This is a genomic window from Streptomyces hiroshimensis, assembly GCF_014650335.1.
In the GTDB taxonomy this organism is placed as follows: domain Bacteria; phylum Actinomycetota; class Actinomycetes; order Streptomycetales; family Streptomycetaceae; genus Streptomyces; species Streptomyces hiroshimensis.
The window spans coordinates 115,344-163,120 of record NZ_BMUT01000016.1 but is presented as its reverse complement, the minus strand read 5'-3'; the positions used below and the strand labels follow the sequence as shown (position 1 = coordinate 163,120).

43 protein-coding genes and 1 tRNA gene (1 of these 44 only partly in view) are annotated in these 47,777 nt (G+C 71.3%); 34 read left to right on the top strand and 10 right to left on the bottom strand.

Annotation, left to right across the window (positions count from 1 at the left end):
- Window positions 1-80: 80 nt before the first annotated feature.
- On the bottom strand, window positions 81-854 hold the full coding sequence (locus tag IE241_RS29540; protein ID WP_190024904.1) for a 2,3-dihydro-2,3-dihydroxybenzoate dehydrogenase: 774 nt from the start codon (window positions 852-854) through the stop codon (window positions 81-83).
- 321 nt (window positions 855-1,175) lie between these two features.
- Between IE241_RS29540 and IE241_RS29535 the strand changes: the two genes are divergently transcribed.
- From IE241_RS29535 to IE241_RS29455, 17 genes are all read left to right on the top strand, one after another.
- Window positions 1,176-1,667 (top strand): cupin domain-containing protein, encoded by a 492-nt coding sequence (locus IE241_RS29535; RefSeq protein WP_190024903.1) that lies wholly within the window; start codon window positions 1,176-1,178, stop codon window positions 1,665-1,667.
- Between the two features lie 182 nt (window positions 1,668-1,849).
- Complete coding sequence (locus IE241_RS29530; protein ID WP_190024902.1) at window positions 1,850-3,688, top strand: type IV secretory system conjugative DNA transfer family protein; 1,839 nt, start codon at window positions 1,850-1,852, stop codon at window positions 3,686-3,688.
- A gap of 32 nt (window positions 3,689-3,720) precedes the next feature.
- Window positions 3,721-4,851: a hypothetical protein gene (locus IE241_RS29525; RefSeq protein ID WP_190024901.1), complete on the top strand. Its 1,131-nt coding sequence runs from the start codon at window positions 3,721-3,723 to the stop codon at window positions 4,849-4,851.
- The gene (locus IE241_RS34705; protein ID WP_190024900.1) at window positions 4,848-5,522 is read left to right on the top strand and encodes a hypothetical protein; all 675 of its coding nucleotides are present in this window, start codon (window positions 4,848-4,850) and stop codon (window positions 5,520-5,522) included. Before IE241_RS29525 ends, IE241_RS34705 begins: the two co-directional genes overlap by 4 nt.
- A complete protein-coding gene (locus IE241_RS29515; RefSeq protein WP_190024899.1) occupies window positions 5,522-6,013 on the top strand; it encodes a hypothetical protein in 492 nt (163 codons plus the stop codon). The genes IE241_RS34705 and IE241_RS29515 overlap by 1 nt, the downstream gene beginning before the upstream one ends.
- The gene (locus IE241_RS29510; protein WP_190024898.1) at window positions 6,010-6,975 is read left to right on the top strand and encodes a hypothetical protein; all 966 of its coding nucleotides are present in this window, start codon (window positions 6,010-6,012) and stop codon (window positions 6,973-6,975) included. Before IE241_RS29515 ends, IE241_RS29510 begins: the two co-directional genes overlap by 4 nt.
- A gap of 188 nt (window positions 6,976-7,163) precedes the next feature.
- A complete protein-coding gene (locus IE241_RS29505) occupies window positions 7,164-8,462 on the top strand; it encodes a conjugal transfer protein (protein WP_190024897.1) in 1,299 nt (432 codons plus the stop codon).
- Window positions 8,463-8,538: 76 nt separating this feature from the next.
- Complete coding sequence (locus IE241_RS29500) at window positions 8,539-8,772, top strand: hypothetical protein (RefSeq protein ID WP_190024896.1); 234 nt, start codon at window positions 8,539-8,541, stop codon at window positions 8,770-8,772.
- The gene (locus IE241_RS29495; RefSeq protein ID WP_190024895.1) at window positions 8,769-9,386 is read left to right on the top strand and encodes a hypothetical protein; all 618 of its coding nucleotides are present in this window, start codon (window positions 8,769-8,771) and stop codon (window positions 9,384-9,386) included. The genes IE241_RS29500 and IE241_RS29495 overlap by 4 nt, the downstream gene beginning before the upstream one ends.
- A gap of 9 nt (window positions 9,387-9,395) precedes the next feature.
- Window positions 9,396-11,957 carry an ATP-binding protein gene (locus tag IE241_RS29490; RefSeq protein ID WP_190024894.1) on the top strand — a complete coding sequence of 854 codons (2,562 nt, stop codon included), beginning with the start codon at window positions 9,396-9,398 and terminating at the stop codon, window positions 11,955-11,957.
- Window positions 11,954-12,535 (top strand): hypothetical protein, encoded by a 582-nt coding sequence (locus tag IE241_RS29485; RefSeq protein WP_190024893.1) that lies wholly within the window; start codon window positions 11,954-11,956, stop codon window positions 12,533-12,535. Before IE241_RS29490 ends, IE241_RS29485 begins: the two co-directional genes overlap by 4 nt.
- A gap of 35 nt (window positions 12,536-12,570) precedes the next feature.
- Window positions 12,571-14,634 (top strand): hypothetical protein, encoded by a 2,064-nt coding sequence (locus IE241_RS29480; RefSeq protein WP_190024892.1) that lies wholly within the window; start codon window positions 12,571-12,573, stop codon window positions 14,632-14,634.
- Window positions 14,631-15,425 carry a hypothetical protein gene (locus tag IE241_RS29475; protein ID WP_190024891.1) on the top strand — a complete coding sequence of 265 codons (795 nt, stop codon included), beginning with the start codon at window positions 14,631-14,633 and terminating at the stop codon, window positions 15,423-15,425. Before IE241_RS29480 ends, IE241_RS29475 begins: the two co-directional genes overlap by 4 nt.
- Before the next feature lie 4 nt (window positions 15,426-15,429).
- Entirely contained in the window at window positions 15,430-16,662 is a 1,233-nt protein-coding gene (locus IE241_RS29470; RefSeq protein WP_190024890.1) for a C40 family peptidase, read from the top strand.
- Between the two features lie 87 nt (window positions 16,663-16,749).
- The gene (locus IE241_RS29465) at window positions 16,750-17,607 is read left to right on the top strand and encodes a hypothetical protein (RefSeq protein ID WP_190024889.1); all 858 of its coding nucleotides are present in this window, start codon (window positions 16,750-16,752) and stop codon (window positions 17,605-17,607) included.
- 8 nt (window positions 17,608-17,615) lie between these two features.
- A complete protein-coding gene (locus IE241_RS29460) occupies window positions 17,616-18,362 on the top strand; it encodes a hypothetical protein (protein ID WP_190024888.1) in 747 nt (248 codons plus the stop codon).
- Window positions 18,363-18,546: 184 nt separating this feature from the next.
- The gene (locus IE241_RS29455) at window positions 18,547-20,166 is read left to right on the top strand and encodes an MDR family MFS transporter (protein ID WP_229899987.1); all 1,620 of its coding nucleotides are present in this window, start codon (window positions 18,547-18,549) and stop codon (window positions 20,164-20,166) included.
- A 61-nt stretch (window positions 20,167-20,227) separates the two neighbouring features.
- On the opposite strand, the gene IE241_RS29450 is transcribed toward IE241_RS29455, so the two are convergent.
- Entirely contained in the window at window positions 20,228-22,030 is a 1,803-nt protein-coding gene (locus IE241_RS29450) for a serine/threonine-protein kinase (protein WP_190024886.1), read from the bottom strand.
- Between the two features lie 98 nt (window positions 22,031-22,128).
- Window positions 22,129-22,202 (bottom strand) — tRNA-Gly (locus tag IE241_RS29445).
- A 550-nt stretch (window positions 22,203-22,752) separates the two neighbouring features.
- Between IE241_RS29445 and dcd the strand changes: the two genes are divergently transcribed.
- Both dcd and IE241_RS29435 read left to right on the top strand, forming a co-directional pair.
- Window positions 22,753-23,328, top strand: a complete 576-nt coding sequence (dcd, locus tag IE241_RS29440) for a dCTP deaminase (RefSeq protein WP_030366976.1) — start codon at window positions 22,753-22,755, stop codon at window positions 23,326-23,328.
- A gap of 25 nt (window positions 23,329-23,353) precedes the next feature.
- Window positions 23,354-23,851, top strand: a complete 498-nt coding sequence (locus IE241_RS29435; protein ID WP_179081575.1) for a phosphoribosyltransferase — start codon at window positions 23,354-23,356, stop codon at window positions 23,849-23,851.
- Between the two features lie 87 nt (window positions 23,852-23,938).
- Here the strand turns inward: IE241_RS29435 and IE241_RS29430 are convergent, their stop codons facing one another.
- From IE241_RS29430 to IE241_RS29415, 4 genes are all read right to left on the bottom strand, one after another.
- Window positions 23,939-24,967 (bottom strand): Yip1 family protein, encoded by a 1,029-nt coding sequence (locus tag IE241_RS29430; RefSeq protein ID WP_190024885.1) that lies wholly within the window; start codon window positions 24,965-24,967, stop codon window positions 23,939-23,941.
- Window positions 24,968-25,104: 137 nt separating this feature from the next.
- Window positions 25,105-26,112 carry a hypothetical protein gene (locus tag IE241_RS29425; RefSeq protein ID WP_190024884.1) on the bottom strand — a complete coding sequence of 336 codons (1,008 nt, stop codon included), beginning with the start codon at window positions 26,110-26,112 and terminating at the stop codon, window positions 25,105-25,107.
- 144 nt (window positions 26,113-26,256) lie between these two features.
- Window positions 26,257-28,575: a (Fe-S)-binding protein gene (locus IE241_RS29420; RefSeq protein WP_190024883.1), complete on the bottom strand. Its 2,319-nt coding sequence runs from the start codon at window positions 28,573-28,575 to the stop codon at window positions 26,257-26,259.
- A gap of 129 nt (window positions 28,576-28,704) precedes the next feature.
- Window positions 28,705-31,494, bottom strand: a complete 2,790-nt coding sequence (locus tag IE241_RS29415) for an NACHT domain-containing protein (protein ID WP_190024882.1) — start codon at window positions 31,492-31,494, stop codon at window positions 28,705-28,707.
- Window positions 31,495-31,704: 210 nt separating this feature from the next.
- Between IE241_RS29415 and dnaK the strand changes: the two genes are divergently transcribed.
- The 6 genes from dnaK (at window position 31,705) to IE241_RS29385 (ending at window position 36,682) form a co-directional block, all read left to right on the top strand.
- Window positions 31,705-33,570: a molecular chaperone DnaK gene (dnaK, locus tag IE241_RS29410; RefSeq protein WP_190024881.1), complete on the top strand. Its 1,866-nt coding sequence runs from the start codon at window positions 31,705-31,707 to the stop codon at window positions 33,568-33,570.
- Window positions 33,567-34,244 (top strand): nucleotide exchange factor GrpE, encoded by a 678-nt coding sequence (grpE, locus tag IE241_RS29405; protein ID WP_190024880.1) that lies wholly within the window; start codon window positions 33,567-33,569, stop codon window positions 34,242-34,244. Before dnaK ends, grpE begins: the two co-directional genes overlap by 4 nt.
- Window positions 34,245-34,292: 48 nt before the next feature.
- Complete coding sequence (dnaJ, locus tag IE241_RS29400; RefSeq protein ID WP_190024879.1) at window positions 34,293-35,471, top strand: molecular chaperone DnaJ; 1,179 nt, start codon at window positions 34,293-34,295, stop codon at window positions 35,469-35,471.
- Window positions 35,472-35,475: 4 nt separating this feature from the next.
- Window positions 35,476-35,925: a heat shock protein transcriptional repressor HspR gene (locus IE241_RS29395; RefSeq protein WP_190024878.1), complete on the top strand. Its 450-nt coding sequence runs from the start codon at window positions 35,476-35,478 to the stop codon at window positions 35,923-35,925.
- A 186-nt stretch (window positions 35,926-36,111) separates the two neighbouring features.
- Window positions 36,112-36,342: a hypothetical protein gene (locus IE241_RS29390; protein ID WP_190024877.1), complete on the top strand. Its 231-nt coding sequence runs from the start codon at window positions 36,112-36,114 to the stop codon at window positions 36,340-36,342.
- An 88-nt stretch (window positions 36,343-36,430) separates the two neighbouring features.
- Window positions 36,431-36,682: a hypothetical protein gene (locus IE241_RS29385; RefSeq protein WP_190024876.1), complete on the top strand. Its 252-nt coding sequence runs from the start codon at window positions 36,431-36,433 to the stop codon at window positions 36,680-36,682.
- A 36-nt stretch (window positions 36,683-36,718) separates the two neighbouring features.
- On the opposite strand, the gene IE241_RS29380 is transcribed toward IE241_RS29385, so the two are convergent.
- Window positions 36,719-37,702, bottom strand: a complete 984-nt coding sequence (locus tag IE241_RS29380) for a helix-turn-helix transcriptional regulator (RefSeq protein WP_190024920.1) — start codon at window positions 37,700-37,702, stop codon at window positions 36,719-36,721.
- A 279-nt stretch (window positions 37,703-37,981) separates the two neighbouring features.
- Between IE241_RS29380 and IE241_RS29375 the strand changes: the two genes are divergently transcribed.
- Window positions 37,982-38,248 (top strand): helix-turn-helix domain-containing protein, encoded by a 267-nt coding sequence (locus tag IE241_RS29375; RefSeq protein ID WP_190024875.1) that lies wholly within the window; start codon window positions 37,982-37,984, stop codon window positions 38,246-38,248.
- 105 nt (window positions 38,249-38,353) lie between these two features.
- Here IE241_RS29375 and IE241_RS29370 read toward each other — a convergent pair whose 3' ends face one another.
- Both IE241_RS29370 and IE241_RS29365 read right to left on the bottom strand, forming a co-directional pair.
- Window positions 38,354-38,965, bottom strand: coding sequence for a hypothetical protein (locus tag IE241_RS29370; RefSeq protein ID WP_229899984.1), 612 nt, complete (start codon window positions 38,963-38,965; stop codon window positions 38,354-38,356).
- A gap of 58 nt (window positions 38,966-39,023) precedes the next feature.
- Complete coding sequence (locus IE241_RS29365) at window positions 39,024-40,781, bottom strand: ABC transporter ATP-binding protein (protein WP_190024874.1); 1,758 nt, start codon at window positions 40,779-40,781, stop codon at window positions 39,024-39,026.
- A 256-nt stretch (window positions 40,782-41,037) separates the two neighbouring features.
- On the opposite strand from IE241_RS29365, the gene lxmA reads away from it, so the two are divergent.
- From lxmA to IE241_RS29325, 8 genes are all read left to right on the top strand, one after another.
- The gene (lxmA, locus tag IE241_RS29360; protein WP_179084717.1) at window positions 41,038-41,253 is read left to right on the top strand and encodes a lexapeptide family class V lantibiotic; all 216 of its coding nucleotides are present in this window, start codon (window positions 41,038-41,040) and stop codon (window positions 41,251-41,253) included.
- 118 nt (window positions 41,254-41,371) lie between these two features.
- On the top strand, window positions 41,372-41,971 hold the full coding sequence (gene lxmD, locus IE241_RS29355; protein ID WP_190024873.1) for a peptide terminal cysteine decarboxylase LxmD: 600 nt from the start codon (window positions 41,372-41,374) through the stop codon (window positions 41,969-41,971).
- On the top strand, window positions 41,968-42,927 hold the full coding sequence (locus tag IE241_RS29350) for a hypothetical protein (RefSeq protein WP_190024872.1): 960 nt from the start codon (window positions 41,968-41,970) through the stop codon (window positions 42,925-42,927). The genes lxmD and IE241_RS29350 overlap by 4 nt, the downstream gene beginning before the upstream one ends.
- Window positions 42,924-44,147, top strand: coding sequence for a class V lanthionine synthetase subunit LxmK (lxmK, locus tag IE241_RS29345; RefSeq protein WP_190024871.1), 1,224 nt, complete (start codon window positions 42,924-42,926; stop codon window positions 44,145-44,147). Before IE241_RS29350 ends, lxmK begins: the two co-directional genes overlap by 4 nt.
- Window positions 44,144-45,250, top strand: a complete 1,107-nt coding sequence (locus IE241_RS29340; protein ID WP_229899983.1) for a T3SS effector HopA1 family protein — start codon at window positions 44,144-44,146, stop codon at window positions 45,248-45,250. The genes lxmK and IE241_RS29340 overlap by 4 nt, the downstream gene beginning before the upstream one ends.
- A 6-nt stretch (window positions 45,251-45,256) precedes the next feature.
- Window positions 45,257-46,072: a class I SAM-dependent methyltransferase gene (locus IE241_RS29335; RefSeq protein WP_190024870.1), complete on the top strand. Its 816-nt coding sequence runs from the start codon at window positions 45,257-45,259 to the stop codon at window positions 46,070-46,072.
- A gap of 38 nt (window positions 46,073-46,110) precedes the next feature.
- Window positions 46,111-47,427: a M16 family metallopeptidase gene (locus tag IE241_RS29330; protein WP_190024869.1), complete on the top strand. Its 1,317-nt coding sequence runs from the start codon at window positions 46,111-46,113 to the stop codon at window positions 47,425-47,427.
- Window positions 47,424-47,777: the 5' portion of a M16 family metallopeptidase gene (locus IE241_RS29325; RefSeq protein WP_190024868.1), read on the top strand. Its footprint extends 942 nt past the window's final position; the window shows 354 of its 1,296 coding nt (coding positions 1-354); its start codon is at window positions 47,424-47,426; the stop codon falls past the right edge of the window. Before IE241_RS29330 ends, IE241_RS29325 begins: the two co-directional genes overlap by 4 nt.

The window sequence follows — 47,777 nt, the reverse complement described above, 5'->3', positions numbered from 1 at the left end:
GCGGGGCACGGCGCCCGCACGAGTCGAGCGCCGTGCGGGCAGTTCGCCCGCACGGCGCTCGGGGATTCGAGGCGTGCCGTTCAGACACCCAGCGCCGCACCCCCGTCCACCGTCAGGTCGTGCATCGTGATGTGCGACGCCGCGTCGGACAGCAGGAACACGACCGCCTGGGCCACGTTCTCCGGACGGGCGAGCTTGCGCAGCGGAATTCCCACCCGGTACGAACTCGCGACGCCCTCGATGGAGGCCTTGCGCGCCGCGTCCCCGTCCTTCCACATATCGCTGAGCATCGGTGTCTCGGTCGAGCCGGGCGCCACCAGATTGCAGCGGATTCCGTGCTTGGCGACCTCCAGGCCCATGCACTTGGTGAACATCGTGGCCGCGGCTTTCGACGCCGAATAGGCCGCCATCTCGACCCGCGCCGTGCCGGCCGCATTCGAGGCGACCGTCACCACGGCTCCGCGGCCCCGCGGCACCATGCGGTTGACGACGGCGCGCGAGACGAAGAAGACGCCGCTGGTATTGACCGCGAAGGTGAACTTCCAGTCCTCGTCCGTCAGCCGGCGCGCTTCGGCGAGCCGGAGCACGCCGGCCGCGTTGACCAGGTAGTCCAGCGGCCCGAGGAGTCGCTCGACGCCGTCGACGACCGCCTCCACTTCCGGGCTGGAGGTGACGTCCCCGGGGAAGGCCTCGACCAGCAGGCCGTCCGCGGTGAGCTTTTCGACGCAGGCCCGCAGCCGGACCTCGTCCTTGTCGACCGCCGCTACCGCGACTCCTCTCTCTGCCAGCGTCCGGACGACCGATTCTCCTATTCCGCCTGCCGCCCCGGTGACGAGAGCGACTTTTCCTTCCATCGAAACCTCCATACCCGGGAGTTCATGGCACGTCCGTGAACAATTCTCGGCAAAACCGGTCGGCAGGTGAAGCGAGGTTTTCTCACTCCGTCAGGTGACGGTGCGGTTTCATAAAGTGCGGAAGCGCGCTGCGAATTGGCGGTGCGTGGGCGGTCGCAGCGCCGACCGCCCCGCCGGGGCCGTGGCTCGCTCGATTGGCCCACGATTCCGACCGCAAAGTGCACCAGAACCCCGGACACCGGCCCCCGTAGATTGATCTTCAGAACGCACCGCACACCGCGTCCCCGCACCGCATCACCGCACGTCAGAGGAGCCCTCCGCATGTCCGAGCCCCAGAGCCCTGTCCTCGTCCGCGCCGCCGAGGCCACCGTCCTCAGCGACGCCCCCGGCAGCCTGATCACCCTCCTCGCGGACTCGGACACCACCGGCGATGCGTTCACCACCAACCGCGCGACCCTCGCCGAGGGCACGGCCGGCGCCCCGGCCCACTTCCACACCCGTGCCACCGAGTTCTTCTTCGTCCTCGACGGCGCGCTGGAGGTGCTGACGGGCGAGACCATCGTGACGCTGGAGAAGAACGACTTCCTCGCCGTGCCGCCCGGCATGCCCCACGCCTTCGCCCCGGCGGCCGGCCGCTCCGCCGACGCCCTGGTCGTCTTCACGCCGGGCATGGGCCGCTTCGACTACTACCGCCTGCTGGACCGCGTGGCCCGGGGCGAGGCGAGCGTCGAGGAGATCAAGGAGTCGGCCGAGCGCTACGACAACCACTACGTGGACAGCCCGGTCTGGCGCGCGGCCCGCGCCGCCGCGTGACCGGCCGTCACCGCCCCCTGCGCAGCATCACCGCACATCACCGCACATCACCGCCCCCTGCGTAACACCTTCGCTGCGTAGTCCCCCGCCGCCCTCCTCGAACTCCTGACCTGTCGCACAGAGGTGTTACCGTCGCAGCGATCTGAAGAGATCGCATCAAGCAAGGGACGGGGGTCCACGGCGTGGCACGCGCGCGCGAAGTGGGACGCAAGCACGAAAGCGGCGGACCCAAGGGCGAGATCGCCCTCGTCAAGGCGTCGGCGATACTCATCGCCGTCGTCGTCAGCTGGCACCTGGCCGTCTGGGCGACGGCCGAGCACATGGCCCTGTCGAACGTCCTGGCCACGGCCGGTGCCCTCGCGGCGCACAAGCCCCTCGCCGGCCTCGGCGACGGCATCCAGCCGGCGTCCGCCTCCGTCACCGTCGCGGCCTGGCTGGGCATCCTCCTCGTCCCGGTCGTGATCGTCGCGGTGGCCGTACGGGACCGGAACCGCCGTACCCGCGGCGCGGGCGGCGAGGGCCTCGCCTCCGCGACCGAGGCCCGCGACATGCTCGGCGAGAAGCGCGCCCGCAAGGCGGCCAAGATGACGCGCGCGACGTCGTTCACCGGCAAGGACGGCAAGTACGACGCCAAGGCCGCCGCGCGTGCGGAGCTGCGCGAGGTCGGCTGGCTGCTCGGCACGCAGATCGGCAGCGGGCAGCCGCTGGTGGCCACGCCGGAGGACTCGGTCGCGGTCATCGCCCCCTCCGGCGGCGGCAAGTCCCGCACCGTCGTCATCCCCGCCTGCCTGGACGCACCGGGGCCGCTCGTCGTCACCTCCACCCGTGCCGACGTCCTCGACGTCATCGCCGAACCGCGCTCCCGCATGGGCCGGGTGTGGGTCTTCGACCCGCTCGACACCGTGGGCTGGCCGCACAAGATGGTCTGGGACCCGGTGGCGGGCTGCCAGGAGGGCGAGACCGCCACGGCGCGCGCCCTGTCGTTCTCCGTCGGCATGGGCGCGAACGACAGCTCCTCCAGCAACGGCAGCTTCTTCCAGCAGACCGCGTCCTCCGCGCTGACCAGGCTCCTGCACGCCGCGGCCCTCGAAGGCAAGACCATCGAGCACGTCATGCGCTGGGCCACCAACCTGGAGAAGGCCGGCGAGCCGCGGGCCATCCTCACCGACCACCCCAACGCCGAACCCGGCTGGGACGTCCTGCTGCGGTCCGTGTCGACCGGCGCCGACGAGACCGTCGCCTCGACGCGGCAGACCCTCGCCGCCCAGATCGAACCGCTCGCCCTGCGCAAGGTGCTGCGCTGCGTCACCCCGCAGCCGGGCGTGCCGGTCTTCGACCCGGACGCGTTCGTCGCCTCCCGCGACACCCTGGTCCTCATCAGCGACTCCAACGCCTCGACGAACGTCTCGCCGCTGACGACGATGCTGCTGGGCGAGGTCGTCGACGCGGCCAAGCGCCGGGCGCCCCGGCTGCCCTCGGGCCGGCTGGACCCGTTCCTGCGCCTCGTCCTGGACGAGGTCGCGAACGTCGCCCCGCTGCCGAAGCTGCCGTCGCTGGCCTCCGACGCGCGCGGCTACGGCATCCACATCGTCTACGCCCTGCAGTCGCTGGCCCAGGCCGTCCTCCGCTGGGGCCAGCACGAGGCCGACACGCTCCTGGACAACGCGGCGGCCACCCTCGTCATGGGCGGCCTGAAGGACGTCGAGGCGCTGCGCCGCTTCTCCGAGCTCGTCGGCGAGACCGAGCTCGTGGAGCTCTCGAAGTCCCGCGACACCCAGCGCCTCTTCGGCTACGGCACCAGCGAGGTCGAGCGCGAGCGCCGCATCCTGCGCCCCGAGGAGATCCGCCAGCTGCCGCACGGCCGCGCGCTCCTGCTCTTCCGCGGTGCGCCGGGCGTCATCGCCGAGCTGATGCCGTGGGACCAGCGGCGGGACGGAGCGGCGCTGCGGGCGGGCGAACACGCGACGCGCGCGTCGCGGATCGGACCGCCGCCGCTGGAGAGCGCGGGAACGGGCGCGTAAGAGGAACGGGCGCGTAAGAGGAGCGGGAAGACGTGGAAGAGCACCTGCGGGAAGAACTGAAGGCCCTCCGCGATGAGACGGAGGCCCTCCGCGAGGAGGTGGAGACCCTCCGCGAATGGCGCACCCGGTTCGAGGCGGCGGTCAAGAACTTCGCGACGGGGACCAAGGCGAACCAGGCCGAGGTCACGGAGGTCGTCGGGGAGGTCATCGACCGCCTCCACGCGGTGGAGGCGGCGGCGGCCTCTCCCTCGCCGTCGGCTGCCCCCGGTGACGACCACCTCCCGTGGTCACTACGCGCCACAGAGGACGACTGGCGCCGCCTCTCCGACTGGCTGGACTGGCTCGGCCGGCACTACGCGCCGCAGCTGCACCTGCGCATCTGGCCGTGCTGGCCGCTGCACGGCGGCGTCACGGAGGAACTGGCCGCCCTGCACGCGTCCTGGCGCGCGGCCACGGAGGCGGACGCCGACCCGTCGCGCGAGAGCAGCGACCTCGCGTACTGGCACCAGATGTGGCTGTGGCCGACGATCGAGCGCCTCCGTCAGCACTACATGTTCAGCGAGTGCGAGGACGACCACTCCCAGGACCGGCCGGGCCGGCCGACGGACGGCGCTGCGCTGGAGAAGCGCATGGCGCAGGCCGCGGCCGAGCGGCGGCGCCTGGAGAACGAGAAGTACGCGTACTTCGTGAAGACCGGGCCCGGCTACCCGGCGGAACGCCCGTCGAGCCTGTGGCGGTGCGCGGCGGGGCGTGACGAGGACTGGGAGTATCTGTCGCTGCTCGACTGGCAGTGGCACAAGGCGGCGGACACGGCCGTCGGGGTCCCGCCGCCCGAGGCCGCGCGCCACGCGGTGCCGACGGACCGCGCCGGGGAACTGCAGGCGGACCGGCAGGGCTGGGTGCGCTACTGGGCGCGGTACGCGGACGTGACCGCCTGGCATGCCGGGGAGCCACCGGTGTCGGTCGTCCGCCGGCGGCGCAGCCCCGAGCGCATCTACGACGAGGCGTTCAAGATCTGGAACGAGTGGGGGCCGACCCAGGCCGTCCACGATTTCTTCGACGCCCGCCCCTCGAACCCGCCGCACCTGGTGGAGATCGACGCGGCGGAGGCGGAGCGCCTGCTGACGCAGCTCCACGGAGCGAAGGGGGCGACGGGACTGTGACGACGGGCAAGGCCGTCACGGCCTGGAAGGACGACGACCCGGCCCCGGGCCGCCGCCTGGAACTGACCGCGGACCAGAACGCCGCGGTCACCGGCCGCTGGGAGGCGGCGCGAGCGGCCCACAAGGGCCTGGACGCGGTCATGGAAGAGGTGCAGCAGGCCCTGGCGGACTCCCACGGCGCGAAGCTGGAAGGCAAGCAGCACCGCCTGATGGGCCTCAAGGCCTTCCGCCGCAAGGCCGCCATGGAGCTGGACGACCGCGTCCCCCTGGAAAAGGTCGTCCGCAAGGTCCAGGACCTCAACCGCTACACCCTGGTCTTCGACGTGAAGGCGTACACCGAGGGCGTCCGCCACACGTACGCCCTGCTGCACGAGCGCGGCTACGTCATCGTCCCCGATTCGGAGCGGAACACCTGGGAGGATCCCGTCCACAAGGGATTCCGCGCGGCGTGGCAACGGCCGGACGGCACGGTGACGTTCGAGATCGCCTTCCACACGCCCGACAGCCACTGGGCGAAGACGGAGAACCGCCTTCTCTACGATCTGTACCGCTCCAGCCGGCTCCGTCCGCCGGGCGAGGAGCCGGAGAACACGGCCGAGTCGCACGAGGAAGCCGCGAAGGTCGTCCAGCACCGGCGGTACAGCGAGATTCCTGCGAAGGGAAGCAAGTGATGAGTGAGCAGTACGCGTACTTCGTGAAGGCCGCTGCGCCTTATACGGAGGAGCGGCCGTCCAGCCTCTGGCGGCGGCTGGGGGAGGAGTGGGAGTACCTCTCGCTGCTCGACTGGCAGTGGCACGACGTCAAGGACACCACGGTCAAGACCGCTCCGGACACGGGCGACATGTATCCGGTGACGGCGGAGCGGGCGGCTGCGCTGGAGGCCGACCGGCAGGTGTGGGTGCGCTACTGGGCGCTCTACGTCGACGAAGAGGACTGGAAGGACGGTGAGCAGCCGACCACCGTCGTCCGGCGCCGGCGCAGTCCCGAGCGCCGTGTGGACGAGTCGTTCCAGGCGGGCGAGGTCTGGGGCCCCACGAACGCGGTCTTCGAGTCGCGTGATCTGCGCACCTCCAACCCTCCTTATCTGAAGGAGCTGAGCGCCGATGAGGCCGAGGAGCTGCTGCAGGAGCTGTTCGGCCTGACGGGGGTCACCGAGCTGTGAGCGGGCGAACGGGGGCCTGGGAGGGCGAGGGCTACACGCTCAGCCCGGAACAGAATCGTGTCGTCACCGAGCGGTGGGAGCGGGCGGCCGCCGCGCGGGACCGCATGGACGCCATGATGAAGGACGTCCAGCAGGAGACGGCGCAGTCGCACGGCGGCAGGCTGCAGGGCCTGGAGTATTCCCTCAAGGACGTGGATTCGTTCCGGCGTAAAGCCGCAACGGCCGTCAAGGAGAAGAACGTCCCGGTCGAGAAGACGGCGCGTAAGGTCAATGACCTCAATCGGTACACCCTGACCTTCGAGCCCGATTCCTACACCGAAGGCGTGGAGCGGACCTACGAACGGCTGCGTGAGTCCGGGTACGAGCCCATAGCCGAGAAGAACACCTGGCAGGACCCGGTGTACAAGGGGGTCAATACCTCCTGGCGGCACACGCAGTCGGAAGAGAAGTTCGAGCTGCAGTTCCACACTCCGGACAGCTTCAAAGCCAAGATGGAGAATCACGAGCTCTACGAGATCTCACGCGGTAACGATCTTGATGAGCTCAGCCGCGGGAACGACGAGCTGGCGAAGTCCTACCAGGACGCCGCCAATCATCTGCAGAACGAGCGGTACAAGGACGTCAGGATCCCGCCGGGCCAGGAGCGGATCGGGGAGCAGCTGATCCGGGACGAGCTCAATCCCCGGGTGCCCGCCGAGCACGTGGAGCTGGTCCGGCGGAAGGAAGCGGAGAAGCACGCCGAGAACTTCGCCAAGGCCCAGGCCAAAGCCGAGGCGAAGGCGCGGGAGCAGGCCGAGCGGGAAGCGCTCGGACTCGGCGGTCCCGAACAGGCGGAAAGTCAGGGCCTGCGCAACAGGTTGGCTACAAAACCCGCTGCGGAAGAACGCCGGCAAAAGAGCGACGCGGCCCGAATCGACCCGCTGCCGACCCAGTCGCAGAGCCGTGGGCCCGCACTGAGGTGAGGTGAGCCACGTAACGGATGACCTCTCACCCCGAACCGCCCGCAATGTCGTGAATTCGGGGTGCGGTCACTGTTCCGTAGTCGATCGGATCTCATCGTCTTCCGTTCAAATGAAGCTGTTTGACGATCAGAAATAGGCCAAGTACTGTCCTGCCACTCAGGCCTAACACGGGGGAAGGGTCACCAGGGTTGAGCACGTTCAAGACGGTCATGCGGCGGATTCTGAATCTGCCGGAGCCGCGGAGCGATAAGACTGCGGCGACCCCGCCGGCCGGTGCGCCGGGCCGGCAGAGTGCAGCGTCCCCGGCCCCGCCCCGGCAGCAGGCGGCCGCCCCGGCGGCGGCCCCGCCCCCCGCGGCACTCCAGCAGTGGACCGACGCCGCCGCCCGCCTCCAGGCGCAGACGCCCGAGCCGCCCCGCGTGCAGCAGGAGCAGGCCGCGGCCGCCGGCGCCGTCGCCGTCGCCCAGGACAAGCAGGAGCGCGACGTCCCCTGGCAGATCGAGGACGAGAAGAGCGGTACCCAGTTCCTGGTCAAGGTCGGCCGGGGCGCCCTCTGGGCCGTCGTCGCGCTGGCCGCGATCACCGGCATCCGCTCCTGGTTCTGGGCCCCGGAGCCGAAGAACAACGGCCCCGTCCAGGTCAGCAGCGGCCCGACGTACCCCGTGCAGGAGGCCCAGGCCGTCGCCGCCCGCTTCGCGCGCTCCTACCTGACCTGGGACGAGGCCGACCCGAAGGCCCGTACCGACGCTCTGGCGCGTGACATGGCCAAGGGAGTGGACGCCGCAGGGGGCTGGAACACCAAGGGCAAGCAGGACGTCCTCGTGGCCCAGCCCGGCCCCGTCTCCGAGGAGAAGGACAAGCGGGCGCGCGTGCGCGTCGACGTCCTGGTGAACGGGCCCGCTTCCGACGACAAGAGCAAGCCGTCGGACAAGGACAAGCAGGGCGACAAGTCCGGTGACAAGCCCAAGGACGACAAGTCCGGGGACAAGAAGGACGACGCGAAGAAGGACGGCAGCGGCAAGGATTCCCGCCAGGTCACCGGCCCCAGATGGCTCGGGCTGGAGATCCCGGTCGTCTACACCTCCGGCCGGGTCGTCGTGACCGGCCAGCCCGGCATGGTGGGCATCCCGCAGGGCGCTCCGTCCGTACCCGCGCTCACCGCGAAGACCGCCGACAACGACTTCAGCGAGAAGACCCGCGCCGTCGCCGAGGAGTTCTTCACCAAGTACGGCACGGGCGAGGCCGAATCCGTCGCCGCACCCGGCGCCTCCGTGGCGGCCCTGCCGCCGGGGGTGACCCTCGGCTCACTGCGCAACTGGTCGGTCGAGGAGGGAAGCGGCAGCGACCGCACCGGCATCGCCACCGTCACGTGGCAGATCGCCGGGGCCGAACTGGAGCAGACGTACCGGGTCAAGCTGACCAAGGTCGCCTCGGCCAAGGCCGAACGCTGGCAGGTCGTGGAGATCCACGGCGGAATGTCCTCCTGACCGGTAGCGGTGCCGGACCGGTCCGTTCTCGTCTTACGTCTCTCGTGTCACGTCTTATCTCAAGCAAGGGGAAATGATGGAACTCGCGCTGTCCAATGGTGATGAGCTCAAGTCCTGGGTGATCGCCGTCGCCGGGAACATCTTCCTGATCGTCCTCGCGGTCAGGGCGATCGGCCACTACGCGAAGCGTGAATGGGGCGAGCTGCTCGCGCACTTCATAGCCGGCGTCGTCGTGGCCGGATTCGTCTACGCGTCGGACAGCACCAAGGGCATGCTCACCGCGATCTGGACCAAAGTGGCGGGCTCATGAGGGTTGGGCATACCTTCACCCGCCACTTCGACCTGGAGACCCGGCAGCACGAGCTGCTCGGCATGGACCTCGGCGAGGGCCCCTCACGACGGGTCCTCGTCACGGGCGCCGTCGTCTACGCGGTCTGGATGGGCGGGCTCTTCCTGATCTTCGGCTGGCCCTCGCAGATCTTCTTCACCGTCTACTTCGCCCCGCCGGCCCTCATCACGTTCTACGGATCCCAGCGGTCGCGGCGCAATGAGCGGCGCTGGAACCTCACCCAGTGGGCCCTGACCATCCGCTATCTGACGGTGGGTCACCGGCCCGTCATCAACGGCGGGCGGCGCGCGGCCGACCGGTCCGAGTGGCTGCCGCTGCGGGCCCGCCTGGGGGAGAAGTCCGAGGACGTCCTGTCCCTGCCCGGCATGGGCGCGTTCGAGGGGCTGCTGGGCGGCGACGAGCCCAAGCGGATGTCCGGCCGGGCCGTGGCGCTCGACGCCCGCCCCCGGCTGTACGGGCCGGACCACGTCTACCGCGCGAGGTCGCGCAACCAATCGTCCCAGAAGGCACCGGGCTCGTCCCAGAAGGCACCGGGCGCACCGGGCGGCGGCCGCAAAGGCCGGAAAGGTACGTAAAGGTACGCGATGAAGATCATGAAGGGCATCGCCCGCTTTCTCGGTGTCGACGGCGACCGCTCCGCCCCGCCGCCCCGCTATGTGGGGCTGGCCGACGGGCTGGTCATCACGGAGACCCACGCCGAGGCGTGGTACCTGCTGGGAAGCTCCAACACCGACCTGATGTCGGAGGCCGCCCGGGACGCCGAGCAGGACCAGGCGAGCAGTGCCCTGGCCCGTACCCTGGCCGGCTACGACTGCCACCTGAAGATCCTCTGGTCCCCGCTGAACGCCGAGGACTACCGGACCGAGGCGGAGAAGCTGTTCTCGGCGGGCGACTACGGCGCGTGGACGGAACTGCGCGTCAGGCGCCTGGAGGAGCTGGAGCTGCCCACCCGCATGCTGCTGCTCGGCGTACGGATATCCGAGCGGGCCAACCAGGCCAAGGCGCGCGGCAGCCGCGGCGTCCAGGACGCGCTGGGCATCGGCTCGACCTCGGTGTCGCAGAAGGAGATCGCCCGCCTCGACGCCCTCGCCCGGCGCCTCGGCCGCCAGCTGGAGACCACCCCGTGGAAGGCGCAGCCGGCCACGGTGGAGCTGCTGGCCTGGATGATCGCGCGCGAGCAGCGCCGCGGGACGCCGCTGCCCGCCCCGGACGACCAGGGGATGATCACCGGCGCCAAGCTCGCCCAGCTCACGCGCGGGCGCGTGCTGCCCTACCCCGACCACGTCCGGGTCCTCGACCAGCGCGGCGAGACGGTCGGCTGGAGCGCGATCCTCACGATGGACGGCTTCCCGGAGGAGATGGAGACGCCGGGGCCGGGCGAGTGGCTGAGATCCGTCGCGGAGATCACGTACGTCCCCGAGCTCATGGACGACGACGAGCCCGGGGACATCTCGGCGCTGCCGGTCAACCCCGAGCCGTCCGTCCGCTTCAAGGTCCTCCACAAGCGCGACGCCCTCAAGCAGATCGACGAGATCCGCCGCCTGGCGAAGGAGCAGCGGCAGAGCGCGGCCAAGCACTCCGCCGGTGAGACCGCGCAGGAGATCGAGGAGACCGAGGACACGATGACGTCCCTCTCGCGCGACATGAAGCGCGAGGACGTCACGCTGCTGGAGGACCACCCGCGCCTGATCGTCAGCAGTGACGTCTCCCTGGAGGACCTGCGCAGCCGCTGCGACGCCGTCATCGGCTACTACGGCGGCGTCGGCATCGAGGTCAGCGTCGCGGCCGAGGAGCAGCGGGAGCTGTGGCTGGAGGCCCAGCCCGGCGACATGCTGCGCGTGCCGGACCTGATGCACACCCGTACGGTCGGCGCCTTCGCCGGCTCGTGGTTCTGGGGCGGCGCCGCGGTCGGCGACGACACCGGCCCGGTGATCGGCTACCTGACCGGCTCGACGCCGGGCGTCGTCCGCAACGACCTCACCGGCGGTTCCGAGCGCGGTGACGCGACGACCACGGCCTTCATCGGCCGAAGCGGCCGCGGCAAGACGACCGCGATGATGCTGTCCCTGCTGGACTCCGGCTTCCGCGGCTCCTTCGTGCTCGCCCTGGACTTCAAGGGCGACATGGGCGGCCTGGTCTCGGCCGGCCAGCGGTACGGCCTCAACGCCCACCTGATCGAGACGGGCTCGCAGTTCGCGGGCGTCGCCGACCTCTTCACGCTGCTCAGCGGCGAGAGCGCCGAGCGCGCCCAGACCGAGGTCCCCGCCCAGCTGGGCATCGCGCTGCCGCAGCACCTGCGGATGCGCGGCGCGGAGACGCCGATCCAGAGCGCGGTCAACGAGATCATCGCCGAGGGCGACCCGGCGACGTGGAAGGTCATCGAGCGGCTGCGGCAGTCGCCCGACGAGCTGACGCGCGAGACGGGCGATGCGCTGTACGAGCTGTCGCTGACGGGCCTGGGCGCGCCCTTCATGGGCCGGCCGGTCGGGGCGTCCCTGATCACGCCGTCGCCGGGCATCTGGGTCGTCCAGGTGCCGGGCATCACGCTGCCGTCGCCCGACGACGCCCGCGACGACTGGTCCGTCCACCAGCGGCTCTCGGTGGCCCTGGTCCACTCGCTGCTCGCGTACGGCATCAGCATGGCCGGCCGTAAGGACCTGCGCGGCCTGCGCAAGGTCGTGGCCGTGCCGGAGGTCCACGTCCTCACGGCCACGCGCGAGGGCAGCTCGTTCCTGCAGTACATCGCCCGAGTCGGCCGAGCGCTGCACACCGCGCTCGTCGTGGACACCCAGGACCCGGAGTCGCTGGCGAGCCTGACGGGTCTCGTCGAGCAGATGACGACGGTCTTCGGCTTCCAGCTGACGACGCCCGAACAGCAGGACGCGATGGCGGACCTGCTCGACCTGCCCAAGGGCGCCCACACGCGCCAGCTGATCCAGGCCATCGGCGTCGACGTGACGCAGGAGATCCGGCACGGCCACTGCATCATGCGCGACCGCCGCTTCAGCAGCGCGACCGTCCAGTTCGACGTGCCGTCGGTGGAGATGCTCCAGCTGCTGAACACGACGCCGAAGGCGGACGCCGGCGCCACGGGCGGAGGCCCGCTGTCCATGAGCAAGTCCGCATACGAGGAGGCGAACGCGTGAAGAGGCGGATCGCGGCGGTGACCGCGGCGGCCACGGCGGTACTGGTGGTCGCGGGGTGCTCGTCGTCCTCGAAGGGCAAGGACGGCGGCAAGCCCGGGGAGAAGCCGGTGTCGGCCGCGGACCGGCAGGCCCAGGAGTACCGGGAAGCGGCGAAGAAGGACCGGGCGCAGATGCTCGAGGTGGCGCTCGCCTACCAGAAGGCGACCGCTCTTCACGACGGTGAGGCGTCCTGCCGTCTGATGACGGAGGAGGGCAGGCCCGGCAAGGACTCGTCCTTCGAGTCGTGCGTGAAGTTCCTCATGCCGCTGGACGCGGATGTCCGCAAGACGGTGGAAGCGGCCTCTTTCAGCGTCACGGGCGACCCGGTCGACGTGCCTTCGACAGGTGACCACCCGGCAGGCACCGGTGTCATGGTCACCGAGGAGTCCAGGCCCGACGGGCACACCAGCTACCACCGGACCGCCCTGCGCATGGTGAAGGTCAAGGGGACCTGGCTGGTGGACCAGGACGAGGACGTCTACGACTCGGAGATGCGGCATTCGAGCCCCGTGCACAGCGCCCTGACGAGGTCGCATTGAGGATTCCACGGCTCCGTAATCTGGCCGTCCCGGTCATGGGCGCCCTCACCACCTTGATGGTGACGGCGTCCGCGGCCGCGGCGGACGACAAGTACGCGAAGTACAAGCCGGCCGGTATCGGCAGTCTCCTTCCGGCGCCGCACACCTCGTACTCCGGGGCGGGCACGCTGTACGAGCAGTACGGCGACCCCATGCTCTACAACCTCGACGTGCAGCTCGGCTGGGACGAGTTCGGCGACTGGGCCCTTCAGTTCGTCGCCGTCATCTTCATGGGCCTGACCGTCGTCCTGGCCCTGGCCGCCATCGTCGTCGTGCAGTGGACGTTCAAGTTCACCTCCATCGACAAGCTCGAGGACTCCATCGCCGGCGCCATCTCCGGGGCTGCGGGCACGGTGTCGACGACCCTGCTTCCGTCGGCGATGGCCGTGGGCGCGCTGATCGCGTACGCGAACCACCGAAGAAACGGTTCATCGATCAGTCAGCTGGGCTGGGTGGCCGCCACGGCGATCCTGTCCATCTCCTTGCTGACCACTCCGAAGGTATGGATCGAGGGGCTGGACTCGATCCGGACCATCGGCAGCAACACGGCCATGAAGGCCGCGTCCGCGGGCATGGGGAACGAGACCAAGGAACCCATCGACACCGGCGCGGAGCCCACGTACGGCAAAGACGACCAGGACAACATGCTCCGCAAGTCGGGGGATGCGATCTGGCGGTCCTACGTCGTCACACCCTGGTGCGTCGCCGAGTTCGGAAACCTGAACACGTGCAAGAAGTACGGGAAGGACCTGCTGGACCAGGGGTCCGACACCAAAAAGCGCGAGGAGTGGCTGAAGGAGAACGTCAGCTCGGGCAATGTGGGTGACGAGGCGGTCAAGTACCGCCAGGGCCATATGGGCCACGCCCGTGTCATGGTCACCATGGCCTCCGCCGTCTGCGCGGCGCTGTTCGCCGTCCTCGCGGTGGCCCTGTCCTTCGCCTCCCTCGCGTCGCTGATCGGCGCGCTGATGCTGCTGCTGGCGGGCGTCGTCTTCGCCTGTCTGTGGGTCATTCCCGGCCGGCCGCGCCAGTGGGGCGTCCGCTGGTTCGACACCCTGCTCGGATTCGCCCTGCAGTCGTTCGTCAGCACGATGGTGCTGGGATGCGTGCTCGTGCTGAACACGGCGAGCGTGACCCTGGTCGGTTCCTACGGGTGGTTCGCCTCGGCGGGCATCAGCATCACGTCCGCGATCGTGGCGTTCAAGTTCCGCGGCATCATGGAGAGCATCGTCGGCGTGACCGGCGCCACCAACTCCGCCTTCAACGCCGGTGCGATGAGGCTGGCGCGCGGAGCCGGAGCCGTCGCCGCGAGGGGCGGCGGAAGGGCCGGCCTGTGGGCGGCGACGAAGGGCGGCGGCGTCGCCGGCCACGCGGCCAGGAAGGTCGGCAACAAGGCCGTCGACGCCGCCTCGGAGCGATTCATCAAGCGGCCGTTCCGCACCGCTCAGGCCGCCAAGCAGGTCAGTGAGCGCAACGCCCACATGGATGCCCTCGGAGTGCCGAAGGGTGCCCTCCAGCGGCAGAAGTTCGCCAATGGGAAGGACCTCGCCGAAGGCCCCGGCACGGCGGCCGAGAGCCAGGCCGCGCGGCGCGCGCAGAAGACCGGCAGCGCCGCACCCCTGTCGGCCGGCCGCGCCGGCCGGGCGGGCGACCTCAAGGCGAGGACCCCGGGGTCGCAGGTCCAGGCGGCCCGCAAGAAGCAGAGGGAGGACCAGCTCGCCTCTGCCAAGGTCTCGCGTGCCGGGGCCGTGGCCGGGGCCGCCGCGGCGGCGAAGGCGACGGCATCGCGCAAGGCCGACTCGGCCGCGCAGAAGGCCGCGCAGAAGGGCGACACGGGAGAGGGCGGCGGCCGCTCCTTCCGCAGCGCCCCGGCGCCGGGCAGCGGCTCGTCGCGCAAACGCAGGGAAGAGGAAGAGGCCCGCAGGGCAGCGGCCGTGGCCCGCGGCGGTGCCTCCAGCAGCACCTTGAAGCGCGTCCCGGGGAAGACGAGGAGCAGTCGCGCCTCCGCCTCCGTCATCCGGCCTCCCGCGCCGCAGCCGCGTCGTAAGGAAGAGCGATGAGCAAGAAGAAGGAGCAGCTCCCGTCCTCCGAATGGCGTGAGCTGCTGAAGGCGGCGGACTACGACTACCCCGAGGAGATCGAGAACGCGGGCAAGCGCCGGGTCCGCCGGCGCGCCCGCAAGGCGTACCGGCAGGAGCAGCGCGAGGAGTACAAGCGCCGCCTGGCGGACGAGCGCCGGCGCGAGCCGATCACGGCGGGCGGGGCGATCCTGGTCATGGTCGCCATCCTCGCCATCGGCGCCGCGGCCACGCACTGGTGGCCGGACCGCGCCGGGGCGCCGTCCACGGTGGGCCACGCCGGGGAGACGTCCGGGAACCGGACCCTGGACGAGCCCGGCACCCAGCCGCCCACGACGCCCGCTCCGCAGCCTCCGCAGCCCTCGCCGTCGGCCAAGGCCGACCGCAGCAAGCCGGAGAAGTCGGCCGAGGGCTGGGCCCGCGCCTACCTCACGCGCAATCCCCCGGTGGACAAGAAGCACACCGCGTCCGTCGAACGGGCCGCGCCGTGGATGACCGATGCGCTGGCCGTGAACCTGAAGCAGTTCGACGACAAGGCGTGGGGCGAACTCGTCTCCAACGGCGGCGTCTCGAAGGTCGACAAGGTGACGGTCGGCCCCGCCGACGACGACCGCGTGCGCAAGCAGGCGGACACGGAGACACGGGTCTGGCGCAAGACCAGCGTCGACATCACGGTCAAGGGCTACCGCACGTACACCGAGACGAGGGTGTACCTGACGGAGATCATGCTGACCTCCGACGGCTGGCGCGTGGGCCGGGTCCTGGGGGTCTGAGCGAGTGGTTTCACGTCAGGCCCTCGCCCTGGCCTCCGGCGGGCTGCGCAGGGGGCTCGCCTTCAAGCTCGGGCTGCCCGCGATCGGCATCCTCATGGGTCTTTTGCTGATCGTGGGCATGCTGGCCGGGATCGGCGGCGGCCCCTCGGCCGTCGCCGCCGGCTGCTCCAAGCCCGGCTCTCCCGGTAACGACGGCCCGTCCGGCAACGGGCAGACCGGCGACACCACGGGCGGCGCGAGCAAGAACCTGCGCGCGGAACAGGTCGCGAACGCGAAGATCATCGATCAGGTGGCCAAGGACGGCAAGCTGCCGGGCAGGGCCACGCTCATCGCCCTGATGACGGGGCTCGCGGAGTCACAGCTGTCGAACATCAACTACGGCGACCGGGACTCGCTCGGCATCTTCCAGCAGCGCCCGTCCTCCGGGTGGGGCACCAGGGAACAGATCACGGACCCGAAGTACGCGGCCCACATGTTCCTCTTCGGCGGCGACAGCGGCGACCCGCCCGGGCTGACCGACGTCGCCTGGGAGAGCATGTCCCTCAACGACGCCGCCCAGAAGGTGCAGCGCTCCGGCTTCCCCGACGCCTACGGCCCCAAGGAGGCCCAGGCGCGGAGCATCGCCAAGGAAGCGGGCATCGACCTGGAGCGGTCCGGGGAGAACCACCCCGGCCAGTCCGGCAGGAACGGCGGGTCCAACGGCGGCTCGAACGGCGGCGGCAACAACGGCGGCGACCCCGACAAGAAGAAGCCGGAAGGCTGCGACACCTCGGGCAGCAACAACCCCGGCAAGCCCGGGGAGCCGTTCCACGACAGCAAGGCCAACTGGCCGGACATCGTGAGGAACCCCCGCGACACCGCAGGGGCGATCGCCTACGCCAGGCAGCAGGCCGAGACCCACAACAGCGAGTGGTACCAGCGGTGCCTGGCCTTCACGGCGATCGCCTACGGCCGTGGCTCGTCCGGAACCGACTACGCCATCGACCACTACACGGACGTGATGCCGAAGAACATGCGTCACGACAAGGACCGCAACCCGCCGCCCGGCGCCCTGATGTTCTGGGACACCCACCACCGGGCCGGTCACGTCGCCATCTACGTCGGCGACGGCAAGGTCGCGTCCAACGACATCGTGACCCCCGGCGAGATATCGATCGTCCCCGCGACCGACATCGAGTCCAAGTGGGGCGCGGAGTATCTGGGCTGGTCGCCCCCCTACTACCCCAATGGCGGGTGATCCGGGTCATCATTACCCCGGGGCCGCGGCATATGCGCGCCGCGGCCCCGTTGGCCTGCTGACGGTGGCGGTACGTAAGGATTGACCATGCCTGTTGTGACGGACCTCGACTCGGTCCCCCTGACTCCCGTCTACACCATCGTGATCGGCACAGCGGGTGAGGCGACGATCGAGGGGGAACCGGTCGAGCCGTTGCCCGGACAGGACGGGCGCACGTCCGCGCTGGCGGACATACGGGTGCGGGCCGCCCGGCGCGGGCACCCCATACGCATCATCGCCAAGGAGCCCGACGGCTCGGTCTGGCCGCTGATCGTCGACCACGACGGGGCCGTGACGCCGATGCCGGGGCCGCACCCGACGCCTCCGCCGGCTGCGCCTGCGCCCGTGCCTGCGCCTGCTCCCGCGCCTGCTCCCGCGCCCGTGCCTGTGGCGCCTCGGCCGGCGCCGGTGGCACCCGTACCTGCGCCTGCCCCCGTGCCCGCGCCTGTGCCCGTGCCCGTCCAGGCTCCCCCCGCTCCGCCTGCGCCCGCCGCCCCCGACTGGGCCGCCCCCCTCCCCCCGCACCACGCCGAGCGCTTCGGCCGGATCGTCGCGGCCGAGCTGCGGGGCGATCTCCTGGGGGCCGCCCTCGCGGCACGGGAGCTGGAAGGGGTGCTGGACCGTGAGTACGGGCCGCTGCATCCGCACACCGTCGGCGTCCTCGGCACCCGCGCGTGGCTCGCGCTGCTGCTGCAGGAGGACTGGGCCGCGATCATGCGGCTGCACCTGCGGACGGCGGAGCGGCGGCACAACGCGCAGGCGCCCGACGACGAGACCCGGCGCATCCTGCGCAACGCGCGTGCCGTGTGGTGGCGGCTCGCGGCCGTCGACCGGGCCGAGGCGGACGAGATCCAGCCCGAGCTGCAGCGCGTATCCGACCTGGTAGACGGCGTGCTTCCGGAATAATCACGGCCATGCTGCCGCCCACCCCGCCGCTGCCCGACCCGTACGAAAGCGGTCCGCACGGCCTGCACCGGCGTCTGCTGCCGGACGTGATGGCGGCGGGCTCCGCGTATCCGCTCCTCCTCGGCGGTTCCTACGCCCTGGTGGCGCACGGTCTCCTCGAACCCGGCGCCGCCCGCAGGGACACCGGCCTGGAGCTGGTCACCGAGGCCCCGGACGCCATGGCCGACGTCGTGGCCGCCGTCTGCAACGGCCTGCAGGAGCGCGGCTGGCAGACCGAGCCGCTCGAAGCCCGGCTCGTCGTCACCGACGCCGCGACCGGCGAGCACTGCGCCGTCGGCATCCGCAAGGAGACGCTGTGGCGGCCGCCGGTGCTCGGTCCGTACGGACCCGTGCCCGCCGCCGAGGACGTGGTCGGCATGGCCGTGCGCGACCTCGCGGACCTCGGCCTCGCCCGGGACCTCGTCGACGTGCGGACCGCGTCCGGCAGCTGGTCGCACGTCGAGCTGGAGGAACTCGGCCGCCGGCACGGCGGCACGGGCGCCGCCGCCTTCGACCTCACCGACCTCCAGGCCCGGCTCGCCGGTGCCGAATGGATCGCCGACTCCGAGTTCGCCGCCTACGGGCTCGACGAGACCGACCGCGCCGGACTCCTGCGCTGGGCCGAGGCCTGGGTCGACGACATCGCCGAGCGGCTGATGGAAGAGGCGCCGTACGAGGACACGGACGAGGAAGAGGGAGAAGAGGGAGAGGACTGATCGTCCGTCTTGACCTCAAGTTCGCTTGAGGTTCCATCCTTGAGTCATCGCCTCAACAGGCCTCGGCCAAGGGATGGATGGAACGACGATGACGGACACAGTTGCCCCGGGTGCCCCGGGTGCCCCGGGTGCCCCGGGTGCCCCGGGCGCCCCGGTGATCGACCGGCGCCGTATGAGACTGGTCATGGCAGGCCTGATGCTCGGGCTGTTCATGTCGGCGCTCGACCAGACCATCATCTCCGCGGCGCTGCGCACCATCGCCGACGACCTCAACGGCCTTTCGCAGCAGGCCTGGGCCAACACCTCGTACATGATCACCTCGGTGATCACCACGGCCCTCTACGGCAAGCTCTCCGACATCTACGGCCGCCGCCCGCTCTACGTCATCGCCGTGGCCGTCTTCGTCGCCGGCTCGGTGCTGTGCGGGCTCGCCCAGTCCATGGTGATGCTGTCGGTCTTCCGGGGCGTCCAGGGGCTCGGCGCGGGCGGTCTGATGAGCCTCGCGTTCGCCATCCTGGCCGATCTGCTGCCGCCCGCCGAACGCAGCCGCTACCAGGCCTGGTTCGGAGCCGTCTTCGGCGTCTCGGCCGTCGTCGGGCCGGTCGTCGGCGGGTTCTTCGCCGGGCTGGACAGCTTCGCCGGTGCGGCCGGGTGGCGCTGGGCCTTCTTCGTCAACGTGCCGATCGGCATCGCCGCCGTCCTGATCGTCCTCGGCCAGGTGCGCATCCAGAACGACCGCTCGGCCGACAAGCCGGACCTCGCCGGGGTCCTCACGCTCATCCTCTTCCTCGTGCCCGTGCTCTTCGCCGTCGAGCAGGGGTCGAAGTGGGGCTGGGGCTCGGCCGGCACGCTGGGACTGTTCGCCGTGGGAGCCGTGGGGCTCGTGCTGTTCGTGACGGCGCAGCGGCGGGCCGGCGGCGCCGCCCTGCTCCCCACCCCCATGTTCCGCAACCCCGTCTTCTCCCTCTACAACGGCGTCAACACGATCGTCGGCGCCGCCGTCTTCGGCTCGCTCGCCGTCCTGCCGCTCTACCTCCAGATCGTCAAGGGACTCTCGCCGACCGAGGCGGGCCTGATGCTGCTGCCGCAGACCCTCGGCATCATCGGGGGCGGCCGCCTGTGCAGCGCCTACGTCACGCGGACCGGCAACTTCAAGGGGTTCATGCTCCTCGGCATCGTGCTGATGATGGCCGGCACGTTCTGGTTCGCGACGTTCGGCGCCGACACGGCCCTGTGGCAGGCCGGGGTGGCCGCAGGCGTCATGGGCCTCGGCATCGGCCAGTGCTGGCAGGTCATGCTGGTCGCCATCCAGCGGGGCCTGGAACCGCAGTACATGGGCGCCGGTATCGGGTCCTTCGCCTTCTTCCGCTCCATCGGCGGCACCGTCGGCATCAGCGTCTTCTTCTCGCTCTTCTTCGGCTCGGTCGGCGGCCGGATCTCCGACGCCTACGCCGGCGCCGCCTCCGACCCGGGCTTCAGGGAGGCCCTGGCCGACCCGTCGGTGACCTCCCAGCCCGCCAACCAGACCCTGCTCGCCGGCCGGAACGGCGCCGTCTCCCTCGACGACAGCTCCTTCCTGGCCCACGCCGACGCCCGCCTCGCCCACCCGTTCCTGGAGGGCATGGCCCAGGCCATGCAGACGGTCTTCCTGGTCAGCGGCTCCCTGCTCGCCCTGGGCCTGATCCTCGCCCTCGTCCCGAAGACCGGCGGCCGGAGCGCCGCGAAGACGGCCGGGTCCCCGGCCTCCGCCCCGGCTCCGTCCCCGGAGCCCGCCGTCTCCGCCTCCGCCGACCGCTCGTCATGAGTCGCTGAAGCAAGCGAACTTCCTGCGGCCCGGGTCCATGTGACCCGGGCCGCAGGCGTTCTCAGCAGCGGACCGGCTGGCCGCTCTGGCGGATGATGCTGTCGGCGGACATCCAGCCGGCGCTCTTCGTCCCGTCGATGCGGACGTAAAGCCACTTGTGGCCGTAGGAGTTCTCGACGGAGCAGTGGAACCACAGCTTCGTGCCGCTCTTGGCCGGCGCCACGGCGCCGCAGACCTTGTAGGGCCCGTTCAGCACGCTGTGATCGCCGGACACATAGCCGTACGTGCCCGGCTTCGGGTCGTGGTGGTTCCAGCCGCTGCAGGTCGTCGGCACCGACGAACTGGGCTTGGCCGACGAAGCGCCGGGCTTGGCCGACGGCGAGGCGGACGAGGACGAGGCCGGGCCGGAGGGCTTCGCGGAGGAGCCCGCGGACGGCGAGGCGCCCGGGGAGTGCAGGCCGGTGGCCACTCCGCCCTCGTCCGGCTGCTCGCCGGCCGACGGCGAGCCCGCCGCCGCCGGCGCCGCCTGGGGATCGTCGCCCTTCGTGCCGCCGCTGCCGGTCAGGGCGTACGTGACGCCGCCGCCGGCGAGCACGACGAGGGCGACGGCCGCGGCGATGAGAGCGCGGCTGCGGCGCCGTCCGCGGTCGGCGCCGGGGCGGCCGTCACCGGCAGCGGAACGGCCGCCGACCGGAGCGGTGTCACCGGCCTGCGGAGGCGTGTGCAGCGGGCCGGGCGCGGGATAGCCGGTGTTCGGCAGGCCGGGCTCGGGATGGGCCGCGTACGGATTCTGCGGGGACGGGGACGGGGACGGGGAAGAGGGAGAGGGAGGGGAAGGCTGGGGGAACGACGGCGCGGCACCGAATCCGGGCGGCGGCGCCGGGGCGGCGGCCTGCGTCGGCACAGGGCCAAGGCCAGGGCCAGGGGCGGAGACAGGGCCCGGAGCAGGGTGAGGGGCCGGCGCAGGCGGCATGAGGTTCGTCGTCAGGTTCGTCAGGTTCGCCGTCCTGCCCGCGGCGACCCGCTCCAGCATCTCGCGCGCCTGGTCCGCGGTCGGCCGGTGCTCCGGATCCTTCGCCATCAGCGCCTGCAGCACCGGCGCGAGTGCCCCCGCCCGCTGCGGCGCCGGCAGCGGCTCGGTGACGATCGCCGAGAGCGTGGACCACACGGACGTGCGGCGGAACGGCGACGTGCCCTCCACGGCCGCGTACAGCGTCATGCCGAGCGACCAGATGTCCGACGCGGGGCCCGGCTCCCTGCCCTGCGCGCGCTCCGGCGGCAGGTAGTCGAGGGAGCCGACGAGCTGACCGCTCTGGGTGAGCTTGGCCATGGCCTCGTCGCCGGCGGCCTCCATGCTGGCGATGCCGAAGTCGGTGAGCACGACTCGGCCGCCATGTTCCAGCAGCACGTTCCCCGGCTTGACGTCCCGGTGCAGCACACCGGCCCGGTGCGCGGCGTCGAGGGCGTCCATCAGGCGGGCGCCGATCGCCGCGGCCTCTTCCGGCTCCAGCGTGCCGCGCTCGCCCAGCACGTCGTCGAGCGAGGGCCCGTCGACGAGCTCCATGACGATGACCGGCAGGCCCTGCTCCTCGGTCACGTCGTGCACGGTGACGACGCCGCTGTGCCGGATGCGCGCGGCGGCCTGCGCCTCCCGCTGCATCCGGGTGCGCAGGTCGAGCAGTTCGGCCTCGGCGGAGTCGGTGAAGGCCCGCAGGACCTTGACGGCGACTTCCCGGCCCAGCAGTTCGTCGACCGCCCGGGCGACCACGCCCATGCCGCCGCGGCCGATCGTCGCGGTCACCCGGTAACGACCCCCGAGGACCTTGCCTATCAGCTCGTCGCCGTTCGCTTCCCCCGCCGTCACCACGCGCTCCGTTCGTCAGTGTGGGCCGCCACTTGGCGGCCCCAGGGTAAACAAACAAGGCCCAGGTCGGTGACCTGGGCCTTCCTCTATATGTCTTATGGAGCGGGTGACGAGAATCGAACTCGCGCTCTGAGCTTGGGAAGCTCATGTTCTACCATTAAACTACACCCGCGAGGGCGCCTGTTTTACGGGCGCCTCATCTTCGCACACTGTACCCCATCGAAGGCCCCCGGTGCACTCACCGTGCGGGCCTTCGTGCTGTGTGTGGAGAGTGTGGGGCCGGTGGGGATGCGTGCGTGGGGGCCGGGAGTTGGGGCGTACCGTGGGACGGCGGAAGCCGGTGGGGGACTGCCGGGAGTGCCGCGTAGGAGCGAGTCCCGTATATCCCCTAATGTGGCTTTTGTCTTTCACGTGAATGGGGAAAGGGAGCTCTATGGAGCGCACCGTCGTTCGTTGTGCCGAGGGGCACGTCTTCAGCACCGCTTCGTTCCCGATGCAGCACCTCGGACCCGACCGGATCGGCCCCGGGCGGCTCCTGCGCTGCCCGCGCTGCGCCCGGCTGAGGCACTCCGTTCCGGTGGCCCTGCAGAAGCGCTGAGCGGGCGCCGGGCCGCCGCAGGGCGGGCGCCGGGCGGCCGGTGAGCGGCCGGTGATCAAGCGGCGCGGCCCGGTCCGCTCGGACCGGGCCCGCGTTGTCCGTCTTCTCCGCGTATCCTCGACCCGTGCTTCTCTCAGACAAGGACATCCGGACCGAGATCGACGCCGGCCGGGTGCGTATCGACCCGTTCGACGAATCCATGGTGCAGCCGTCGAGCATCGATGTGCGCCTCGACCGCTACTTCCGGGTGTTCGAGAACCACCGGTACCCGCACATCGACCCCGCGGTCGAGCAGGCGGACCTCACGCGTGAGGTGGTGCCGGAGGGCGACGAGGCGTTCATCCTGCACCCCGGTGAGTTCGTGCTCGCCTCGACGTACGAGGTCATCACGCTTCCCGACGATGTGGCCTCCCGCCTGGAGGGCAAGTCCAGCCTCGGCCGGCTCGGCCTGCTGACGCACTCGACGGCCGGCTTCATCGACCCCGGTTTCTCCGGGCACGTGACGCTGGAGCTGTCGAACATGGCCACGCTGCCGATCAAGCTGTGGCCGGGGATGAAGATCGGGCAGCTGTGCATGTTCCGCCTGACCTCGCCCGTCGAGCATCCCTACGGGTCCGCCAAGCACGGTTCCCGCTACCAGGGACAGCGTGGGCCCACGCCCTCGCGGTCCTTCCAGAATTTCCACCGCACCCAGGTCTGAGCAGAGCAAAAGGCGAAGAGCAACAGTGAGTGAGATCCGCGAGAACCTGACCTACCCGATCTTCGGGGAGGCCATCCGTGAGCTGGCGCAGACCATCGCGGACGACGGCTACGAGCCGGACATCATCCTGTCCATCGCGCGTGGCGGCGTCTTCGTCGCGGGCGGTCTCGCCTACGCGCTGGACTGCAAGAACATCCACCTGGTGAACGTGGAGTTCTACTCGGGCGTCGGCGAGACGATGGAGATGCCGGTCATGCTCTCCCCCGTCCCCGACAAGATCGACTTCACGAACAAGAAGGTCCTGATCGCCGACGACGTCGCGGACACCGGCAAGACCCTCAAGCTGGTCCACGACTTCTGCAAGGACCACGTGGCCGAGGTCCGCTCCGCGGTGATCTACGAGAAGTCCCACAGCCTCGTGAAGTGCGAGTACGTCTGGAAGCGCACCGAGGACTGGATCAACTTCCCGTGGTCGGTCGAGCCGCCGGTCGTGCGCCGCGAGGGCCAGGTCCTCGACGCGTAACCGTACATACGAGAGGCCCCCGCCGCGTTCACCGCGGCGGGGGCCTCTCGTATGTGTACCTGCGCGTACCTGCGTACCTGCAGACCGCTAGAGCGTGCCCAGCTTGATGATCGACAGCAGGGCGATCAGCTGGATCGCCGAGGCGCCCAGCGCGCGCGGCCACGGGATGTCGTGCGACTTGCTGACCATGGACGTGAACAGGTAGCCCGCCAGCAGCCACGTCGCCCAGCCCAGCACCTGCACCAGCAGGTTGTCGCCGCCGAGGAACATGGCGAAGAGCAGGCGGGGCGCGTCCGTGACCGACATGATCAGCATCGACAGGCCGATCGTCGGCTGCCACAGGCCGTCGCCGCCGAGCTGCCGGGCGAGCGTGTGGGTGACCGCGCCCAGGAGGAGCCCGGCCAGCACCATGACCACGCCGGTGATCAGCACGGACGGGAAGCTGTTGGCGAGCGAGGCGTTCAGCACGTCCTCGCGGGCCTTGTCGAAGCCGAAGACGGCGAGCAGGCCGTAGACGAACGTGACGATCAGGGCCGGGGCCCAGACGGCGTGGTCGCGCATCTGCCAGAAGGTGGCGGAGGGGCGCATCACTATGCCCGTCAGCAGCTGCTTCCAGGGCAGGCGCGGGCCCGGGGGCGGTGCGGGGGCGTTGTTGTACGGGTCCTGCCCGGCGTAGGGGTCCTGGCCGCCGTAGCCGCCGCCCTGGCCGTACGGGTCCTGGCCGCCGCCGTAGGCGTCGGGGCCCTCGCCGAGGCTGAACTGCCGGGTGTGGCCGGGGTCGTCGCCACCGCCGTGGCCCTGCCCGTAGTACGGGTCCTGCGCGGGACCTCCGTGGCCTCCATGGCCTCCGGGACCTCCGTGGCCGTAGCCGCCCTGGCCGTACGGCGGCTGGTGGCCCGGACCCGGGCCGTGGCCGTGACCCTGCGGGCCGCCGTCACCGGAGCCGAAGTACTCCGGCTCGCCGTAGGGCGGGGGCTGCTGCTGCCACTGGCCGCCGCCGCCCGCGCCACTGCCGCCGGCGTAGCCGCCCTGGCCGCCGTGCGGGGCCCGGTACTGCCCCGGGCGCTGTCCTTGCTGCGCGGGCCCGGGGTCGTTCGAGCCCTGTCCGCGTCCCATCCTGAATCCAGCCACGCTTCGAACGTACCCGCTCCGTGAGAGTGCCGAGACGGGCCGTGGAGAACGGGCCCGCCATTGCGGCCGAGCTGTGACATCCCCTAAGGGAAATATCGGGGGTTGGCGAGCCGCGCGCCGTCTCAGCCGCGCTTCACCACCGCGTAGACCGGCGAGAAGATCATGCCACCGACGAGGGCCCAGCCGCCCGCCTGCAGCAGGGCCTGCGCGGTGCCCGAGGGGTCCTCTCCGCGCAGCGCCGGCGTGCATCCGTAGGCCGCCAGCACCGCGACGGCGGCGTGCACCGACTGCATGACCGGTGACCACGGCAGCCTGCGCAGGGAGCCGCCGTTGATGCCCAGGGAGAAGAGCAGCACGAAGGGGAGCAGGCACAGCCCGACGATCAGGGCGATCGCGTTGACGATGCTGCCCTCCAGGCTCGGCCGCCACTCTCCGGCCGCCAGCCGGTGCAACTTCTCCTCCCTGCCCAGATACGCGCCGAGCGAGGGGTCGTCGGGCGCCCACATGGCCGTGAGCAGGCCGCCCTCGCGGACGGGGTCGTGGAAGGTCGTCCTGCCGGTGGCGAGCTTCGCCGGGCTGCCCGGAACGGTCACCGTCAGCTCGTAGACGTACCCGCGGACGAGCTCGGGATTGTCGTCGTCGTACTGCTTCTCCAGCAGGCGCGCCTCCGCGACGGTCGCGACGGCGGTCTCGGCGCCGGCGTGCTGGATGGCGGTCTGCCGGCTGTCGGAGCCGGGCATGCCGTGCAGGCTCAGGGCGGTCAGGGAGGCCGCGAGGGCGAGGGCGGAGACGCACAGCTGCCGGGCCTTGGACAGGGCCGCGCCCGCGAAGGAGTCCGGCACGGGCCGGAAGCGGCTCTGCTGGACGCGGCGTGCGGCCCGCCGCCCCGTCTCCTTCTCCAGGACGGCCTTGACCTCTGCGCGCTCCTTGCGCAGCCCGTCCCAGCGCCGCACCCACAGCAGCACGGCCCGCTGGACCCACGCGGCCGCCGCCGTCCACACGCAGATGAGGACTCCGGTGTGCGGCGCGGGCTGGTAGTCGATGCCCGCTGCCCAGATGCACGCCGCGACGACGGCGGCGTAGGTCACGGCCGCACTCGCGCGTACGGCCTGCGTCAGCGCGTTCTGCATGACACGCGCTCCCCCCTGATTCACTTCCGGTCGGTGTTCCTCGGTGGTCCTCGGTGTTCCCCGTCATCAAGTGGATCATGAAAAGGCAGCGGCCGGTGCCCGCGGACCGTCGCGGGCACCGGCCGTGCGTCCTTGCGGAGAGGCCTACTTCACGGGCTCCGGGTCCGGCTTCGGGTCCGGCTTCGGGGCGTCGGCGGGCTCGCCGTCGCCGCCGTCGCCGTTGCCCTCGCCGCCGTTGCCGTCCTCCTCCGGCGCCGCAGGCGTCCTGACCGACTCCAGCAGCAGCTGGGCGACGTCCACGACCTGGATGGACTCCTTGGCCTTCCCGTCGTTCTTCTTGCCGTTGACCGAGTCGGTCAGCATGACGAGGCAGAAGGGGCAGGCGGTGGAGACGATGTCCGGGTTGAGGGACAGCGCCTCGTCGACGCGCTCGTTGTTGATGCGCTTGCCGATCCGCTCCTCCATCCACATGCGCGCGCCGCCGGCGCCGCAGCAGAAGCCGCGCTCCTTGTGGCGGTGCATCTCCTCGTTCCGCAGGCCCGGCACCTTGGCGATGATCTCGCGCGGCGGCGTGTAGACCTTGTTGTGGCGGCCCAGGTAGCAGGGGTCGTGATAGGTGATCAGACCCTCGACCGGGGTGACGGGGACCAGCTTGCCCTCGTCGATGAGGTGCTGCAGCAGCTGCGTGTGGTGGATGACCTCGTACTCGCCGCCGAGCTGCGGGTACTCGTTGGCGATGGTGTTGAAGCAGTGCGGGCAGGTCGCGACGATCTTCTTCTTCGCCTTCTCGACCTTGACGCCCTCCTCCGCGTCCTCGCCGAAGGCCATGTTCAGCATCTCGACGTTCTGCTGGCCGAGCTGCTGGAAGAGGAACTCGTTGCCCAGACGGCGGGCGGAGTCACCGGTGCAGGCCTCGTCGCCGCCCATGATCGCGAACTTCACGCCCGCCATGTGCAGCAGCTCCGCGAAGGCCTTCGTGGTCTTCTTGGCGCGGTCCTCCAGGGCGCCGGCGCAGCCGACCCAGTAGAGGTAGTCGACCTCGGTGAGGTCCTCGATGTCCTTGCCGACGACCGGGACCTCGAAGTCGACCTCCTTGGTCCACTGCAGGCGCTGCTTCTTCGCCAGGCCCCAGGGGTTGCCCTTCTTCTCCAGGTTCTTGAGCATCGTGCCCGCCTCCGAGGGGAAGCTGGACTCGATCATCACCTGGTAGCGGCGCATGTCGACGATGTGGTCGACGTGCTCGATGTCGACCGGGCACTGCTCGACGCACGCACCGCAGGTGGTGCAGGACCACAGGACGTCCGGGTCGATGACGCCGTTCTCTTCGAGGGTGCCGATCAGCGGGCGCTCGGCCTCGGCCAGGGCCGCGGCCGGGACGTCCTTCAGCTGCTCCGCGGTCGCCTTCTCCTCGCCCTCGGCGTCCTTGCCGCCGCCCGCGAGCAGGTACGGCGCCTTGGCGTGCGCGTGGTCGCGCAGCGCCATGATCAGGAGCTTGGGGGAGAGGGGCTTGCCGGTGTTCCAGGCGGGGCACTGCGACTGGCAGCGGCCGCACTCGGTGCAGGTGGAGAAGTCGAGGAGGCCCTTCCAGGAGAACTCCTCGACCTTCGAGACGCCGAACGTGTCGTCCTCGCCCGGGTCCTCGAAGTCGATCGGCTTGCCGCCGCTCGTCATGGGCTGCAGCGCGCCGAGCGCCACGTCGCCGGAGGCCTCGCGCTTGAACCAGATGTTCGGGAAGGCGAGGAAGCGGTGCCAGGCCACGCCCATGTCGGTCTTCAGCGCGACCGTGATCATCCAGATGAAGGAGGTCGCGATCTTCACACCGGCGAAGAGGTAGGTGAGGTTCTGGAGCGTCGAGACGTCCATCCCCTCCAGCCACGACACCACCGGGTACGAGACGAAGAACGAGGCCTCGTAGCCGTCCACGTGGTGCTGGGCGCCCTCCAGCGCGTGCAGCATGAAGATGCAGACGCCGACGATGAGGATGACGGCCTCGACGAAGTACGCCTGGCCGGTGTTGGAGCCCGCGAAGCGGGACTTGCGGCCCGCGCCGCCCGGCCGGTTCAGCTGCCGGATGACGATCAGCGTCAGGATGCCGAGCGCGGTCATCGTGCCGAGGAACTCGACGAAGACGTTGTACGGGGTCCAGTCACCGATGACGGGCAGGAGCCAGTCGGCCTTGAAGAGCTGGCCGATGGCGTTGACGATCGTCAGCAGCAGCGAGAAGAAGCCCACCGCCACGAACCAGTGCGCGACGCCGACGATGCCCCAGCGGTTCATCCGGGTATGGCCGAGGAACTCCTTGGCCACCGTGACGGTGCGCTGAGCGGGGTCGTCGGTGCGGGTGCCGGCGGGCACGGGCTGGCCGAGCCGCATGAAGCGGTAGATCTGCAGGAGGGCACGGCCGAACAGCGCTACGCCGACCGCGATTAGGACCAGCGACACGATGATCGCGGCGAGTTGCATGGGAACGGCTCCTCGAACCTGCGAGAGCGGGATTACTGTCTAGTAACTTATCCAGTCCGTACGAGACTACTCACTCTCCCGCGCGCGATATAGCCGCACCGCCGGTGATCTGTGTCGCTCAGGCCCGCCTTACCGCTGCGCTCGGCCGGCTGTGTATCGGTGGAGCTCCGGGAGGAGCAGGGTGCGGACGGGGTGGGTGCGGACGCCGAGATCGACGGCGCGGCGCTCCTTCAGGGACCACAGCACCAACACTCCCGCGGCCAGCAACGGAATGCCACCCGCCATGAAGAGGCCGTGCACCGGTGACAGGAGCACAGACGCTGCCGCGCCGTAGACGACTGCGGCGCCCGGCAGCAGCAGGCAGCCCGTCCGCGCCAGCCAGCGCCACAGCGTGCTCCTGTGCCGGCGCAGGGCGCGCTCGGTGTCTTCGCCGTCGGTGGGCGCCCAGACCTCCTCCGGGGCGGGACCTTCCAGGGCGAGGCAGACCACTGCCCCGAACCGCAGGCGCACTGGAAGAGCCGCTAGATATGCCTCCCGTTGCGGGGGCGGGCTGACCGCACGAAGCAGCTCCAGGTACCCGTCGAGGAGTACGGCTTCCTCCACATCGTCGGCCAGTAGTGCATCCCGCAGGACAGGGGCGGTCAGGTCCGTTGACCGCAGTGCTCTGAACAGGCGCTCGCTCATGGGTGGTGACTGATACGTGTTCTCATGCGGCTGCCGGTTCTCCCCGGAGTACGCGACGACGCTCAGGGCAGCCATGATCCGCGGGTCGGGGGCGGGCATCCCGGCGGATACCACTGGGCCGGGGTAGGTCCGGAGGACCCAGGCGATACGCCCAGCGATCGCCGCCAGACCGTCGTCGGCCCCACGGGCGAAAGGCCGCCACACCCACCGCAGCCAGTCGCCCGCCCCGGGCTCCACGCGTACCTTCCGCAGCTCCTCCTCGATCTGCGGATCGTTGATCAGGATGCCGACGAGCCTGGCGAACCGGCGGAGCAGCTTGGCGTCCTGCGTCGACCACAGCAGCTCGTTCAGGGCCAGTGCCGCCTTGGGCGTACGGATCAGCGACAGCCCCGAGGCCGCTGTGAGCCTCCCCTCGGCTGCCAGCCGCTTCAGGACGGGCACGGCGATGTCCCCCATCGAGGCCAGAGCCCGCTCCGCGGCGAACCCCGGCACCTCGGCGAGTGCCTCCGCGGCCCTCGGCAGATTGGTCGCGGCGAGTGCTTGGCAGGCTGCGGCGGCGCGTAACGGAAGCCCCGCCGCCCTCGCGGCCTCCCGCAGGAACTCGAAGACCCGTACTCCCCGCGGCCTCCGGTCCGCTGCCACCAGCCCGAAGGCTGCCGTCACCGCGGCGTCCGACCCCGCCCCCAGCCGCCCGCAAAAGTGCCCGACGATCTCCTCGGCCAGCCCCTCCTCCACCACCAGCGCATCCGCCAGGCACTGGAACGCCAGCAGCGCATCCTCCGCGTACACCGCCCGCACGACCCCCGTGCAGTCCCGCGCATCCACCCCGCACCACAGCCGCACCGCCTCCCGCCACGCCGTCGGGTCCGCTCGGTAGCGGCGCAGCAGGCCCTCCGGGTCCGCCGCGAGGGCGCGTGCCGCCGCGTACTCCTGCAGCGTCAGGTGCGCGAACTGGTACCGCTCGCCGTTGTCGACCGCCAGCAGCAGTCCGCTCCGGTCGACGATCTCCCGCAACACGTCCTCGGCCAGGCTCTCCTCCCGGCCCTGCGTCCGCAGGACCTCCCGCACCGTTTGCAGGACCTCCCCTTCCGGCCGCGTCAGCCGGTCATGGCTTCCCGACGGGACGTCCTGCGCCGCCAGGGCCAGCGCCTGCAGCACCGCTTTCTTCAGCGGGAACGCGAACCGCGAATGCCGTCGCCGGTCCATGAGCAGGTTGTCCACGACCTGCTTGTAGAAGTCGGCCCGCGTGTGCGGCAGCACCTGGTCCGTACCCGCGTACACGTAGCTGTACAGGTACGCGACCATCGTCAGCAGCAGCGGGTTCCGCGCCAGCGGCATCAGCTGAGGCGTGTCCCGCAGCGCCCCCAGCAACTGCTCCACCGTGTCGTCCGCCATGCCCTCCGGCCAGGGCCAGCCGCCCAGGAAGCGGCGGATCAGGTGCTCGTCGAAGTCCTGGACCCGCAGCGTCTGCTGGAATTCGTCGGCGAACCAGCCGTCGTAGACGGCGACGCGGCAGGTGACGACGATCCGGCACTCGCCGTACCGCTGCGCGAAGTCCTTGATCCGGTCCACGACCTGGCCGCGGTGGTCGCTCGCCACCTCGTCCAGGCCGTCGAAGTAGAGGGCCAGATCGCCCCGCTCCAGGGCCCGCGCCACCCACTTCTCCGCCCGTGGGAACTCATGCCGCCCGAAGTGGTCGGCGATGTGCTGCTCCAGGCTCCACTCGGGGTTCTTGTTCAGCCGGTGGAGCTCCAGCAGGACCGGGACGCCCGTGAGCTCGGCCAGGTCCACGCGTGGCCTGCCGCGTCCCCGCCGGCCCGGCCGGAGCCGGCCCTTCGCCCACATCAGGGCCTCGTGCCGCAGCAGCATCGTCTTGCCCGCGCCGGGGACGCCCAGCACCACGCTGCGACGCTCCTGGCGCAGGGTTGCCGCCATCTCGCCCGGCGCCCTGGGCGCCGCCCCCGCGGCCCGCAGCGGCACGTACACCGACTCCATCGGCAGCTTCAGCGCGTCCTCGACCTGGAACGACACCGCAAATTTGCTGTGGCGCGCGTGCAGCTCCCGTACGTACTTGGCGAGCGCCGTCCGCCGCAGCAGCGGGCTCCCCGCCAGCCGGGCGTAGAGGAAATCGGCGGCCTGTTTGAGCTTCGTCTCCAGCCAGCTCTTGGCGGTGGCGCCGACCACCGCCAGGACGGCTCCGCCGAGCCACGGAATCCACTGCGGTAAGTCCGGCATGGCCGTCCCCCTCCCCCGAGGGGGACGAGGATAGATCCGGTCACCGCACCCACAACACCCGCCTGACCTGCAGAAACGATTCCCCGCCCCCACCCGCTGCGCATAAGGCCCGCATAAGAGTTGAGCCCCCTCGACTCAGCTCCGTTGACAGAATCGGATCCGCATTGCACGCTTGAGTCTGTTCCACTCAAGTCAGCTGGAGGAATCGACATGGCACGTGCGGTCGGCATCGACCTGGGTACGACGAACTCCGTCGTCAGTGTTCTCGAAGGCGGTGAGCCCACCGTCATCACCAACGCCGAGGGCGCCAGGACCACGCCGTCCGTCGTCGCCTTCGCGAAGAACGGCGAGGTGCTCGTCGGCGAGGTCGCCAAGCGTCAGGCCGTCACCAACGTCGACCGGACGATCCGCTCCGTCAAGCGCCACATGGGCACTGACTGGAAGATCAACCTGGACGGCAAGGACTTCAACCCGCAGCAGATGAGCGCCTTCATCCTGCAGAAGCTGAAGCGCGACGCCGAGGCGTACCTGGGCGAGAAGGTCACGGACGCGGTCATCACCGTCCCGGCGTACTTCAACGACTCCGAGCGTCAGGCCACCAAGGAGGCCGGCGAGATCGCGGGCCTGAACGTCCTGCGTATCGTCAACGAGCCCACCGCGGCCGCCCTGGCCTACGGTCTCGACAAGGACGACCAGACCATCCTCGTCTTCGACCTCGGTGGCGGCACCTTCGACGTCTCGCTCCTTGAGATCGGCGACGGCGTGGTCGAGGTCAAGGCCACCAACGGTGACAACCACCTCGGTGGTGACGACTGGGACCAGCGCGTCGTCGACTACCTGGTCAAGCAGTTCGCCAACGGTCACGGCGTGGACCTGTCCAAGGACAAGATGGCTCTCCAGCGTCTCCGCGAGGCCGCGGAGAAGGCGAAGATCGAGCTGTCCTCGTCCACCGAGACCACGATCAACCTGCCCTACATCACGGCCTCCGCCGAGGGCCCGCTGCACCTGGACGAGAAGCTCACGCGCGCCCAGTTCCAGCAGCTCACCGCGGATCTCCTGGAGCGCTGCAAGACCCCGTTCCACAACGTCATCAAGGACGCGGGCATCGCCCTCTCCGAGATCGACCACGTGGTCCTCGTCGGCGGCTCCACCCGTATGCCCGCCGTCGCCGAGCTCGTCAAGGAGCTGACCGGCGGCAACGAGGCCAACAAGGGCGTCAACCCGGACGAGGTCGTCGCCATCGGCGCCGCCCTGCAGGCCGGTGTCCTCAAGGGTGAGGTCAAGGACGTCCTGCTCCTCGACGTCACCCCGCTGTCCCTCGGCATCGAGACCAAGGGCGGCATCATGACCAAGCTCATCGAGCGCAACACCACGATCCCGACCAAGCGGTCCGAGATCTTCACGACGGCCGAGGACAACCAGCCGTCCGTGCAGATCCAGGTCTACCAGGGCGAGCGCGAGATCGCGGCGTACAACAAGAAGCTCGGCATGTTCGAGCTGACCGGTCTGCCGCCGGCCCCGCGCGGTGTCCCGCAGATCGAGGTCGCCTTCGACATCGACGCCAACGGCATCATGCACGTGACCGCGAAGGACCTCGGCACGGGCAAGGAGCAGAAGATGACCGTCACCGGTGGCTCCTCGCTGCCGAAGGACGAGGTCAACCGGATGCGCGAAGAGGCCGAGAAGTACGCCGAGGAGGACCACGCGCGCCGTGAGGCCGCCGAGTCCCGCAACCAGGGCGAGCAGCTCGTCTACCAGACCGAGAAGTTCCTCAAGGACAACGAGGACAAGGTCCCGGCGGACGTGAAGACCGAGGTCGAGACCGCGCTCACCGAGCTGAAGGAGAAGCTCAAGGGCGAGGACACGGCCGAGATCCGCACCGCCACGGAGAAGGTCGCCGCCGTCTCCCAGAAGCTGGGCCAGGCCATGTACGCCGACGCCCAGGCCGCCCAGGGTGCCGCGGGCGCCGAGGGTGCGGGCGCCGGTGCCGGCCACGCCAAGGCCGAGGACGACGTCGTCGACGCCGAGATCGTGGACGACGAGAAGCCCAAGGACGCCAAGGGCGGTGCGGCGTGACGGAGGAGACCCCGGGCTTTGACGAGAAGCCTGAAGGCCCCTCCGACGCCGCCGACTCCGAAGAAGCGGCGCAGGGCGCCGGGTCCGCCGACAAGGCGGGCCCGGGCTCTGCCCCCTCCGGCGAAGAGCTGGTGGAAGTGGGTCTGAAGGCCCAGCTGGACCAGGCCCAGGCTGCGCTCGGCGAGCGCACCGCGGACCTCCAGCGCCTCCAGGCGGAGTACCAGAACTACCGCCGCCGGGTCGAGCGGGACCGGGTCACGGTCAAGGAGATCGCCGTCGCGAACCTCCTGTCCGAGCTCCTGCCCACGCTCGACGACATCGGCCGCGCCCGTGACCACGGCGAGCTCGTCGGCGGCTTCAAGTCCGTCGCCGAGTCCCTGGAGACGGTCGCCGCCAAGATGGGGCTGCAGCAGTTCGGCAAGGAGGGCGAGCCCTTCGACCCGCTGGTGCACGAGGCGCTGATGCACAGCTACGCGCCCGACGTCACCGAGACCACGTGCGTGCAGATTCTGCAGCCGGGGTATCGGATCGGCGAGCGCACGATCCGCCCCGCGCGGGTCGCCGTCGCCGAGCCTCAGCCGGGTGCCCAGGGCGCCAAGGGCGAGGGCGAGGACGCCGGCTCGGGCTCCGGCTCCGGCTCCGACGAGGAGAGCGGTGGCCCGGACAAGGGCTGACGCTGACCCGATGAATCACCGCAGGGAACGGAAGGAGGGACACCGAGGATGAGCACGAAGGACTTCCTGGAGAAGGACTACTACAAGGTTCTCGGTGTCCCCAAGGACGCCACCGAGGCCGAGATCAAGAAGGCGTACCGGAAGCTCGCCCGCGAGTACCACCCGGACGCCAACAAGGGCGACGCCAAGGCCGAGGAGCGCTTCAAGGAGATCTCCGAGGCGAACGACGTCCTGGCCGACCCCAAGCGGCGCAAGGAGTACGACGACGCCCGCGCCCTCTTCGGCAACGGCGGCTTCCGCCCGGGGCCGGGCGGCGCGGGCGGCGGCTCCTTCAACTTCGACCTGGGCGACCTCTTCGGAGGCGCCCAGGGCGGGGGCGGCGGAGCCGGCACCGGCGGCTTCGGCGGCGGTCTCGGCGATGTCTTCGGCGGCCTGTTCAACCGCGGCGGCACGCGCACCCAGCCGCGCCGCGGCCAGGACATCGAGTCCGAGGTGTCGCTGAACTTCACCGAGGCGGTCGACGGGGCCACCGTGCCCCTGCGGATGTCCTCCTCGGCGGCCTGCAAGGCCTGCTCCGGCACCGGCGACAAAAACGGTACGCCTCGCGTCTGCCCGACCTGTGTCGGCACCGGCCAGGTCTCGCACGGCTCCGGCGGCGGCTTCTCCATCACCGACCCGTGCCCCGACTGCAAGGGCCGCGGCCTCATCCCGGAGAACCCCTGCGACGTCTGCCACGGCAGCGGTCGCGCCAAGTCCTCCCGCACCATGCAGGTCCGCATCCCCGCCGGAGTCTCCGACGGCCAGCGGATCCGGCTGCGCGGCAAGGGCGCCCCGGGCGAGCGCGGCGGGCCCAGCGGCGATCTCTACGTCGTCGTGCACGTCGGCACGCACCCCGTCTTCGGCCGCAAGGACGACAACCTCACCGTCACCGTGCCCGTCACCTTCCCGGAGGCGGTCCTCGGCGGCGAGATCAAGGTGCCCACCCTCGGCGGCCCCCCGGTCACCCTCAAGCTGCCGCCCGGCACGCCCAACGGCCGCACGATGCGCGCCCGCGGCAAGGGCGCGGTGCGCAAGGACGGCACCCGGGGCGACCTGCTGGTCACCGTGGAGGTGACCGTACCCAAGGATCTCGGCGACAAGGCCCGGGAAGCCCTGCAGACCTACCGTGAGGCCACCGCGGACCACGACCCGCGGGCAGAGCTCTTCCAGGCCGCGAAGGGAGCGTGACCTCATGGATGGGACCGGCCGACGGCGCAATCCGTACGAGCTGACCGACGAGTCGCCGGTCTACGTCATCTCGGTCGCCGCGCAGCTGTCGGGCCTGCACCCGCAGACCCTCCGGCAGTACGACCGGCTCGGCCTGGTCTCACCCGACCGCGCAGCCGGGCGCGGCCGCCGCTATTCCGCGCGGGACATCGAGCAGCTGCGGCAGGTGCAGCAGCTGAGCCAGGACGAGGGCATCAACCTGGCCGGCATCAAGCGCATCATCGAGCTGGAGAACCAGGTGGCCGCGCTCAAGGCGCGCGTCGCCGAGCTGCAGGGCGCCGTCGAGGGCGCCGCCGCGGCCCGGCAGCAGGCGGAGGCCGCGGTCCACGCCTCGTACCGCCGCGACCTGGTCCCGTACACGGACGTCCAGCAGACGAGCGCGCTGGTGGTGTGGCGGCCCCGCCGCGACCAGTAGCGGTACACGCAACCGGGAAGGGCCGGGTGAGCACTGCGCTCACCCGGCCCTTTCGCGTGCCCGGCCGCTGGCATGAAGCTGTGTGTCCACTGCAGCAACCTGACAGCTTTTCCCGGCCGGACGCTGCGCCTCCGCTGGCAGAGTCTTCCCCACGGAGACACGGAGACAACGACGTTGGGGGAAAACGTGAAGACCGGACAGCTCGTCAAGAAGGCCGCCGCAGTTCTCGTTCCGGGGGTGTCCCTGGCGGTCTTCGCACTGCCGGGCACGGCGGCGGCCGCGTCCGCGTCCGCCCCGTCGGATGTGCGTGCGGCGCAGGGCTCGTACGAGCTGCACGGGCTGCGCGGTCTGTGCGGGATACCGGTCAAGGTCGTCGACCGTCTGCCGGTCTGTCACCGTGTTAACGGGTGGCAGTGACAAAGAAGTCGGCTTTGAAGCCCCGGTCTGCGATGTGGCAGGCCGGGGCTTTGCCGTGTACGCAGGAAAACGAATCGGAGGAGACGGCGTGGTGGCGAGGACAGAGTTCACGGAAGCGGTGGTGGGGCGTGCCGCGCCCACTGCCGCTCCCCCCGAGACGGCCGTGATCAGGCTCGTGGGTGCCTTGCCCGCGGGCTGGGACTGCAGTTGGCGGCTCCAGGAGGAGCGGATCCTGCTCCGGGTGCAGCCCGTCGGCGGCGCGGGCCCCGACGCCGTCGAGGCGTGGCTGGCCGGTGTGCTCGCCGCCGGCGGACTGCGGGGGTGGCAGGCGGTCCGCTAGTGCGGGCCGCCCGGCCCGGGCCACCGGATCCGGTCGCTAGATCCAGCCGCGCTCCCGCGCCAGCAGCGCGGCGTGCGCCCGGCTGGAGGCGTCGAGGACGCGCAGCAGGTCCGCAACGTGGCGGCGGTAGGTGCGCACGGAGATGCCCAGGTCACGGGCGCCGATCTCGTCCTTGCCGACGCGGCACATCGACTCCAGGACCCGCTGTTCCACGGCGGAGAGCCCGGCGGCCCCTTCGGCCGGTTCCTCGATCAGTGCGGCGAGGTCGGTGGCCTGGTCCCAGATCTTCTCGAACAGCGCCAGGATGTTGGCGACCAGGCCCGCCTCCTGGGCGATCAGGGCGCCGCGCGAGGTGTCGTCGGGGTCGGCGGGCACCAGCGCGGTGTGCCGGTCGTAGACGAGGATCCGCTCGGAGATATCGCGGGCGACGCGGATACGGGCGCCCTGCGCGGTGAGTTCGCGCAGGTAGGCGACGGTCGGCGGGTGGTCGAGCGCCTCCTTGAGGACGACGTTGCGGATCCGTACGCCGCGGCGCAGACAGCGGGTGTCCAGCGGCCGGGCGTGGTCGATGTTCTCCTGGGTGAGCGCGGTGTAGGGCTCGACGGACAGGATCTCCTCGCGGGCGAAGAAGGCCAGGTCGTCGATGCGATTGCGGATCTGGGAGAGGTCCTCCATGCGCTCCACGCCCTTGGGCGCGGGGGTGCGCAGCCCCTGCTCCACGCGCAGCTCCGCGATGAGGTGGCGGGCCTGGGTGACCTGTTGCAGCTCGTGGTGGAGCTCGCGGAGCCGCAGGTCGGTGAGGCGGTCCACGGCGACCTCCGGGTCGGCCGCGGTGACGGCCCCGTCGCCGGCGCGGCGCAGCAGGCCGAGCCCGTACAGCCGGTCCAGGGCGGTGTGGACGGTGTTCTTCGGGGCGTGGATCCTCAGGTGGATGTCCTCGGCAGCTGTGCCGGGATTGCGCAGAAAATGCCGGTAGATGTCCTCTTCCGCCGTGCTGAGCCCCAACAGACCCATGCCCATGCCTGACTTGCTCATGGTTCCCCCGTGTGCGATTGGCCGGCGGTCGGCCCGCGTGGTCGGTCGCGTGGTCAGTCGCGAGCGCGTGGTGCGTAACCGCCGGTACATCGCCCAAAGCGTAATGCAATGGTAAAGCCGCTGGCCACGGCGATTCCTTCGATGGCGACGCAGCAAGCTGTAGCGGCGGTTGCAGGAAGCTGCCTCCGAAGAGCGGGCCCCGGCCCGTACGGCCTTGGCAGGCTGGGGAGTGCCGGAAGGCTGAGACCGACGAGGGGAATCCGGATGAGATCAGCGATTGCCGAGGGACAGCACGACTTCACCACGCTCACGGACCGCGAGGTGGAGGTCCTGCTCCTGCTGGCCTCGGGGGAACAGAACAGGCGCCTCGCACGGCGGCTGGGGATCGCGGAGCGGACCGTACGCGCCCACACCGCGAACATCGTGCGCAAGCTCGACCTGCGGTCCAGGTTCGAGGCGGCGATCGTGTCGCATGTGTACGCGGAGGACATCAGGAACCTGTGCAGCGCGGGCGGCAGGGTGGCCGCGTAGCCCCGTAGGCGATCCCGTAGCCCGTAGCCCATAGCCCGTAGAAGGACAAACAGGCCCCGTCGGAGGTTCTCCGGCGGGGCCTTCATGGTGGTCCGGGCGGGGCGCTCACCCCGGGAGCAGTTCGGCGGCGGCCTCGATGGCCACCATCCACATCGGCTGTCCGCCGGTGCCGAACGCCGCGGCGAGCGCGTAGCCGACGGAGGCGTCGGCGGGGGAGACGTCCGCCCCCTCCTTCCACTCGGCCAGCACCAGGCCGTCGCCGTCGGAGGAGAAGTCCCCGATGTGCTGCCCGTCCTTCAGCAGCCGGCTGCCGGCGATGGAGTCCGGCACCAGGCGGTACGCGGTGCCGTCGCGGGTGACGTCCACGGCGTACGAGCGGCGCGACAGCTTGCCCTTGGCCGGCGCGAGGGCGACGGCGTCCCCGTCGACGGTCATGGTCAGGTGCTCGCCGTTGCGGGTGCCGATGGGGACGTGGGCGTCGGTCTCCGCCTCGGCGGCGCGGTCCAGAGCGGCCGGGGGTATGGCGTCGCCCAGGACCTCCACCCAGCCCTCCTCGTCGTTCAGCAGGACGGTGATCTCGCCGAAGCGGTCGTCATGGACGGGGCCGGTGGGGGCTTCGTCCTCGGTGAGGGCCTCGTCGTCCTCGGGGACGGCGGGCTTGCTGTCGGTCGAGTGGGTCGCGTCGGTCGAGTGGGTCGAGTGGGTCGCGTGTGTCATGTGGGGGGTACTCCTTCAGTGTGGTCAGTACTGATGGTCAGTGCGAGACGGCGCGTGGTCAGTGCGAGACGGCGAGCTGCGTGGCCGCCAGGTCCCGGTAGAGCTCGTCACGGTCCAGTAGTTCCTCGTGCCGTCCATGGTCACGCACCCGGCCGCCTTCCAGAAGGACGAGCCGGTCCGCGGACGTCACCGTGGAGAGCCGGTGCGCGATGAGCAGCACCGTGCAGTGCTCCGCGGCCTTCTCCACGGTCCGGCGCAGCGCCGTCTCGCTCAGGCCGTCCAGGTGCGCGGTGACCTCGTCGAGCAGCAGCACCTGCGGGCGGCGCAGCAGGGCGCGGGCGATGGCCAGCCGCTGCCGCTGGCCGCCGGAGAGGGCGGTGCCGCGGGCGCCGACGGCGGTGTCCAGCCCGTCGGGCAGCCCTGCGACGTACGTGTCGAGCAGGGTCTGGCGCAGGACTTCGGCGATCTGCTCCTCCGTGGCGTCGGGCGCCGCGTACAGCAGGTTCTCGCGGATCGTGCCGGCGAGCATGGGCGCGTCCTGCTCGACGTAGGCGATGCGGCGGCGCACTTCGGCCCGGCTGAGCGTGGCGATGTCGGTGTCGCCGAGGAGGATCCGGCCGCCGTCCACGTCGTAGAAGCGCTGGAGCAGGGAGAAGACGGTGGTCTTGCCGGTGCCCGAGGGGCCTATGACGGCGGTGACCTTGCCGGCGGGGGCGGTGAAGGCGACGCCGTCGAGGACGGGGGTGCGGCCCGGGTAGGCGAAGGTGACGCCGTCGAGGACGACGCGGGGCGGCGGGCCCGTGGGGCGGGCGGGCACGGTGTCGACGTCGTCCTCGGTCTCCATCTGCGTGACCTCCTCGATGCGGGCGAGGGCGCCGAGGCCCTGCTGCAGCGAGGTCGTGCCGCCGACGAGGGAGAGGATCGGCCCGCCGAGGTTGAACAGGTAGAGCAGGAAGGCGATCAGGGCGGCGAGGTCGAGCGTCCCGGTGGCGACCAGGGCGCCGCCGAAGCCGATCACGGCCAGGAAGGAGGCCTGGACGACCATGCCGGTGAGGACGGCGATGATGGCCTGGTAGCGGGCGCCGACGAGACCGGCGCGGTAGGCGTCCTCGGCGGCGGCCACGGCCCGTGCGGTCTCCGTCGCCTCCCCGCCGTTGGCCTTCACCGTGCGGGCGGCGCCGAGGGCGCGGTCGAGTGCGGCGCCGATGTCGCCCACCGACTCCTGGGAGCGCGTGGTCACCCGGCGGATCCGCGGCATGACCACGCCCACGGAGACGCCCGCCACGATGAGCACGCCCGAGGTGATGCCGAGCAGCGGCAGGCTGGTGATGCCCATCAGGACGATGGTGGCGAGCAGGTGGATGCCGCCGTCCACGAGCTGGATCAGCCCGTTGGTGGCGGCGTGCTGCACGAGCGTGCTGTCGGAGGTGACGCGGGTCGTCAGGCCGCCGGGCTCCACGCGGTCCAGCTCGGCGGTACGCAGCCGGATCAGACGGGTGATCAGGCCGCGGCGTACGTGCAGGACCACCCGCTCCGCCGTCCGCTCGCTCAGCCAGGACTGGGCCCAGGTGAGCCCGATCGAGACCGCGAGCAGCCCGAGCAGCAGCAGGAGTGTGTTGCGCAGGCTGCCGCCGGTCATGAGCGCGGTCAGCGCGTCCTGGATGACCATGGGCTGGGCGAGTCCGGCAGCGCTGCCCCCCAAAGTCAGCAGCAGCACCAGCGCGAGGACACGGCGGTGCGGGCGCGCGTACGCGAGCAGGGCGCGCAGCGGAGGCCGCGGGGCGGTCGTGGTGTCGTGCGCTTCAGGTGATTTCACCCTCGTAGTTCTAGCTCCCTTACGCGGGCGCGCGAAATTGGCGGTTGCGGCAATGCCGGGTGCGGCAATGCCATGCGGGGCAATGCCGTTGGGGGCGTTGCCGGGTCGGGCAATGCCCTTTGCGGCATGGCCGCTAGTGGCAATAGCGGAGCCGTTCCGGGCCGGGTGAATATCTACCTGTCCGCAGCGGACACCGGGTCGGAAGACACCAACTCCCGCTCCCGGAAACCACTTTGAGAATGTGGAGACATTCATCATGCAGAACGTCACCGAGAAGGACCTGTTCGACGGCTACACCGCCTACACCTCCGCCGAGGAGCTGGGCCTGTACGACGGCAAGGACGCCGCCCCGGCCTTCAGCCCCACCATCCCGTGGGCGATCCGCGCCGGCCTGATCACCGCCCGCTCCTCGCAGCAGTGCGCCGCGGCGATCGGTTCCTTCACCGCCCGCACGATCGAGAGCAAGTGCTGATCACTCCGTGAGCCGCGGGGGCCGGCCGGGCGCGTACACCGCACCGGCCGGCCCCCGGCCCCGGCCCCCGATCCTCAGAAGTTCACTTTCTCCAGGCCCACCGAAGGAGGCCCGTGCCATGGAAATTCCCGACGCCGGATTCCGGCGCGTCCTCGTGGTGGGCACGGGAGCGCTCAGCGTCTCCTTCCTGCCCTTCTGGATCAACTGGCTGCAGGATTCCTTTCCGGCGCTGGAGAAACGGATCGCCCTGACCCGTTCCGCCCGCCGCTTCGTCTCGCCCGACGCCATTGCGGCCCTTTCCCGCCAGGACGTCTTCACCGACGACTGGGACTGCGCGCCGCCCGGCAAGGCCCCGCACGTCGAACTCGCCGCCTGGGCCGACCTCGTCCTCGTGCACCCGGCCACGGTGCACTTCCTGAGCCGGTACGCACTGGGGCTCGCCGACACCCCCGTGCTGCTGGCCCTCCAGACCACCCGGGCCGTGGTGGGAGTGGCCCCCGCACTCCCGCCGGCCGCTCAGCACAGCCCGGTGGTCCAGGGTCATCTGGCGGCGCTGCGCGCCCGCCCCGGAGTCGTCGTCGCCCCGACCGTGCCCGCGGAGAGCGCCACCACGGGTGAGCGGGACGACGGGGGTGCGGCGCCCATGCCGGAACTGTTCCGGCTGTGTGCCGCGTACAAGGCGAGGCTGACGCAACCGGAACCGGAGCCGCAGCCGTGACGCCCCCCGACGACGCCGGCGAACTCGTAGGCGAATACGTCACCGGCCTCCAGCACACCCGTGTGCACCGCTCGGCGCACGGCGGCTTCGTCTGGTGGCACCGGCCGGGCGCGCTCCGCCCCCGCCCGCTCGCCGCACCCGCCGCGGCGGCCGTACCGGACCTGTCCGGCGTACCCGGCGCCGCGCTGCTCGTCACCCCTGTTTCCTTCGGTGACGGTCTGCTTCACCATGCGCCGGGAGCGGTGTCCGCGGTCACCTGGCTGGCCGACCCGCGGCCGGGGGCACGGCAGTTGGCGGCGCACGCCCTCGCCGCCGCCGGTCGTTCCCTGCGCGCGCTGCACGGTACGCCGCTGCCGCCCGGCCTCCCCCCGGGGCCGCCGGAGTCCTTGCGGCGGATGCGCGCGTGGGCCGACGGTGCCGACGGTGCGGACGGGCTTCTGCCCGGTGCGGCGCGCCTGCGCGAGGTCACCCTCGCCGCGTGGGGATCCGCCCGGCTGGAGCGGGTCCGTGCGTGGTGGGAGGAGGCCGTCGAGCCGCCGGTCCCCTCGCTGATCCACGGCGGGGCCTCCCTCGGAGCGCTCATACCGCCCCTGCACCGGGGCCGGACCGCGCTGCTCACCGGGGAGGACCTCGCCGCCGGAAGCCCCGCGCTCGACCTCGGCTGGCTGCTCGGCGACCTCGCCGAACTCGCCTGGTCGGCGGGGCGGTACGGGTCCGATGACACCGTTGGCGGGCCGGATCTGCGGCAGGTGCTGCTGGCTGGATACGGCCCGGGTCCGGGCGGAGGCCCCGACCCGGCGGCCGTCGCCCGCGCCGCCGTCCTGCGCGTCGTCACCCACATGCAGGACTTCGCCTCCTACTGCGACTGGAGCGAGGAACTGCACGACTACATCGCCTTCACTGCCGAGCTGATCGATGAGGAGGGCCGCCGGGCGGTCCCCGGAGGAACGTCATGACCACCACCATGTCCGAGACGGCGACCATGTCCGAGACGGCCACCGCGTCCGAACAGCCCACGCTGCAGCGGTTCCAGCCCACCGACCTCGACGCCTCGCCCGAGGTGAACGCCCTGCTCGAACGGCTCGGCCTCGGCCGCCTCGCCACCGAGGGCCTGACCTCCTTCGGCGGCCGCAACGACAACTGGGCCGGCCGCACCGGCGGCGGACACCAGGTGTTCGTGAAGACCGTGGCCCGTACGCCCGAGGGCGGGAGCCCCCAGCTGGAGCGCGCCCTGGCCTTCGAAGGCCTCGCCCGGCGCCTGCCGGCCGGCTCGCCGCTGCGCACGCCCGCCCACCTCGGCTCGGACCGTACGGCCGCCGTCGGCGTCTACCGGCTGCTGCCCGGTGCCCGCTCCGGCTCCGAGCTCGCCCTCGACGACGAGTTCGACGAGGAGCTCTGCCGCGAGGCGGGGCGGGCCATCGGCGCCCTGCACGCGCTCCCCGCCGGTCCGGAGGAGGGCGCGGGCGGCTGTACGGACGACGCCTCCGCCATCGACGCCCCCGCCATCGACACAGAGGAAGCGCCGCTCCCGCCCATGCCCTGGCTGGAAGCCCTGCCGTGGAGTGCCGTGCAGGAGCGCAGCATGGGCCAGATCGCCGCCTGGCGGCTGGTGCAGGACGACGCCGACGTCATCGCCGCGCTGTACGCCCTGCGCGCCGCCGAACACGCCGCACCGCATGCACCCACCCACTGCGACCTGCGCTTCGACCAGTTCCTGCGGCACGACGGGACGCTCTACCTCTGCGACTGGGAGGAGTTCCGGCTCGCCGACCCGGCCCGTGACGTCGGCGCCTTCGCCGGTGAGTGGCTCTTCCACGCCACGTACCAGGTGTTCGCCCCGGGCGCCGAACAGGGCGGCCCCGCGGCCGGGTTCGGCCTCGACCACGCGGAGATCATCGAGCGCGGCGCGGCGAGCCTGCGCCGCCACACCCCCCGGATCACCGCCTTCTGGCAGGGCTACCTCGAACAGCACACCCCCGACCCCGGGCTCGCCGAGCGGGCCGCGGCCTTCGCGGGCTGGCACATGTTCGACCGGCTGCTCGCCACGGCCGAGCTGCACGCGACCCTCAACCCGGTCGCCCGCGCCGCCGCGGGCATCGGCCGGACGCTGCTACTCAACCCGGCGGGCGCCGTCGCCACCCTCGGATTCACCCAGCCCTCCGGGAGCTCCCGATGACTCTCACGACCCTCATGACCGACACCGTCGACACGACCGACACCCCGATTGTCCCGGCGCGGGGCCTCACCCCCGGGCTCGCCGCCGCCCTTGAGACCGTCTCGGTCCGGGGCGACGGCTGCCAGGCCACCGTCGCCGGGCGCTCCCTTTCCGCCGACAGCCCGCGTGACCTGCGCGGACGCCTCACCAACGCGCTCTACGAGGAGCTGCACGCGGGCCGTGACGGCAAGGCGCGCGACGCGGACACGCCGCCGCGGCGGAGCCTGCGCGACCCCGGCCTGGAGCGCCGCCTGGCCGCCGCCGTCCCGCACGAGCGCACGCCCACCCGCGGGCAGCTGATCGAGGTCGTCCGCGGGTCCGGCGCCGACGGTGGCGACGATGGCGACGGCAGCGGCGACCAGCTGATCGTCCGCCTCCCCGAGGTCACGGCCCGCGTCCCCGCCGACCGGCTGCTGACGCCCGGCACCCCCGAGCCCGGCCAGACCGTCGAACTCTCCCTCGAAGCCGCCCGGCCCGCGCTCTCCCCCGGCTTCTTCTACGTCATGGGCTCGCGGGCGCTGCCCCGCCCCACGGGCGCCGTGCGCCGGATCTTCCTGCACGCGGCCGACGCGGACAGTGCCGTCGTCCTGTGGGGGGTCGCCCTGACCGCCCTGGAGCGGGCGGAGGCCCGCTACCACGCCAAGGTCCTCTCCGACCCGCAGGACTACCCGCGCCGCGACGCCGTCGTCGTCTACCTGCACGGCGACCACGTACCGGGCGAGCAGGCCGTCGTCCGTGCGGTGGCAGAGCTCCCCGGGAAGGGCACGGAGACCTCCGTCTTCACCGAGCGGCTCGCACCGGGCGTGGCCGCGTCCTGGGACCCCGAGGACCCGCGCCCCGGCCAGGACGGCATGAGCTTCGGCCAGCACCGCGCCTTCGCCCTGGCCACCGCCCTCATCGACCACGCCCTGAGCCGGGACGCGGCCGCCGGGACCCGCGAGGACCACATCGTGCGGTCCTTCCGCGAGGCGGGCATCGACCCGTGGCGGCCCGACCGCAACCTGACTTCGCCCTCCTCCGCCAACCCTGCCCGCCCCGCCCACCACCACGTCTCCGGGAGCTGAGCCGACATGACCACCGCCACCGCAGTGACCGACGAGGCCGTAGTGACCGACAGTGCCGAAGCCGGCATGAGCGGCTTCGCCGTCGCCATCACCGCCGCCTACAGCGACGCCCTCGCCGAGGTCTACGACGACATCTACCCGGGCACCCCCGACCTGGAGGACATCGGCGACTTCCTGCTCACCCTCACCGAGCCCGGCGTGAGCGTCCTCGAACTCGGCGTCGGTACGGGCCGGGTGGCGCTCCCGCTCGCCGACAAGGGCTTCGCCGTCCACGGCGTCGACGCCTCCGAGGGCATGCTCGCCCGCCTCGCCGAGAAGGACCCGGAGGGGCGCATCACCCCCGTCCTCGGCGACTTCGCCACGCTCGACCTCGGCCGCACCTTCGACGTCGTGCTCGCCCCGTTCAACGCCCTGTGCTGCGCCGTCACCCCGGCCGAGCAGATCGCCCTCATCCACGCCGTCGCCCGCCACACCGCGCCGGGCGGGCACGTGGTGATCGAGACGTTCGACCCGAGCGACTACCACGTGCAGAAGAAGAACGAGGTGAACACGTACCCGATCGGCACCCGCGGAGCCATGATCGAGTCCGTCGGGGTGCTGCCCGCCTCGCAGAACATGATGATGCAGAACACCCTCTTCCTCGACGGGGAAGCGCCCAAGTCCGCGACCACGGTCATGCGGTACCTGTGGCCCAGCGAGCTGGACCTGCTGGCGGGCCTCGCGCGGCTGGAGCTCGCGGACCGCTACGCAGGCTGGCAGAAGCAGCCCTTCGACGGCGGCGACAGCCGGAAGATGGTCGTCTCCGTCTACCGGCCGCTGTGAGCAGGGGGGTTACGGACCCGCCCACCGTGCACCCTGCCGTGCACCCCGCTGTGGGCCCCGCTGTGCACCCCGCCGTCCTCACCCGCCGGCTGGGCAACGGCCTGCGCCTCACGGTCGAGCCCGACGCCGGGCCCGGCCGCGGGCTCGTCGCCGTGGCCCTCACCGTCGCCGCGGGCGGCGACCACGACCCCGCGGGCCGCCACGGCACGGCTCACCTGGTGGAGCACCTGATGTTCCCCCGGGGCACGGACGCGGACCCGGACTCGGACCGGGACGGTCACATCGGCCGGGTCGAGGGCGCGGGCGGCATGTGCAACGCGGAGACCCACCGCGACCACACCGTCTTCCACACCGTCGCCCCGGCGGACGCCCTCCCCGGCATCCTGGAGGGCGAGGCGCGCCGCCTGCTGGAATTCGCCCCGTCCGACGCGGCCGTCCGCACCGAGACGGAGATCATCGGCGAGGAGATCCGGGGCGCGGTCGGCGGCGGCCGGCTGTGGGACACGGCGTACGCCTCACTCCACCCCGGCAGCCGCGACAGCTACGGCACGGTCGCCGAACTCCGCCACGCCACGGCCGCCGAGGCCCTCGCCTTCCACCGCGCGCACTACACGGCCGGGGCGATGGCGCTCACGGTCGTGGGGGACGTGGAAGCCGCGTGGGTCGCGGAGCGGGTGGCGGAGCTGTTCGGGGGAGTACCTGCGGGGCCTGCCCGAAAGAGCGTGACACCCGCCGCGGCACCTGCGGCACCGGGCAGCATCCCGTACGCCGCCTCCGGCGTCGCCCTCGCCCACCCCCTCCCGGACGCGGTGAGCGAGCGGGACGCCTACCTCGCGCACGTGGTGCTCGCCGAGCTGCTGGGGCGGGGACGCCTCTCCCGTGCCGTACGCGCGGATGCCCGGTACCGGCTCACTGCGGCGAGCATCCACTGCGGCTACTACGGGCAGTGGCTCGCGACGGCTGCGCCCGACCTGGCCATGGTCCTGCTGGGGCGGGCGCCCGGCACCGCCGTCGGAGAAGCGGTGGACGCCTGGCGCGAGATCCTGCGGGAGACGGCGGATGCCCCTCCCTCCGACGTCGAACACCGGCGCGCCGTCAACGCGTTGCTGGTGAACTGCCACCGCCACGCGGACTCCCTCACGGCCCGGGCGGTCGCGCACGGCCGGGCCGCCCTGCTGTTCCCCGCCGAGGACGCTGCGGGCAAGGACGCTCCGGGCAAGGGCGCTCCGGGCAACGGTCCGGACGCGCTGCCGGGGCAGCTGGCCCGCGTCACTCCGGCGGAGGTGTCGGCCGCCGCCCGCAGGCTCCTCACCGCACCGTACGGCGTGACCGAACTCGTAGGAGGCACCCAGTGAAGCGCCCCTCGGCGCGCAGCACGCTCGGCAACGGCCTGCAGGTCGTCGCCGTCGAGGCCCCGGGCGCGCCCCTGGCCGAGATCCGGCTCGTCGTCCCGTACGCCCTGACGGATCCGCGGGAGGCGCCCGTACGCGAGCGGCTCGCCGCCCGCCTGGGCACCGCCAGCACGACCCGCGACCGTCAGGCCGTCGCCGACCGGACGGCGGACCTCGGCGCGGAACTGTCCACGGTCGTCACCGTGGAGCAGCTGCTGCTGTCGGTCAGCGTGCTGTCCGAAGGGCTGCCGGGGGCGCTGGAACTCCTGGGAGACCTGCTCGTCCGCCCGGCCTACCGCGAGGACGAACTGCCG

Bases quoted from the DNA above. Each gene is read 5' to 3' on its own strand.
- IE241_RS29480 (WP_190024892.1), top strand. From the start codon at position 12,571: ATGGGCGCCCTCACCACCTTGATGGTGACGGCGTCCGCGGCCGCGGCG.
- IE241_RS29370 (WP_229899984.1), bottom strand. From the start codon at position 38,965: ATGACACACGCGACCCACTCGACCCACTCGACCGACGCGACCCACTCG.
- IE241_RS29455 (WP_229899987.1), top strand. From the start codon at position 18,547: ATGGCAGGCCTGATGCTCGGGCTGTTCATGTCGGCGCTCGACCAGACC.
- IE241_RS29535 (WP_190024903.1), top strand. From the start codon at position 1,176: ATGTCCGAGCCCCAGAGCCCTGTCCTCGTCCGCGCCGCCGAGGCCACC.
- IE241_RS29540 (WP_190024904.1), bottom strand. From the start codon at position 854: ATGGAAGGAAAAGTCGCTCTCGTCACCGGGGCGGCAGGCGGAATAGGA.
- lxmD (WP_190024873.1), top strand. From the start codon at position 41,372: ATGGAAATTCCCGACGCCGGATTCCGGCGCGTCCTCGTGGTGGGCACG.
- IE241_RS29430 (WP_190024885.1), bottom strand. From the start codon at position 24,967: ATGGGACGCGGACAGGGCTCGAACGACCCCGGGCCCGCGCAGCAAGGA.
- IE241_RS29415 (WP_190024882.1), bottom strand. From the start codon at position 31,494: ATGCCGGACTTACCGCAGTGGATTCCGTGGCTCGGCGGAGCCGTCCTG.
- IE241_RS29395 (WP_190024878.1), top strand. From the start codon at position 35,476: ATGGATGGGACCGGCCGACGGCGCAATCCGTACGAGCTGACCGACGAG.
- IE241_RS29500 (WP_190024896.1), top strand. From the start codon at position 8,539: ATGGAACTCGCGCTGTCCAATGGTGATGAGCTCAAGTCCTGGGTGATC.
- IE241_RS29460 (WP_190024888.1), top strand. From the start codon at position 17,616: ATGCTGCCGCCCACCCCGCCGCTGCCCGACCCGTACGAAAGCGGTCCG.
- IE241_RS29515 (WP_190024899.1), top strand. From the start codon at position 5,522: ATGAGTGAGCAGTACGCGTACTTCGTGAAGGCCGCTGCGCCTTATACG.
- lxmK (WP_190024871.1), top strand. From the start codon at position 42,924: ATGACCACCACCATGTCCGAGACGGCGACCATGTCCGAGACGGCCACC.
- IE241_RS29465 (WP_190024889.1), top strand. From the start codon at position 16,750: ATGCCTGTTGTGACGGACCTCGACTCGGTCCCCCTGACTCCCGTCTAC.
- IE241_RS29475 (WP_190024891.1), top strand. From the start codon at position 14,631: ATGAGCAAGAAGAAGGAGCAGCTCCCGTCCTCCGAATGGCGTGAGCTG.
- lxmA (WP_179084717.1), top strand. From the start codon at position 41,038: ATGCAGAACGTCACCGAGAAGGACCTGTTCGACGGCTACACCGCCTAC.
- IE241_RS29495 (WP_190024895.1), top strand. From the start codon at position 8,769: ATGAGGGTTGGGCATACCTTCACCCGCCACTTCGACCTGGAGACCCGG.
- dnaJ (WP_190024879.1), top strand. From the start codon at position 34,293: ATGAGCACGAAGGACTTCCTGGAGAAGGACTACTACAAGGTTCTCGGT.
- IE241_RS29375 (WP_190024875.1), top strand. From the start codon at position 37,982: ATGAGATCAGCGATTGCCGAGGGACAGCACGACTTCACCACGCTCACG.
- IE241_RS29335 (WP_190024870.1), top strand. From the start codon at position 45,257: ATGACCACCGCCACCGCAGTGACCGACGAGGCCGTAGTGACCGACAGT.
- IE241_RS29425 (WP_190024884.1), bottom strand. From the start codon at position 26,112: ATGCAGAACGCGCTGACGCAGGCCGTACGCGCGAGTGCGGCCGTGACC.
- IE241_RS29490 (WP_190024894.1), top strand. From the start codon at position 9,396: ATGAAGATCATGAAGGGCATCGCCCGCTTTCTCGGTGTCGACGGCGAC.
- IE241_RS29420 (WP_190024883.1), bottom strand. From the start codon at position 28,575: ATGCAACTCGCCGCGATCATCGTGTCGCTGGTCCTAATCGCGGTCGGC.
- IE241_RS29380 (WP_190024920.1), bottom strand. From the start codon at position 37,702: ATGGGCATGGGTCTGTTGGGGCTCAGCACGGCGGAAGAGGACATCTAC.
- dnaK (WP_190024881.1), top strand. From the start codon at position 31,705: ATGGCACGTGCGGTCGGCATCGACCTGGGTACGACGAACTCCGTCGTC.
- IE241_RS29340 (WP_229899983.1), top strand. From the start codon at position 44,144: ATGACTCTCACGACCCTCATGACCGACACCGTCGACACGACCGACACC.